53 protein-coding genes, 1 tRNA gene, 1 pseudogene and 1 riboswitch (1 of these 56 only partly in view) are annotated in these 55,533 nt (G+C 69.1%); of the genes and pseudogenes, 23 read left to right on the plus strand and 32 right to left on the minus strand.

The annotated features are described in order from the left end of the window. Nucleotides 1-609: 609 nt before the first annotated feature. Entirely contained in the window at nt 610-2,658 is a 2,049-nt protein-coding gene (locus ACLF6P_RS20255; RefSeq protein WP_415951974.1) for a glycosyltransferase family 2 protein, read from the plus strand. Further along, nucleotides 2,655-4,616, plus strand: coding sequence for a radical copper oxidase GlxA (glxA, locus tag ACLF6P_RS20260; RefSeq protein ID WP_415951975.1), 1,962 nt, complete (start codon nt 2,655-2,657; stop codon nt 4,614-4,616). The genes ACLF6P_RS20255 and glxA overlap by 4 nt, the downstream gene beginning before the upstream one ends. A gap of 101 nt (nt 4,617-4,717) precedes the next feature. Here glxA and ACLF6P_RS20265 read toward each other — a convergent pair whose 3' ends face one another. After that, a complete protein-coding gene (locus tag ACLF6P_RS20265; RefSeq protein WP_415951976.1) occupies nt 4,718-5,731 on the minus strand; it encodes a glycoside hydrolase family 6 protein in 1,014 nt (337 codons plus the stop codon). 524 nt (nt 5,732-6,255) lie between these two features. Then, nucleotides 6,256-6,409, plus strand: a riboswitch (cobalamin riboswitch). Between the two features lie 34 nt (nt 6,410-6,443). Here ACLF6P_RS20265 and ACLF6P_RS20270 point away from each other — a divergent pair. Together ACLF6P_RS20270 and ACLF6P_RS20275 are read left to right on the plus strand one after the other, a co-directional pair. Beyond that, complete coding sequence (locus ACLF6P_RS20270) at nt 6,444-6,662, plus strand: CbtB domain-containing protein (RefSeq protein ID WP_415951978.1); 219 nt, start codon at nt 6,444-6,446, stop codon at nt 6,660-6,662. Nucleotides 6,663-6,679: 17 nt separating this feature from the next. Continuing rightward, the gene (locus ACLF6P_RS20275; protein ID WP_415951979.1) at nt 6,680-7,468 is read left to right on the plus strand and encodes a CbtA family protein; all 789 of its coding nucleotides are present in this window, start codon (nt 6,680-6,682) and stop codon (nt 7,466-7,468) included. A gap of 143 nt (nt 7,469-7,611) precedes the next feature. On the opposite strand, the gene ACLF6P_RS20280 is transcribed toward ACLF6P_RS20275, so the two are convergent. Both ACLF6P_RS20280 and ACLF6P_RS20285 read right to left on the minus strand, forming a co-directional pair. After that, a complete protein-coding gene (locus tag ACLF6P_RS20280) occupies nt 7,612-8,292 on the minus strand; it encodes a class F sortase (RefSeq protein WP_415951980.1) in 681 nt (226 codons plus the stop codon). A gap of 4 nt (nt 8,293-8,296) precedes the next feature. Beyond that, on the minus strand, nt 8,297-8,830 hold the full coding sequence (locus tag ACLF6P_RS20285; protein WP_415951981.1) for a hypothetical protein: 534 nt from the start codon (nt 8,828-8,830) through the stop codon (nt 8,297-8,299). Nucleotides 8,831-9,051: 221 nt separating this feature from the next. Here ACLF6P_RS20285 and ACLF6P_RS20290 point away from each other — a divergent pair, with 221 nt between their 5' ends. Beyond that, nucleotides 9,052-9,831: an HAD-IIA family hydrolase gene (locus ACLF6P_RS20290; RefSeq protein ID WP_415951982.1), complete on the plus strand. Its 780-nt coding sequence runs from the start codon at nt 9,052-9,054 to the stop codon at nt 9,829-9,831. 89 nt (nt 9,832-9,920) lie between these two features. Here ACLF6P_RS20290 and ACLF6P_RS20295 read toward each other — a convergent pair whose 3' ends face one another. Together ACLF6P_RS20295 and ACLF6P_RS20300 are read right to left on the minus strand one after the other, a co-directional pair. Then, on the minus strand, nt 9,921-11,459 hold the full coding sequence (locus tag ACLF6P_RS20295; RefSeq protein ID WP_415951983.1) for an alkaline phosphatase family protein: 1,539 nt from the start codon (nt 11,457-11,459) through the stop codon (nt 9,921-9,923). A gap of 237 nt (nt 11,460-11,696) precedes the next feature. Then, nucleotides 11,697-12,521 carry a hypothetical protein gene (locus ACLF6P_RS20300; RefSeq protein ID WP_415951984.1) on the minus strand — a complete coding sequence of 275 codons (825 nt, stop codon included), beginning with the start codon at nt 12,519-12,521 and terminating at the stop codon, nt 11,697-11,699. A 174-nt stretch (nt 12,522-12,695) separates the two neighbouring features. Between ACLF6P_RS20300 and ACLF6P_RS20305 the strand changes: the two genes are divergently transcribed. After that, nucleotides 12,696-13,787 carry a Gfo/Idh/MocA family oxidoreductase gene (locus ACLF6P_RS20305; RefSeq protein WP_415951986.1) on the plus strand — a complete coding sequence of 364 codons (1,092 nt, stop codon included), beginning with the start codon at nt 12,696-12,698 and terminating at the stop codon, nt 13,785-13,787. Nucleotides 13,788-13,955: 168 nt separating this feature from the next. Here ACLF6P_RS20305 and ACLF6P_RS20310 read toward each other — a convergent pair whose 3' ends face one another. The 4 genes from ACLF6P_RS20310 to ACLF6P_RS20325 all read right to left on the minus strand — a co-directional run bounded on the left by ACLF6P_RS20310 (nt 13,956) and on the right by ACLF6P_RS20325 (nt 16,994). Next, complete coding sequence (locus tag ACLF6P_RS20310; RefSeq protein WP_415951987.1) at nt 13,956-14,807, minus strand: fumarylacetoacetate hydrolase family protein; 852 nt, start codon at nt 14,805-14,807, stop codon at nt 13,956-13,958. 172 nt (nt 14,808-14,979) lie between these two features. Next, nucleotides 14,980-15,708, minus strand: a complete 729-nt coding sequence (locus ACLF6P_RS20315; RefSeq protein ID WP_415951988.1) for a YidC/Oxa1 family membrane protein insertase — start codon at nt 15,706-15,708, stop codon at nt 14,980-14,982. Nucleotides 15,709-15,854: 146 nt separating this feature from the next. Continuing rightward, the gene (locus ACLF6P_RS20320) at nt 15,855-16,142 is read right to left on the minus strand and encodes a DUF6412 domain-containing protein (protein WP_415952041.1); all 288 of its coding nucleotides are present in this window, start codon (nt 16,140-16,142) and stop codon (nt 15,855-15,857) included. Nucleotides 16,143-16,241: 99 nt separating this feature from the next. Beyond that, on the minus strand, nt 16,242-16,994 hold the full coding sequence (locus ACLF6P_RS20325; RefSeq protein WP_415951989.1) for a class E sortase: 753 nt from the start codon (nt 16,992-16,994) through the stop codon (nt 16,242-16,244). 482 nt (nt 16,995-17,476) lie between these two features. Between ACLF6P_RS20325 and ACLF6P_RS20330 the strand changes: the two genes are divergently transcribed. Beyond that, the gene (locus ACLF6P_RS20330) at nt 17,477-18,514 is read left to right on the plus strand and encodes an SEC-C domain-containing protein (protein WP_415951990.1); all 1,038 of its coding nucleotides are present in this window, start codon (nt 17,477-17,479) and stop codon (nt 18,512-18,514) included. A 70-nt stretch (nt 18,515-18,584) separates the two neighbouring features. On the opposite strand, the gene ACLF6P_RS20335 is transcribed toward ACLF6P_RS20330, so the two are convergent. After that, nucleotides 18,585-18,803: a hypothetical protein gene (locus ACLF6P_RS20335; RefSeq protein ID WP_415951992.1), complete on the minus strand. Its 219-nt coding sequence runs from the start codon at nt 18,801-18,803 to the stop codon at nt 18,585-18,587. Between the two features lie 161 nt (nt 18,804-18,964). Beyond that, on the minus strand, nt 18,965-19,780 hold the full coding sequence (locus tag ACLF6P_RS20340) for a DUF6551 family protein (protein ID WP_415951993.1): 816 nt from the start codon (nt 19,778-19,780) through the stop codon (nt 18,965-18,967). Nucleotides 19,781-20,231: 451 nt separating this feature from the next. On the opposite strand from ACLF6P_RS20340, the gene ACLF6P_RS20345 reads away from it, so the two are divergent. Then, entirely contained in the window at nt 20,232-23,369 is a 3,138-nt protein-coding gene (locus ACLF6P_RS20345) for a DEAD/DEAH box helicase (protein WP_415951995.1), read from the plus strand. Between the two features lie 53 nt (nt 23,370-23,422). Here ACLF6P_RS20345 and ACLF6P_RS20350 read toward each other — a convergent pair whose 3' ends face one another. From ACLF6P_RS20350 to ACLF6P_RS20370, 5 genes are read right to left on the minus strand one after another with little or no spacing between them, the layout of a single operon-like run. Next, a complete protein-coding gene (locus ACLF6P_RS20350; protein ID WP_415951997.1) occupies nt 23,423-23,587 on the minus strand; it encodes a hypothetical protein in 165 nt (54 codons plus the stop codon). 56 nt (nt 23,588-23,643) lie between these two features. Further along, nucleotides 23,644-24,921 carry a methyltransferase domain-containing protein gene (locus tag ACLF6P_RS20355; protein ID WP_415951999.1) on the minus strand — a complete coding sequence of 426 codons (1,278 nt, stop codon included), beginning with the start codon at nt 24,919-24,921 and terminating at the stop codon, nt 23,644-23,646. Then, entirely contained in the window at nt 24,804-25,757 is a 954-nt protein-coding gene (tgmB, locus tag ACLF6P_RS20360) for an ATP-grasp ribosomal peptide maturase (RefSeq protein WP_415952001.1), read from the minus strand. The genes ACLF6P_RS20355 and tgmB overlap by 118 nt, the downstream gene beginning before the upstream one ends. A 4-nt stretch (nt 25,758-25,761) precedes the next feature. After that, nucleotides 25,762-26,001, minus strand: coding sequence for a hypothetical protein (locus ACLF6P_RS20365; RefSeq protein WP_415952002.1), 240 nt, complete (start codon nt 25,999-26,001; stop codon nt 25,762-25,764). 57 nt (nt 26,002-26,058) lie between these two features. Continuing rightward, nucleotides 26,059-26,382 carry a hypothetical protein gene (locus tag ACLF6P_RS20370; RefSeq protein WP_415952003.1) on the minus strand — a complete coding sequence of 108 codons (324 nt, stop codon included), beginning with the start codon at nt 26,380-26,382 and terminating at the stop codon, nt 26,059-26,061. Between the two features lie 370 nt (nt 26,383-26,752). On the opposite strand from ACLF6P_RS20370, the gene ACLF6P_RS20375 reads away from it, so the two are divergent. Continuing rightward, nucleotides 26,753-28,093 (plus strand): tetratricopeptide repeat protein, encoded by a 1,341-nt coding sequence (locus ACLF6P_RS20375; protein WP_415952042.1) that lies wholly within the window; start codon nt 26,753-26,755, stop codon nt 28,091-28,093. Between the two features lie 424 nt (nt 28,094-28,517). Here the strand turns inward: ACLF6P_RS20375 and ACLF6P_RS20380 are convergent, their stop codons facing one another. Together ACLF6P_RS20380 and ACLF6P_RS20385 are read right to left on the minus strand one after the other, a co-directional pair. Next, on the minus strand, nt 28,518-28,895 hold the full coding sequence (locus ACLF6P_RS20380) for a Scr1 family TA system antitoxin-like transcriptional regulator (RefSeq protein ID WP_415952005.1): 378 nt from the start codon (nt 28,893-28,895) through the stop codon (nt 28,518-28,520). Between the two features lie 198 nt (nt 28,896-29,093). After that, the gene (locus ACLF6P_RS20385; protein WP_415952006.1) at nt 29,094-29,669 is read right to left on the minus strand and encodes a hypothetical protein; all 576 of its coding nucleotides are present in this window, start codon (nt 29,667-29,669) and stop codon (nt 29,094-29,096) included. A gap of 161 nt (nt 29,670-29,830) precedes the next feature. Here ACLF6P_RS20385 and ACLF6P_RS20390 point away from each other — a divergent pair, with 161 nt between their 5' ends. Beyond that, nucleotides 29,831-30,220, plus strand: a complete 390-nt coding sequence (locus tag ACLF6P_RS20390) for a hypothetical protein (RefSeq protein ID WP_415952007.1) — start codon at nt 29,831-29,833, stop codon at nt 30,218-30,220. 147 nt (nt 30,221-30,367) lie between these two features. On the opposite strand, the gene ACLF6P_RS20395 is transcribed toward ACLF6P_RS20390, so the two are convergent. Continuing rightward, entirely contained in the window at nt 30,368-30,916 is a 549-nt protein-coding gene (locus ACLF6P_RS20395) for an N-acetyltransferase (RefSeq protein ID WP_415952008.1), read from the minus strand. Nucleotides 30,917-31,355: 439 nt separating this feature from the next. Next, the gene (locus ACLF6P_RS20400; RefSeq protein ID WP_415952043.1) at nt 31,356-32,567 is read right to left on the minus strand and encodes a DUF445 domain-containing protein; all 1,212 of its coding nucleotides are present in this window, start codon (nt 32,565-32,567) and stop codon (nt 31,356-31,358) included. 508 nt (nt 32,568-33,075) lie between these two features. Here ACLF6P_RS20400 and ACLF6P_RS20405 point away from each other — a divergent pair. Then, a complete protein-coding gene (locus ACLF6P_RS20405) occupies nt 33,076-34,392 on the plus strand; it encodes an SGNH/GDSL hydrolase family protein (RefSeq protein WP_415952009.1) in 1,317 nt (438 codons plus the stop codon). Between the two features lie 22 nt (nt 34,393-34,414). After that, on the plus strand, nt 34,415-35,539 hold the full coding sequence (locus ACLF6P_RS20410; protein ID WP_415952011.1) for a hypothetical protein: 1,125 nt from the start codon (nt 34,415-34,417) through the stop codon (nt 35,537-35,539). A 30-nt stretch (nt 35,540-35,569) separates the two neighbouring features. On the opposite strand, the gene ACLF6P_RS20415 is transcribed toward ACLF6P_RS20410, so the two are convergent. From ACLF6P_RS20415 to ACLF6P_RS20435, 5 genes are all read right to left on the minus strand, one after another. Further along, nucleotides 35,570-36,607 carry a hypothetical protein gene (locus tag ACLF6P_RS20415; RefSeq protein WP_415952013.1) on the minus strand — a complete coding sequence of 346 codons (1,038 nt, stop codon included), beginning with the start codon at nt 36,605-36,607 and terminating at the stop codon, nt 35,570-35,572. Nucleotides 36,608-36,612: 5 nt separating this feature from the next. Continuing rightward, entirely contained in the window at nt 36,613-37,305 is a 693-nt protein-coding gene (locus ACLF6P_RS20420) for a DUF1707 SHOCT-like domain-containing protein (RefSeq protein ID WP_415952014.1), read from the minus strand. 24 nt (nt 37,306-37,329) lie between these two features. Then, nucleotides 37,330-38,337, minus strand: coding sequence for an ABC transporter ATP-binding protein (locus ACLF6P_RS20425; protein WP_415952015.1), 1,008 nt, complete (start codon nt 38,335-38,337; stop codon nt 37,330-37,332). A gap of 1 nt (nt 38,338) precedes the next feature. Next, nucleotides 38,339-39,166: an ABC transporter permease gene (locus tag ACLF6P_RS20430; RefSeq protein WP_415952045.1), complete on the minus strand. Its 828-nt coding sequence runs from the start codon at nt 39,164-39,166 to the stop codon at nt 38,339-38,341. Between the two features lie 85 nt (nt 39,167-39,251). After that, nucleotides 39,252-40,058, minus strand: a complete 807-nt coding sequence (locus ACLF6P_RS20435; RefSeq protein ID WP_415952016.1) for an ABC transporter permease — start codon at nt 40,056-40,058, stop codon at nt 39,252-39,254. A 205-nt stretch (nt 40,059-40,263) separates the two neighbouring features. On the opposite strand from ACLF6P_RS20435, the gene ACLF6P_RS20440 reads away from it, so the two are divergent. After that, nucleotides 40,264-42,741 carry a transglycosylase domain-containing protein gene (locus ACLF6P_RS20440; protein WP_415952018.1) on the plus strand — a complete coding sequence of 826 codons (2,478 nt, stop codon included), beginning with the start codon at nt 40,264-40,266 and terminating at the stop codon, nt 42,739-42,741. A gap of 70 nt (nt 42,742-42,811) precedes the next feature. Here the strand turns inward: ACLF6P_RS20440 and ACLF6P_RS20445 are convergent, their stop codons facing one another. Together ACLF6P_RS20445 and ACLF6P_RS20450 are read right to left on the minus strand one after the other, a co-directional pair. Then, nucleotides 42,812-43,114 carry a GroES family chaperonin gene (locus ACLF6P_RS20445; RefSeq protein WP_415952046.1) on the minus strand — a complete coding sequence of 101 codons (303 nt, stop codon included), beginning with the start codon at nt 43,112-43,114 and terminating at the stop codon, nt 42,812-42,814. Between the two features lie 115 nt (nt 43,115-43,229). Further along, a complete protein-coding gene (locus tag ACLF6P_RS20450; RefSeq protein WP_415952019.1) occupies nt 43,230-43,550 on the minus strand; it encodes a DUF3618 domain-containing protein in 321 nt (106 codons plus the stop codon). Nucleotides 43,551-43,690: 140 nt separating this feature from the next. Here ACLF6P_RS20450 and bcp point away from each other — a divergent pair, with 140 nt between their 5' ends. Beyond that, nucleotides 43,691-44,158, plus strand: coding sequence for a thioredoxin-dependent thiol peroxidase (bcp, locus tag ACLF6P_RS20455; protein ID WP_415952020.1), 468 nt, complete (start codon nt 43,691-43,693; stop codon nt 44,156-44,158). A gap of 59 nt (nt 44,159-44,217) precedes the next feature. Here bcp and ACLF6P_RS20460 read toward each other — a convergent pair whose 3' ends face one another. After that, on the minus strand, nt 44,218-44,826 hold the full coding sequence (locus ACLF6P_RS20460; RefSeq protein WP_415952021.1) for a TetR/AcrR family transcriptional regulator: 609 nt from the start codon (nt 44,824-44,826) through the stop codon (nt 44,218-44,220). Nucleotides 44,827-44,952: 126 nt separating this feature from the next. On the opposite strand from ACLF6P_RS20460, the gene ACLF6P_RS20465 reads away from it, so the two are divergent. The 4 genes and pseudogenes from ACLF6P_RS20465 (at nt 44,953) to ACLF6P_RS20475 (ending at nt 47,188) form a co-directional block, all read left to right on the plus strand. After that, nucleotides 44,953-45,798 (plus strand): NAD(P)H-binding protein, encoded by an 846-nt coding sequence (locus ACLF6P_RS20465; protein ID WP_415952023.1) that lies wholly within the window; start codon nt 44,953-44,955, stop codon nt 45,796-45,798. Nucleotides 45,799-46,467: 669 nt separating this feature from the next. Further along, nucleotides 46,468-46,521 (plus strand): annotated as a pseudogene (locus tag ACLF6P_RS30235) (HNH endonuclease); the annotation flags it as partial. Between the two features lie 445 nt (nt 46,522-46,966). Beyond that, nucleotides 46,967-47,092 carry an HNH endonuclease gene (locus ACLF6P_RS20470; protein ID WP_415952048.1) on the plus strand — a complete coding sequence of 42 codons (126 nt, stop codon included), beginning with the start codon at nt 46,967-46,969 and terminating at the stop codon, nt 47,090-47,092. Between the two features lie 12 nt (nt 47,093-47,104). Further along, nucleotides 47,105-47,188: transfer RNA gene (locus tag ACLF6P_RS20475), tRNA-Leu, on the plus strand. A gap of 62 nt (nt 47,189-47,250) precedes the next feature. Here the strand turns inward: ACLF6P_RS20475 and rdgB are convergent. The 4 genes from rdgB to ACLF6P_RS20495 all read right to left on the minus strand — a co-directional run bounded on the left by rdgB (nt 47,251) and on the right by ACLF6P_RS20495 (nt 49,685). Continuing rightward, nucleotides 47,251-47,853, minus strand: a complete 603-nt coding sequence (rdgB, locus tag ACLF6P_RS20480) for an RdgB/HAM1 family non-canonical purine NTP pyrophosphatase (RefSeq protein WP_415952024.1) — start codon at nt 47,851-47,853, stop codon at nt 47,251-47,253. A 225-nt stretch (nt 47,854-48,078) separates the two neighbouring features. Further along, nucleotides 48,079-48,474, minus strand: a complete 396-nt coding sequence (locus ACLF6P_RS20485) for a hypothetical protein (protein WP_415952025.1) — start codon at nt 48,472-48,474, stop codon at nt 48,079-48,081. Between the two features lie 106 nt (nt 48,475-48,580). Then, the gene (rph, locus tag ACLF6P_RS20490; RefSeq protein ID WP_415952026.1) at nt 48,581-49,315 is read right to left on the minus strand and encodes a ribonuclease PH; all 735 of its coding nucleotides are present in this window, start codon (nt 49,313-49,315) and stop codon (nt 48,581-48,583) included. 115 nt (nt 49,316-49,430) lie between these two features. Further along, on the minus strand, nt 49,431-49,685 hold the full coding sequence (locus ACLF6P_RS20495) for a glucose PTS transporter subunit EIIB (protein ID WP_415952028.1): 255 nt from the start codon (nt 49,683-49,685) through the stop codon (nt 49,431-49,433). Between the two features lie 214 nt (nt 49,686-49,899). On the opposite strand from ACLF6P_RS20495, the gene ACLF6P_RS20500 reads away from it, so the two are divergent. The 5 genes from ACLF6P_RS20500 to ACLF6P_RS20520 all read left to right on the plus strand — a co-directional run. Beyond that, complete coding sequence (locus ACLF6P_RS20500) at nt 49,900-51,201, plus strand: PTS transporter subunit EIIC (RefSeq protein ID WP_415952030.1); 1,302 nt, start codon at nt 49,900-49,902, stop codon at nt 51,199-51,201. Between the two features lie 252 nt (nt 51,202-51,453). Next, a complete protein-coding gene (locus ACLF6P_RS20505) occupies nt 51,454-52,722 on the plus strand; it encodes a PTS transporter subunit EIIC (protein ID WP_415952031.1) in 1,269 nt (422 codons plus the stop codon). A 363-nt stretch (nt 52,723-53,085) separates the two neighbouring features. Next, entirely contained in the window at nt 53,086-53,298 is a 213-nt protein-coding gene (locus tag ACLF6P_RS20510; protein WP_415952032.1) for a hypothetical protein, read from the plus strand. Nucleotides 53,299-53,385: 87 nt separating this feature from the next. Then, nucleotides 53,386-55,512: a peptidase domain-containing ABC transporter gene (locus ACLF6P_RS20515; protein ID WP_415952033.1), complete on the plus strand. Its 2,127-nt coding sequence runs from the start codon at nt 53,386-53,388 to the stop codon at nt 55,510-55,512. After that, nucleotides 55,509-55,533, plus strand: the 5' end (the start) of a protein-coding gene (locus ACLF6P_RS20520) for a glycosyltransferase (protein ID WP_415952034.1). Its footprint extends 1,265 nt past the window's final position; the window shows 25 of its 1,290 coding nt (coding positions 1-25); its start codon is at nt 55,509-55,511; its stop codon lies off the right edge, out of view. Before ACLF6P_RS20515 ends, ACLF6P_RS20520 begins: the two co-directional genes overlap by 4 nt.

The raw sequence follows: 55,533 nt of genomic DNA on the forward strand, positions 1-55,533 counted from the left end.
CCCTGGCGGCGCACGCGAAGGGAAGCCCTCCACTCCGGTGGGGGGCTTTCGTCATACCCGGGCCTCTCCCCTGCGGCACGCAACGGACGGCTGGGGGTCCGGGGGTTATCCCCCGGATGAATGCAGCATCAGCGGGTCCGGGGTTCGAGTCCCTGGCGGCGCACGCGAAGGGAAGCCCTCCACTCCGGTGGGGGGCTTTCGTCATGTCTACCTTTCGGGCCGGTCAGGGCGCAGCACGCCCCTTCGGTAAGCTTCGTGCACGGCTGGGACCACCTGCCCCAACCGCACTCCCGAACCGCGCGTATGGCAACCAAACACCCGCTTTCGCCCTTGCGATCAAGCCGGGGGTCGTAGAACCCTGGCCTGCACATCGGAAGCCTCCGGCTTCCACAGGGCGGACGCTGCGGGACAGTTGGGGGATTCCCGGTCGACCGCCGGGCGCGGACGGGGCAGGGCGGAGCGGGCATCATGCAACCGGAAGGTGCCCCTTCCATGTCCTACGGACATGTGCGACGGCCAGCCAGTGACGCGCCTGCGGGAGTCGAGGGGGACTCCGGCCGGCGGAAGGACCGACGAACACGCAGATCAGTGCGTGCGGGGGGATGACTCATGACGTCGACGCCGACGGGCGCCCGGCCGGGCTCCGACCCGACCGAGACGACCCAGTTGCGCGTGCCATCGCACCGCACCGGCGGCTTCCGGCGACTCAAGAAGACGCTGCCGCGCTACGACTACGAGCACTACAGCCGCCTGGCGGGGCCGCTGACCAACCCCGACCCGAGCAAGCCGTACAAGGTGCAGTACCGCTCCCTGCTCTCACAGGAACCGCACCGCCTGCGCGCCGCGCTCATGCTGGGTGCGGCACCGCTGCTCTCCCTCATCCTCCTGGCCTGGCTGCTCCAGCCGGAGCACTGGACCGAGCGCGACTACGTGCCGAACGGCTACCTGGAGCACCTGGACCTCGTCATGCTGATCTCGATCGGTCTGATCGAGTTCTTCCGCTGCATGAACGTGCTCTCCAACGCGCACGCCACCCTCGTGGCCCGCGACCCGATCCCGGTCGTCCCGGAGACGGGGACGCGCGTCGCCTTCCTCACCTCGTTCGTGCCCGGCAAGGAGCCGATCGAGATGGTCACCAAGACCCTTGAGGCCGCGGTCAAGCTGCGCCACCGCGGTCTGCTGCACATCTGGCTGCTCGACGAGGGTGACGACCCGGAGGTCAAGGAGGTCTGCGCGCGCCTGGGCGTGCACCACTTCTCCCGCAAGGGCGTGGCGAAGTGGAACCAGCCGAAGGGCCCGCACCGCGCCAAGACGAAGCACGGCAACTACAACGCCTGGCTGGACGCGCACGGCGACGACTACGACTTCTTCGCCTCCGTCGACACCGACCACATCCCGATGCCGAACTACCTGGAGCGGATGCTCGGCTTCTTCCGCGACCCGGACGTCGGCTTCGTCATCGGCCCGCAGGTCTACGGCAACTACGACTCGTTCGTCACGAAGGCCGCCGAGTCGCAGCAGTTCCTCTTCCACGCCCTGATCCAGCGCGCGGGCAACCGCTACGGCGCGCCGATGTTCGTCGGCACCTCGAACGCCGTACGGATCAGCGCGCTCAAGCAGATCGGCGGTCTGTACGACTCGATCACCGAGGACATGGCGACCGGCTTCGAGATCCACCGCCACCGCAACCCGAAGACGGGTAAGAAGTGGCGCTCGGTCTACACGCCGGACGTCCTTGCCGTCGGTGAGGGCCCGAGCGCCTGGACTGACTTCTTCACACAGCAGATGCGCTGGTCGCGCGGTACGTACGAGACGATCCTCAAGCAGTACTGGAAGGGCTGGTACTCGCTCCCGCCGGGCAAGCTCTTCAACTACACGATGATGATCATCTTCTATCCGATGTCGGCCATGAACTGGATCCTCGCGGCGCTCAGCTGCGCGCTGTTCCTGGGCCTGGGCGCCTCGGGTGTCAACATCGACCCCACGATCTGGCTGATGCTCTACGGCAACGCCTCGGCGCTGCAGATCGGCCTGTACATCTGGAACCGCCGCCACAACGTCTCCCCGCACGAGCCGGAGGGCTCCGGCGGTGTGGCCGGCATGGTGATGTCGGCGCTGTCCGCGCCGCTGTACGCGAAGGCGCTGTTCGACTCGGCGCTGCGCCGCAAGTCCAAGTTCGTGGTCACCCCGAAGGGCGATTCGGCCTCGCCCGACCGCTGGTTCGGCACGTTCCGCTACCACTGGTACTTCATCGCGATCTTCGCCGCCTCGATGGGCGCCGGCTTCTATTACGGCAACGCCCACCCGGCGATGATCACCTGGGCCACGATCGCCATGCTGATCACCGCAACGCCCCTGTTCGTATGGCGCTGGCAGATCCGGCAGGACGCGAAGAAGCCCGCGTCCCAGGCCCCCGCGGGCGGCACGCAGCCCGGTGGTGCGCCGGGCGGCTCGCAGGGCGGTGCGCCGGGGGGCGCACCGCAGCCGCCCTCCGCGGTGGGGCCGCAGGCGCCGCCCGCCCATGACCGCTCGCGGCCCCACTGGGCCGCCGCCGGGCAGCAGACCGGCCGGCCGGGGCGGGAGCCCGGGCAGCAGTCCGCCGATCACGGCAGCCCCGACCAGACCATGCAGATCGCCCTTGGGGGACGTAAGAAATGACCGTCGGCACCACGCCGGTGAAGCACACCCGTCGCCGCGCCCGCCGGATAGCCATCGGCGCGGCGGTGGTGCTCGCGCTCGCCGGGATGAACGGCCCGGCTCTGTGGCGTTTCGCCTCGGACCAGTACCACGAGTACAAGATCAACCAGCCGGAGTACAAGGCCGACAACGGCCGCTGGGAGATCGTCGAGCCGCCCGAGGAGTTCAAGCTCAACTCGATCCACGCGGCGCTCCTGCACACCGGCAAGGTGCTGCTGGTCGCGGGCTCCGGCAACAACCAGAAGAACTTCGACGCGGGCAAGTTCGACACCGTCCTGTGGGACCCGGTGAAGAACACCTTCAAGAAGATCCCCACACCCGCCGACCTGTTCTGCATGGGGCACACCCAGCTGCCCGACGGCAAGCTGCTCGTCGCGGGCGGGACGAAGTCGTACGAGAAGCTCAAGGGCGATGTCACCAAGGCCGGCGGCCTGATGATCGTCCACAACGAGAACCCGGACAAGCCGATCACCCTGCCCAAGGGCACCAAGCTCACGGGCAAGGAGAACGGCAAGACCTTCGTCCTCACCGAGTCGATCGTCGTCGAGCGCGCGGAGAAGACCTTCGACAAGGACACCGGGAAGTTCACCGGCAACAAGGCGGGCATCGAGCGCGTCTACGTCGAGGCGGCCAAGAGCGGCAAGCAGTACGAGACCGGCGCCGAGGACAACTACGAGGTCGAGGGCCTCAAGGGCGACGACGCGCGCAACACGTACGGCATCGCGCAGAAGCTCGCCCTGGACAAGAAGGACTTCCAGGGCATCGACGACGCCTACGAGTTCGACCCGGTCGCCGAGAAGTACATCAAGGTCGACCCGATGAACGAGGCGCGCTGGTACCCCACGCTGACCACGCTCGACGACGGCCGGATCCTCGCGCTCTCGGGCCTCGACGACATCGGCCAGATCGTTCCCGGCGACCGCAACGAGGTCTACGACCCGAAGACCAAGAAGTGGACGTACGTCAAGCAGGAGAAGCAGTTCCCGACGTACCCGGCGGTCTTCCTGCTGCCCAACGGCAAGCTGTTCTACTCGGGCGCCAACGCCGGGTACGGACCCGCCGACGTGGGCCGCAAGCCCGGCATCTGGGACTTCGACAACGACAGGTTCACCACCGTGCAGGGGCTCTCCGACCCCACGCTGATGGAGACCGCGGGCACGGTCTGGTTGCCGCCCGCGCAGGACGAGAAGTTCATGGTCGTCGGCGGTGGCGGGGTCGGTGAATCGCAGAAGTCCAGCGAGAAGACCCGGATCATCGACCTCAAGGAGGACAAGCCGCGGTTCGAGGACGGGCCCAGCTTCGACAAGGGCACCCGCTACCCGCAGGCCTCGGTCCTGCCCGACGACACCGTGCTGATCTCCGGCGGCTCCGAGGACTACCGCGGCCGCTCCGACTCCAACATCCACGAAGCGCGGATGTACGACGCGAAGACCGGCGATATGCGCCGCGTCGCCGACCCGCTGGTGGGCCGCAACTACCACTCGGGCTCGCTCCTGCTCCCCGACGGCCGCGTGGTGTTCTTCGGCTCGGACTCGCTGTACGGCGACGCGGCCAACACCAAGCCGGGCACGTTCGAGCAGCGCCTGGAGATCTACACCCCGCCGTACCTCTACCAGGGCGGCGATCGGCCGACGCTGAGCGGCGGTCCCGAGTCGATCGCGCACGGCGAGTCGGGCACGTACGAGACGGAGGACGCCGCCTCGGTCGAGAACGCGCGGCTGATCCGGCCGAGCGCCTCCACGCACGTCACGGACATCGACCAGCGTTCGATCGCCCTCGACGTGGAGAAGGGCGACGGCACCGTCACGGTGACGGTGCCCGAGAACGACAACCTGGTGACGCCCGGCTGGTACATGCTGTTCGTCACCGATGACCAGGGGGTGCCGAGCGAGGCCCGCTGGGTGGAGATTCCCGAGTAACCGGCCGTACCCGACCGGGCTGTACGTGATGGAGGGCGCCCCCTGGCTCAGGGGGCGCCCTCCATCACGTGTCCTACTACGCGTGCCCTACTTCGCGTGCCCTACTTCGCGTTTCTGGCCAGCTCCAGTGCGTACTCGGGCCACCACTCACCGGCCTTCGGGCCGCCCCTGCACTCGCCGTCCGACTCGCCGGGTCGCTTGATCCACAGGTAGGCGTCCACGCGCTCGTCGGCCGTCTGCACCGAGGGGATCTCGCCGAGCGCGCGGCCCGGCGGGTTGCACCACAGGTCCGGCTCGTCGGCCTGGTACGTGCCGTTGCCGTTGCGGCTCGTGTCGATGACGAAGGGCTTGTTGCCGACCTTCTCCGAGAGCTCCTTGCCGTAGGCGATGGACTCCTCGGTCGGGTAGAAGTTCGACACGTTCACCGCGAAGCCGTCGGCCTTGTCGATGCCGGCCCGCTTCAGCGGGTCCCAGAAGGAGTCCGGGCTGCCCGCGCCCGGGTTGCCGCCGTCGAGGTAGACCTTGGTGTTCTTCAGCGTGTGCAGCGTGTCGATGGCGCCGCTGAGCAGGGCGTAGCGCTCCTCGTGGAACTCCTGCGGGGTGCAGCCGTCCACCAGGTGGAGCACGGCGTCCGGCTCCAGGATGACCGTGGCCTGGCGGTCCCCGATGCCTTCGGCGACCTCGTCGATGAAGGCGCGGTAGGCATCGCCGTCGGACGCGCCGCCCTTGGAGAACTGGCCGCAGTCGCGGTGCGGGATGTTGTAGAGCACCAGGACCGCCTCGCGGTCCGCGGCCTCGGCGGCCTCGGTGAAGTCGCGTGCCTGCTCCTCGGCCTGCTCCGGGACGATCCACTCGCCGGTCGGCTGCTCGGCGATCTTCTTTATCAGTGCGGCGTCCGCGTCCTTGCCGTCGCTCTCGTACGTACGGAGCTGCTCGGCCGCGTTGGAGCCGGGGTTGACCCAGTACGGGTCCTTGGCCTTGGGCTGCTGGGTGGCGCCGGCCTCGGGCCTGCCGGGTTCCTCGCTGTCCGAGCAGCCGGTCAGGAGCAGCATCGCCCCCACGAGTGCCGCACCCGTCTTCACCGCCCCCCGGACGGCCGCGGAACTGCTGTACATCCACTCCCCCTTGGGTGCACGGTCGGAAACGCAATCCTGACACAGGTGCGAGAAGCCGACGAAGGCGCCCGGAGCCCGCTCACCGGACCGGGTGCCCTGCATTCCGGTCAGTCTGGCCACAAACCGACTCTGGGCGAGGTGGGCCATCCGCTCTACAGTGAGTGACACCGGCCCCAGCCCCGCACCGACTGGCCCAGGACCCGTCCCCGGACAGGCCCTGTCGACCTCCCGTGCCGGCGCCGGGTTTCTCCCGCAGCCCGAGCGCGCACGGTCGAGGACCGGCCCGGCCGGAGGCTCCGGGGGGAGCGGGCCACCGGCCGGGCCAGGTGCCACAGGGGCAGGTCCACAGGGGCAGGTCCACAGGGGCAGGTCCACGAGGGCCGGGTGCCACGGGAGCTGGGTGCCACGGGAGCTGGGTGGTACGGGGGCCGGGTGCCACGGGAGCTGGGTGCCACGGGGGCCGGGTCGGACGCCACCGGCAAGGGTGAGTGCAGAGGCACTGTTGACAGCACCGCCCCCGAGTTGGGACTCTCCGGACGACAAGTCCATACATCGAGGCGACGGTTGCCAGGAACCCGGTGCGAACCCGGGACGGTCCCGCCACTGTGACCACGTACGAGCTCAGCGCCGAGCACCTGTACGCGGGAGTCAGGAACTGACCCGTCGTCCTCCTGCCAAGGGGCGTGGAAACCCCGGAAGGAGACCCACCCGGATGTCCCTGCACTCGGCACAGCACCCGAGCACGACAACCGCCCAGGACGCGACCACCAGCACCCGTGACTGGATGATCGCCTCCGCCGCCGCGATCGTGGCGATCATCGCCCTGTACGCGGTGTTCTTCGACAACGGCACGCTGATCGCCGCCACCGGCGACTACCTGCACGAGTTCGCCCACGACGGACGGCACCTCTTCGGCGCCCCCTGCCACTGATCGGGGCGCGCACCACCATGTCGACTCCTGTACTCCCCCTGCTCGGACGCGGTCTGACGGCAGGAGGAGCAGCCGGTCTTGCCGCCGGCCTCTTCTCCCTGCTGCTCGCCGAGCCCCTGATGGACCGCGCGATACGGCTTGAGGAAGCCCGCACCGACGAGCACGCCGAGGCGGGGGCCCACAGTCACGCCGAGGCGGGCGCCGCCGCCGTGCAGCACCACGAGGAACTGTTCACCCGCGGCACCCAGCACTTCGGCCTCGTGGTCACCTCGCTGGTCCTCGGCCTGGCGCTCGGCGTCCTCTGTGCCATCGCCTACGCCCTCATCCACCGCCGCAGCCCGGACGCCGCACCCTGGCCGCGCGCCCTGCTGCTCGCGGGCGGCGCCTTCCTCGCGGTCTCGCTGCTCCCGGCACTGCGCTACCCGGCCAACCCGCCCGGCGTCGGCGACTCGGGCACGGTCACCGACCGCCAGGGCCTGTGGCTGGCCGCCGTCACCATCGGTGTGCTCGGCATGCTGCTCGTCTGGCAGGTGTACGTACGCCTGGCGCACCGCAGTCTGCCGGTACGGCAGGTCGCGGCGGCGGGCACGGCGATCGCGATCCTCGCGGTCCTGTTCGCGCTGCCCGGCAATCCGGACGAGGTCCCGGTGTCGGCCACACTCCTGTGGGACTTCCGGGTCCTCTCGCTCGCCTCGCACGCCCTGCTCTGGGCGGTCTTCGGGGTGGTCTTCGGCGCACTCGGCCTGCGTGCGCTCGGCCGCCACGCCCCCGCAACGGCGCCTTCGGGAGCGGTCGCGGCGAGCTGATCGCCGTACAGCCGCATGTCCGTACGCCCGGTACGCCGGTACGTCGGTACGTCGGTACGTGTGGAAGGGGCCCTGTTCCTCGCGGACAGGGCCCCTTTCGCGTGCCGGTTTCCACGCGTCGTCGGGCGGAACCGGGGCCGCCCTCAGGGACCCTTGCCGGTCAGAAAGGCCGAGACGACCACGTTCGCCGAGTACGTCTTGTCCCTGCGGTCGAACGTCCCGCCGCAGGTGATGAGCCGCAGCTCCGCGCGCTCGTCGTCCCGTGCCCCGTACGCCTTGTCCGCGTCGAAGCCGGAGCGGTCGTACACGGCGACCTCCTCGACCGTGAACTCGGCGAGCATGCCGTCCGAGCGCGCCACCGTGATCTTCTCGCCCGGCGCGAGCGTGCTGAGGTTGTAGAAGACGGCGGGCCGGCTCGCGGTGTCGACATGCCCGACAAACAACGCCGTGCCCTTCGCGCCGGGCTGCACCCCGTCCCCGTACCAGCCGACGACACCGGCCTGCTCGTACGGCGGCGGTGCGATCGCGCCCTCACCGTCGAGCCCGCGCCGGATCACCGGGGCCTGCACCCCTATGGCGGGGATGTCCACCCGCTGGGGACGCGCGGCGGCGTCCAGCGGCTTGATCGCGGGCGGCAGCCGGACGCCCGCGAGCGGGCGGCCCGCGGAATCCCGTCCCCCGGGCGGGCCGTCGGCGACGTCGGTGAGTTCGCGGCCCCACAGCCACAGCCCCACGAGCAGCACGGCCCAGGCGATCCCGGTGAACAGCCGTCCGCGCCCGCGCCCTGCAATACCCTCGCCCCCGGCGGAACTCTCGCGCCCCATGGCGCTATGCGCCGCCCCGTCGCCTGCGCACCAGGCGCCCCGCGACCGCGAGTCCCGCGGCAGCCGTCAGGAGCAGGCCGATCAGCGCATGCCGCCAGCCCGGCCCGCTGCCCGCCGCGGCCCCCTCGACGGCGAGCTGTGCCGTACCGCCGCCACCCGCGCGGACCGGGGCGGTGGGGCTCGGCGGTGCCTGGGCGACGACGGTGACGCTGCCCTTGACCTTGCCGTCCTGGCCGTCACATGTGACGGCCAGGTCGTACGAACCCGGCTGCGCATCCGATTTGATCATTGCCTCGCCGCTGAGCGCATACCCCTCGCCGTCGCGCCCGGTGAGCGATCCGTCGGCGACGAACACCGGCGACTTGGCGGCCCCGGTGGTGCCGTCGCACCCTGTGACACTCAGCTCGACCTGCGCACCCGGGGTGGCATCGGCCGGACTGACCTTGACGGTGCCGTCGGCGGCGAGGGCGGCGGGTGTGGCGAGGCAGAGGGCGGCGAGCGTGGTGCAGAACGTGAGCCGGAGCCGGGCTGAGGGCATGGTGGACCTCCTGCACCGAGCGTGGCGCCCGGGATTTCCGCCTGCATGCGGGTGTGGGCCGTTCGGGTGACCCGGCCGCTGCTCCGCCGTACGACCGCCATGTGGTCACCCCGGCCGCGATCCCGGCCCCGCGAATAGGATGTGTGCGCGAAAGGCCCCTCACAGCGTCAAGCGGCCAGGCCTTGTCCGCGCCGCGAATTCCTCGGTTGGAGCACGAACCCATGGCAGAGCGCAGGACCATCGAATCGTGGCTCACCGACATGGACGGTGTGCTGATGCACGAGGGCATTCCGGTTCCCGGAGCCGATGCGTTCATCAGGAAACTGCGCGATTCGGGCAAGCCCTTCCTCGTCCTCACCAACAACTCGATCTACACCGCGCGTGATCTGCACGCGCGGCTGAACCGGATCGGGCTCGAGGTGCCGGTCGAGAACATCTGGACCTCCGCGCTCGCCACCGCGAAGTTCCTGGACAGCCAGGCACCCTGCGGCACGGCGTACGTCATCGGCGAGGCGGGTCTGACGACGGCCCTGCACGACACCGGGTACGTCCTCACCGACGCCGAGCCCGACTTCGTCATCCTCGGCGAGACCAGGACCTACTCCTTCGAGGCCCTGACCAAGGCGATCCGGCTGATCAACGACGGCGCCCGTTTCATCTGCACCAACCCGGACAACACCGGCCCCTCGGCCGCGGGCCCGCTCCCGGCCACCGGCTCGGTCGCCGCGCTGATCACCAAGGCCACGGGCAAGGAGCCGTACTTCGTCGGCAAGCCGAACCCGCTGATGATGCGGACCGGTCTGAATGTCATCGGCGCGCACTCCGAGACCTCGGCGATGATCGGCGACCGGATGGACACCGACATCCTGGCGGGTCTCGAGGCCGGCATGGACACGTTCCTCGTACTGACGGGTCTGACCGGCAAGGACGACCTCAGGCAGTACCCGTTCCGGCCGACGGAGGTCGTGGACTCGATCGCCGATCTGGTCGACCGGGTCTGAGGCCAACGGGTCCGAGGCGAACGGGTCCGAGGCGAACGGGTCCGGGGCGAACGGGTCCGGGTTGCTCGGACCCGTTCGCGGTCATCGCTTCAGGCGATCCACACGTTGTCGACGGTCCAGTACCAGTTGTTCGTGCCCGCATAGCGGAAGCTCACCCGGACGTCACTCGCGCCCGAGGGCACGTCAAGCCTGATGTTCTGCCACTGGGCCACGGTGTCGGCGGTGAAGCTCTTCACGAGCTGCGGGGCGCCGCCGTCGTACGAGACGAGGACCTGGGCCGTCTGGCCTGCCTCGTGCCGGTAGTGGGTCCGGAAGCGCAGCGAGCGCGAAGTGCCGCCGGTGACCGGCCACTTGGGGCTGCGCAGCGTCGAGTCGAAGCTGCCGGTGTACGGCCGGTCGGCCCACTCGTCGGAGTCCGCGACCGCGAAGACGTCACGGCTGCGCACGTTCAGCTCACGCCACTGGTCGCGGTGGGTCCGTGACCAGAACGTGTCGGTGGCGAAGGCCCAGCCCCGCCATTCGGTGACTCCGCCGCCGCCCATCCTGGAGTTGTCCACGGACCAGCCCTCGGGCGGGGTGTGCGTATAGCCGCGCACGTCGGACGGGATGCCCGTCTCGTCGGTCCGCGTCCGCAGCTGCGGCCGGACGAGGTCGAAGTCGTCGTTGTCGGGGGCGTCCAGCGGCACCCCGTCGAGCCCGGCCGTGGGGACGCCGACCTGCTTGAGCGCGGTGGCGGCCACGTCGACGAGCCGTACGTCATGGCGGATGGAACCCGCGGGTATCCCGCTGCCCTCGGCGATGACGAAGGTGCCGCGCTCCTTGCTGCTCGATCCGCCGTGCCCGCCCGCGTCGGTGTGCCCGTGGTCGGTGGTGACGAGGATCTTCCAGTTCTCCCTGGCGTAGCTCGGGCGTGAGGTCACGGCGTCGAGGAGGGTGCCGATGTGGCGGTCACTGCGGGCGACGGCGTCCAGGTACTGGCTGCTGGCCGCCCCGTGGCGGTGGCCCGCGATGTCGATCTCGCCGAAGTAGACGTACGAGGCGTCCGGGTCGCCGTCCCTCAGCTCGGCGCTCGCGGCCGCGGCGATCTTGGGGTCCTCGACGTCGTAGCCGTTGGCATCGCCCTTCAGGGAGAGCCGCTTGTCGACGGCCGGCGAGAAGATCGGGCCGCCCTTGTCCGCGGAGGTGATGGGCTCCCAGTCGGCGGCCGCGTAGGTGTTGAGCAAGGGGTTCGCCTGCTCGGCGCGGGTCAGGAAGTCGGGGTGGGTGTCGAAGCGCTTGCCGGTGAAGGAGTTGTCCCGTACGCCGTGTTTGTCGGGCCAGACGCCGGTCGCGATGGTCGACCAGCCGGGGCCCGAGGAGGTCGCGGCCATGGGCTGGGCGTAGAGCGTGCTCTCGGCCGTGAGGCCGCGGGACATGAGGCGCTTGAGGTGGGGGGCGTCCGCCTGCTTGACGCGGTCGAGGTTGGCGCCGTCGATCCCGATGACCAGGACCTTGTTGTCGAGGTGGCGCGGGACGGCGGCACCGGCGCTGCCGGCGGTCAGCTGTACGGTTCCGGCGAGCAGGGCGATGGCGCCGCCGAGCGCGGCCGCGGTGGTCCGGTGGGGGCGTCTGCTGCGGGCGTTCTGCACGTGCTCCTCCGAGGTGGGGGGGATGGGCGGCCGCCGAGCATCCTCGACGGCCCGGGTGGACGTGCGGTGACCGAAGGTCAACGTTCGGCTGGAGAAGTGAAGTTGGGAAGGGGCTCAGCACCTGCACGCACATCCGCACCCGCACCCGCACCCGCACCCGCACCCGCACGAAACGGCGCCCGCACCTCGACTCGTCGAGGTGCGGGCGCCGCTCTCACAGCGTGGCGGACCGGCTGGTCAGCGCCGTCGGAACCGGCGCCGAGATCCCACCACTAGGGCGCCACCGCCGAGGAGGAAGGCGCAGGCGGCGACCCCGAGCCGGAGCAGTGCTTCGTCCCTGCTCCGGCCGGTCTTCGCGAGCTCTTCGAGGGCGGCTTCGACGCCCTGCGGGGAATCCGTCTCCGTCTCCGTGTCCCCGCCCCCATCCCCGTCCCCCGCGATGACGAACTCGTAGTCCTCGGACTCCCCCACCCACTCCCCGTCGTCCGCCTGCCGCTGCACCACGGCCAGGCTCGCGGTCACGCGACCGGGGCGCGCGTCCTCGGTGAACCGGAGCCGTACGGGCACCGTCACCGCATCACCGGCGGGCAGCGTGAACCCGCCGAACCCGTCGTCGAAGACACCGACGTACTCACCGGCCGAGGCCCGCTCGAACTTGACCGGGTGCCAGTCACCGTCCGGCGTGCGGAACTCGAACTCGGCCTGTGCGGGGCCGAGTTCATGTTCGGGCTCTCGGCCGAGGAGGATCAGGATCGGGTGGATACGGCGGCAGGTGGTGTCGGAGTCGTTGCTCAGCTCCACCGACCAGCCACGGAACCCCTCACCCGGCCGATACGACCGGGCCGCCCCCGCAGCGATCGCCGTCCCGACCGGGAAGTCGGCCCCTTCCGCCACCGCGCAGGTGGGCTGCAGCAGCCCGGCCGCCGGGCCGCCCGCGGGCCCGGGCGCCATACGGTCCGCGAGCGCGGGGGGCGCGCCGCCCGCTCGCGCGGGTGCCGCCAGCAGCACGGGGGTGAGCGCGGCGGCGCAGACGCCGACCACGAGAGCCCTGCGCAGTCGCATGGAGGAGACCTTTACGGATCAGGGGCGTAGCTGGCCTCGGCCAAGCTGCCACGCGCGCGCGGGTTTCACGTGGACGCCACGGCGGCGCAGGACCGGACGGCCGCCGAAATCCGCCCGAACAGCCCAATCCCCCTCCAATGCGATGATCGCAAGAGCAGATGCTTAAGTAGACGTATGACTTCCACGCTCAGGGGCGGCGCGCTGAACGTCGGCCTCGTCGGCTACGGCCTCGCCGGTTCCGTATTCCACGCACCACTGATCGCGGCGACCGAGGGCCTGCGGCTCGACACCGTGGCCACCTCGAACCCCGGGCGCCAGGCGCAGGCACGCGCCGAATTCGGCGGTGACCTGCGCTTCGCCGCCTCCCTGGACGAGCTGTGGGAGCGGGCCGAGGAGCTGGACCTGATCGTCATCGCCTCGCCGAACAAGACCCACGTCCCCGTCGCCACGGCCGCGCTCAAGGCCGGTCTTCCGGTCGTCGTGGACAAGCCGATCGCGGGCACGGCCGCCGAGGCCCGCGAACTCGCGGCGCTCGCCGACGAGCGCGGACTCGTCCTCTCCGTCTTCCAGAACCGCCGCTGGGACAACGATTTCCTCACTCTGCGAAAGCTGCTCGCCGAGGGCGAGCTCGGTGACATCCAGCGCTTCGAGTCCCGTTTCGAGCGCTGGCGCCCGCAGCTCAAGGGCGGCTGGCGCGAATCGGGCGACCCGGAGGAGATCGGCGGTCTGCTCTACGACCTCGGCAGCCATGTCGTCGACCAGGCGCTCACGCTCTTCGGTCCGGCGGTCCAGGTGTACGCGGAGGCCGACGTCCGCCGCCCGGACGCGCAGGCCGACGACGACACGTTCATCGCCGTGACCCACGCGAACGGCGTGCGCTCGCACCTGTACGTCTCCGCGACGACCGCCCAGCTGGGCCCGCGCCTGCGCGTACTGGGTTCGCGCGCCGGATACGTCAAGTACGGGCTCGACCCACAGGAGGCCGACCTGCGCGAGGGCAGACGCCCCGGCGTGGGCGAGGACGCATGGGGCGTCGAGCCCGAGCCGATGTGGGGCCGCGTGGGCTCCGGCGAGTCCCCGCTGACCGGCGGCGGCCGCCCCGAGCCCAGCCTGGCGGGCGACTACCCCGCGTACTACGCGGCGGTCGCCGCCGCCGTACGCGAGGGCGCACCCAACCCGGTCACGGCACACGAGGCGGCGGACGCCCTCGACGTCATCGAGGCGGCGCGGCGCTCGGCGCGGGAGGGTGTGGCGGTACGACTGTGAAGGAAGGTGAGCCCAAGCCCGGCGGGTCTCCGGGCCGGGGCTCACCCGTGGGACCGGACCGGTCCCGTAGAGCCGGTCCCGTAGAGCCGGACGCGCCGCGGTCCGAAGGGACCGGACGCGCCGCGGTCCGAAGGGACCGGACGCGCCGCGGTTCCAACCCGTCGGAGCTCAGGCGCCCTTGAGCTCCTGCCGCTGCCGCCCGAGCCCCTCGATCTCCAGCTCCACCACGTCCCCGGCCCGCAGATACGGCTTCGGCTCCGGCTGCCCCATGGCCACGCCCGCCGGCGTACCGGTGTTGATGATGTCGCCCGGGTACAGGGTCATGAACTGGCTGACGTAGCGCACCACTTCGGCGACCGGGAAGATCTGCTCGGCGGTGTTGCCGTCCTGCCGGAGCTCGCCGTTGACCCAGAGCCTGAGGGAGAGGGCCTGCGGGTCGGGCACCTCGTCGGCGGTGACGAGCCAGGGCCCGAAGGGGTTGAACGTCTCGCAGTTCTTGCCCTTGTCCCAGGTGCCGCCGCGCTCGATCTGCCACTCGCGCTCGGAGACGTCATTGGAGATGGCATACCCGGCGACGTGCGCCAGGGCTTCCTCGTCCGTCTCCAGGTAGCGGGCCGTGCCACCGATCACGACGGCGAGCTCGACCTCCCAGTCGGTTTTGACGGATTTACGCGGAATGAGCACCGTGTCGTCGGGGCCGACGACCGTATCCGCTGCCTTGAAGAAGACGATCGGCTCGACGGGTATCTCGGCACCGTTCTCCCGCGCGTGATCGTGATAGTTCAGCCCGATACAGACGACCTTCCCGATCCGCCCGAGCGGCGCGCCGACCCGAAGCCCCTCCGCGTCGAGCACGGGAAGGCCGGGCGCCGCCTCGCGGATCCGGGCGAGTTTCGCCGCGTCGGCGAGCAGCTCGCCATCGATATCCGGGACGATCCCGGACAGGTCCCTCAGGACTCCGTCCCGGTCGAGCAGCGCCGGGGTTTCCGCTCCAGGGCTTCCGACGCGCAGCAGCTTCATCGATCACACTCTCCTGTGGCCGAAGGGTGGTGCCGATGGGTGCGGCCACCGGAGCATTGGCTGATCCTCCAAGAAGGCCTTTCCGCCCGCAAGACCCTGTTCACGTACTGGACCGTCACCAACGCACCGGACCATCCCCCACACACCGGACCGTCACCCACACACCGGACCGTCACCAGAGGAAGTACCGCTCGGCCGCACTCCAGGCGGTGCTGGTCACCACGTACAGCGCGGCGGCGAGCGGCACGACCGCCACGGTGAACAAGGTCATGAACGACATCAGCGGCATGACCTTCACCATCGCCCCCATCCCGGGCACGGCCGCCCCCGCCTCACCCGCGGCCGGCATCACGGCAGCGGCGGCGGTCTGCTGCCTCGTACGGCGGTAGTTGAACGTGGCGACGGCGGCCACGAGCACGAACAGCACGAGGTAGACGAGCCCGGCGTCACCGAACAGCCCGCCACCGCCGCTCAGCGCATCGTGGAACCGCCCGCCGAGCGGCGCCGCCCCGAGAGTGTGACCGAGCAGCGGATTGGCCTTGCCGCCCAGCTCCGCGCTGGAGAACAGGTGGTACATCAGAAAGAAGGCAGGCAGCTGGAACAGGCTCGGCAGGCACCCCGCGAGCGGCGAGATCCCTTCCCTCCTGTGCAGTTCGAGCGTCTCCCGCTGCAACCGCTCCGGGTTCCTGCCGTGCTTCCTGCGCAGCTCGGCAAGCTGCGGCGCGAGCCTGGTGCGGGCCTTCTGGCCACGGACGGCCGCGCGGGACAGCGGGTGCACGGCGAGGCGTACGGCCATGGTGAACAGGACGATCGCGGCGGCGGAGGAGGCGCCGTGGAAGACCGGGGAGAGGGTGTCGGCGAACTGGGCGATCGCATCGCCGAAGCCACTGAAAAAGGACATGCCGGAGCCCCTTCGGGGAGTCTCGTCGTACCGGAGAGCCGTCCGGAAACACCGGAAAACGGCCGTTTTGTCGGCATGACGGACCGCGCAGCGGCATGACCACCCCCCCCGGGGGGGGAGGCCTGTCGTCGTCGCTTGTCTGCTGCTTACGCGGCCGTCGGGACGGAACGCCCCGGTGCCCTCGGACGCGTACGTCCTGCGGCGTCCGGATCGCGTTGCGGCAGGAAGGCCGTCCGTTGCTCACGGTCGCGGATCGCCGTGCGCACGCGTGCGGGCTGCACGGCCGGAACGGCACGCGAGGCGATCAGCGCACAGACGGCGAGCGCGGCACCGGCCGCGGCGGTCGCGGCCAGCGCGACGGTGGCGGACAGGGGGCCCGCTTCGGTGAGGAGCACCTGTGTGACGAGCAGCAGCAGCAGCGTTCCCACCTGCAGTTCCCTGACCCTGCCGACCACGCCCGCCCCCTCTCCGTACACAACAGACGTCACCAACATCCTGAGACGTCGTCACACGTCTTCAGGCATCCTAAGGCCTCACCGCGGCCGCACGGAGGTGAGCTTCCCCCACACGACCAGGCGGTACTTGGAGGTGAACTCCGGGGTACAGGTGGTGAGCGTGATGTAGGCGCCCGGTTCCTTGTACCCGTACGACGGCTTGACGATGCTGCGCGGCACCGGCGCGATCACCCCGCTGTCCCGCGCGCTGGTCTGCGGCAGAGTGCGGTCGACGGTGTACGTGTACGTGGCGGCCTTGGTATCGACGGTGATGCGGTCGCCCTTGGCCAGCCGGTTGATGTAGCGGAACGGCTCCCCGTGCGTGTTGCGGTGCCCGGCGAGCGCGAAGTTCCCGGCGGCGCCGGGCTGCGCCGTACCCGGGTAGTGACCCACGTACCCCTTGTTCAGCACGCCCTGCTTGCCGACGCCCTGCGCGACGGGGACGCGGATGCCGAGCTCGGGGATGGAGAGGACGGCGTAGGCCTGCTCGTAGTCGGGCGTACGGGGTTTGCGCGGGGAGGGCCGGTGATCGCCCTCGCCCGGGGCGGGCGGAGACGGCGGATCGGCGAGATCACCGGCATCGGACGGCCCGAGGGCCTGCTGATCCTCACCCCCGTCCAACGCCCCAACCGCTGCCTCCCCCTCCTGCCCCTCCTGCCCCTCCCCCTCCCTCTCCCTCTCCCACTGCCGCTCCAGGGCCTCGACCTTCCGCTCGGCCCCCGCCCTGGCCTGCCGGTTCGTCCACCACACCTGATGGACGACGAGCAGCAGCAGTACGACCCCCACGGTCACGGCAAGCTCGGCCCCGGCCCACAGCCCACGGCCCCACGACGCCCGCCGCCAGGACGCTCCCGCGGGCGTACGGCGCCGGGAGACTCCCCCGGGCGTACGGCGACGCCCGGGCCCACCCTGTACGACGACCGGAATCCGCACCGAACCCCGCACCGAACCCCGCGCCCGCCTCGGCATCCGCACGGCGCCTCCCCTCGTCGCAGGCGTGCAGGGTAGGCCCGCCGGGGAGAAGTAGCCAGATCGGCGCAGTGGCCGTATCCACGCGGTATCCGGATCCACGCGGCGACCGGCTCGCGGCTCGGCGGAGCGACCGGATCGCAGCATCACCGCCCTGCTCGCCACTCGGCCCGTCACTCGGCCCGTCGCCCGGCCTGCCTCCCAGCTCGCACCCGGCCCGCCGCCCTGCTCACCGACCCGCTCGCCGCCCGGCAACCCGACGGGCTCCTGCCGAAAGCCACACCCCGGGCAGTACGGTGAACCCCATGCGCCCCGACACGCCTGCCGATCCCACGGATCACACCGCCGAAGCCGAGCGTCTGCTGCGCACCGCGGCGCAGTACCCCGAGGACGCCGAACACCTCCTCCTGCACGCCGCCGCCCACCTGGAACTGGCCGGCGACCGCCCACAGGCCACCACCCTCTACGACCGACTGCTCTCCGCCGACCCGCAGGGCCCGTCCGCACCCTCCGACCCCTCCCTGGTCCGCGCCCTGAAGGCGGCGAACCTGTGGGAGTACGGCCACGAGGCCGAGGCCCGCGCGATCATCGACGGCATCCGCACGACGAACCCGCGCTCCCCGGCCGCCTGGGTCATCGCGGCCGAGGCCCTCGAATCCCACGACGAACTGCCCACGGCCCACGAGACCTTCACGGAGGGCCTGGAGCTCCTCGTCCCCGACCAGGGCGCGGAGGTCCCGTACGACTGCCGCCCGTTGCTCCTCGGCCGCCACCGCGTACGCCGCCTGCTCGCCCTCGACCACGACGCCTGGGACCGGAAGGCGGACGAGGCCCACTCCCGCACGTCCGAGATCCCTCTGGACGAACTCCACGACCCCAAACGCCTGTGGTCCCTCGGCTCCTCGGACCCGGCCGAACTGTCTGCGGAGATCGCCCGCCTCCGCGCCGAACTCGGCACGTACCGCGCGGCCCTCTCCCGCCCGTTCCCGGTAGCGGTCCTGCACTGGCCCTCGACCGAACTGACCGAACTCCTGGCCACCTACCCTGCCTTGACCTCGGAATACCCCTCCCACGAGGCCCACCTCGCGACCATAGAGTCCGCCTTGCGCGAGCTCGCCTCCTCCGGCACCCAGAACCTGGGCATCGTCACCGCCACCGTCCCGTCCTACGAGGCCTTCGCCGCCTCGGAGGGCACGTCCCCGGAGGACACGTCCCTCCTCCCGCAGTACGCCACGACGCTGGCGGCGCGGGGGCGGGCTGTGGGGTGGCCGCCCAGGGGGGATTGCTGGTGTGGGTCGGGGGCTCCGTACCTGGAGTGTCATGGGATGCCCGATTCACCTTGAGTGCAGCACTGGCATAGCGGCGATCGGGGCCCGGATCAGTTCATCCGGGCCCCGAGTCGTCCTTTGAGAGTCAACGACGCCAGCGACTCAGAATGTGGAACGTGGCGCTGGTGACGATCAGTGCCACGAGCGCCCCTGCGGCGTTACTGACCAGCCAAGCGCCGCCCTCGAGCAGCACCTCACCCGGCACGTGAGCGGCGCCAAACCCGGCACCGAACAGTGCTGCTCCGCCAAGAGCCAGAGGCCAGCGCCTGTGCTGACCTTCGCGCTTGACCGGGAAAGGCGTCATACTGGGCTCCACAGCCCACCTCCATCGTGATGTGTGGTTGTAAACCGTCGGAGTCCCGGAGAACTTGGTAGGGGACCTGGGGCTCCGACGGGGTCTGAGTGGTTGGATGGCCAATCCGGTAGTCGGACAACGACGTGCCGTGGCAGCACCCTCCGCGCTGATCAAATCTCGATTCGCGTGCCCTTACGGCGGTTCTTGTTCCACGCGTCCACCACAAGGCGGTAGCAGGTAGAAATGCGCCCTCCAGTACCACTGTTGTGGAGGCCGCCACCCGAGGCCTGGGAGTGAACCCGGCCAATCCAGCCAGCCGCGTGCCCTACCTTGGCGATCTTGTTCGCCAACAGCTTGTCGTCGTCGACGTCGGCACCATGCCTCCCGAGGAACTCGCCGATACCGCCCAGGAGTACGCCGTCCCACGTGGAGCGCTCTCGCCCCCAAGCTTCCTCAGCAATGGTCAGCGTCCGGTCGAGCACTTCCGTGCCGTGCTGCTGCGTGATGCGCAGAACGCCGGATACAGCACCGATGGAGTTCGTTGACGAAGCCCCAAGCTGCAGGTTGTGCCGCTCGAGAACGGCGTTGGTGTCGACGAACAGCGGAACACCCGCAGTGAGTCCCACCTTGAACTCGTCGATGGCGCTCGGCTTGGAAGACTCCCGGTTCTTGATCAGGAACAGGATGGCTTCCTCCTGCTGGCTGAGGCCACGGTGCACCTCCGCCACGATCTTCTCAATTCCCCGTATCTGGCAGGCGCGGTGGCGATGCATACCATCGACGATGTATCGCTCCCCGTCGCTGCGCTCAGACACAACGATCGACCCCAGAGCCTCCTTGACCATCCCCTCCGCGATGGTCTTCGCCCGGCGCTCGTTGAGGCTGCGCTGAGCTGCGGAATCGACCTTCAACGAAGCCACGGCGAGCTCAACGCCGTAGTCCACCTCGTGATCGGGCAGCTTGTAGTCGTACCGCTTCTTCGCCACTGAACACCCTCCTGCAGCACAGCTACCAGAATCGAACTCCCACCCCTCGCTCAAGCTTGCGATGACGGGGAACTTTAGCGTCCCATAAACCTCGTCACACGGAGGCCAACCGGCGGCTCACACCCACAAGATGACGGCCCGTCAGGAAGAGGCGATACAGCTCAGGGGCAACACAAGAAGGCATTGTGACGTGCACCACACCGACCGCACTCTCCATTGAGGGCCCATGAACGAATCGGATCATAACTGAACATATTCGACATAGACACCCGCCAAGGTTGGGTTGTTTCCGTTCGCCAGCGCACAACAACTTTTCGTTCTGGCAAGAGGAAAAGAAGGTCGGCGAACCGGACGGATCTTGCACCTCGCCGTACGGATGTCAGTGGTCACTGTTAGAACTGGCCCAAGTCGATCGCGGACACCATGCGGTCGTGGAGACCAAGGAGTCGACATGGTGGAGTCGGGGGACCTGGCGGAGCCGACGGCCGGGGTCTACGAAAGGCTGATGACCCTTGACCTTGAGGGGCGCATCGAGCAGCTACGAGGCGCGGGATGGATGGCAGTCGATGCGGATGTCAGTGCCGAATCCGCTCCACACGTCCTCGCTCGACATGTGGGAGAAGCCGTTCACCAGGCTTTGCTGGGGATGAAGGTCGACGAACAGGTGACACTCGCCAACCAGGTCCTTGCCTCGCTCGCCTCCGCCGCAAGCAAGGCGGTGCCCGTAGAGCAGAGCATCGCAAGCGGTCCACGTCAGCTGCTGGCTCTGGCCGAACAGGAAGCACCCGGCGTGTACGCCATGAGGCCCCTCACTCCGCTGTCCGAGACCGCGCTGATCACCAACGCGCCGGAAGATCCCAACCTGGGCGCGGAATTGCGAGCCGAGCTCGCCACCGCCGACCGTATTGACCTGCTGTGTGCGTTCGTCAAGTGGCATGGCCTGCGCGTCATGGAGGATGCCCTCCGGCAAGCGCACAAGCGAGGAGCACCAATCCGCGTCATCACCACGACCTACATCGGGGCCACCGAACGGCGGGCGCTCGATCGTCTCGTGCGGGAGTTCGGCGCAGAGGTAAAGGTCAACTACGAGCTCCGCTCTACGCGTCTCCACGCGAAGGCTTGGCTGTTCCGTCGCAACAGCGGCTTCGACACCGCGTACGTGGGCAGTTCCAACCTGTCCAAGTCAGCCCTTCTCGACGGCCTGGAGTGGAACGTACGGCTGTCGTCGGTCGCCACACCAAGAGTCCTCAACAAGTTCGAAGCAACCTTCGACGCGTACTGGAGCGATCTCGCCTTTGAACCGTACGACCCAAACACCGATGCACAGCGTCTAGACGAGGCACTCCGCCACGCTGGCAAGCCCGCCGCCGAGCGCCCACAGGGCATCACCATGTCGGGTATCGAGGTCCGTCCGCACCCCTATCAGCGGGACATGCTCGAGCGTCTCGACGTCGAGCGCATCGTGCATGACCGGCACCGGAACCTCCTTGTCGCGGCCACCGGCACCGGCAAGACGGTCATGGCCGCCCTCGACTACAAGAACTTGTGCAAGCGACATGGCGAGCGGCCGCGGCTGCTGTTCGTGGCGCACCGGCGCGAGATCCTCGACCAGTCGCTGCGGACGTACCAAGACGTCCTAGTTGATGGGAACTTCGGCGAGAAGTACCACACCGGTGAGATGCCGAACGACTGGAAGCACGTCTTCGCGAGCGTTCAGTCGCTCAACGGCCAAGCCCTCGATCGCTTCGACCCTGATCACTTCGACGTGATCGTTATTGACGAGTTTCACCACGGCACGTCACCCACGTATCGCAGGATCCTCGACCACTTCACCCCGAGGGAGCTGCTGGGTCTCACCGCCACGCCCGAGCGGATGGACGGGCGTAACGTCCAGGATGAGTTCTTCGAGGGCCGAATCGCAGCCGAGATGCGCCTGTGGGAAGCGCTGGAGAACGATCTACTCAGCCCGTTCCACTATTTCGGGATCACCGACACCACGGACATGAGTTCCCTGGCATGGAAGCGAGGTGCCTACGACAGTGCCGCGCTCAGCGGCCTGTTCACCGGCAACCACGCGCGTGCGCGGCTCGTCGTCAAAGCCGTCCAGGACAAGGTCACGGATCCTGCTTCGATGCGCGCTCTGGGCTTCTGCGTGTCAGTGGCCCACGCGCACTTCATGGCCGACTTCTTCCGACAGGCGGGGCTCAAGGCCGTCGCGCTGTCGGGCGAGACCTCTCGCGATCAGCGCAAGAGGGCGCTGGATCAGCTGAGTGCCGGCGAGCTCCAAGTCATCTTCTCCGTCGACCTTTTCAACGAGGGACTCGACGTGCCGGACGTAGACACACTGCTACTACTGCGTCCCACGTCAAGCGCCACGGTCTTCCTGCAGCAGCTGGGGCGCGGTCTGCGCCGCAGCGAGGACAAGGCCGTCTTGACGGTATTGGACTTCATCGGCCAACACCGAAAGGAGTTCCGTTTCGAGGAACAGTTCAGGGCTCTCACGAACCTGACCCGCAATCGCTTGCTCGACAACGTCGAGCACGGCTTCCCTCACCTTCCCTCGGGCTGTCAGATCATTCTTGAGCCCAAGGCCAAGGATCTGGTCATCGAGAACATCCGCAACCAGCTCAACGTCAACGTGACGCAGCTGGCCCGAGAAGTCGCTCAGTACCGAGAGACCGAGCTCGCTCGCTACCTGGTGGAGAGCGGTCGTGAGCTCAAGGAGCTCTACCGGAGCAATGGCAACTCATGGACTCGGTTGCTGCGCCGCACGGGCCTTCTCACGGCTCCAGCGCCGGATGGCGAAGATGCCCTTCTGAAGCGAATCCCCGCCTTCCTCCACGTGAACGACCCGCTCCGGGCCTCCGCCTACACACGGTTCCTTGAGGACGAGGCTCCAGCGTACGAGGAGCTTGACGAGCAAAATCGGGCATACGCCCGCATGCTTTACTTCTCCCTGTGGCCCCTGGGCGGATTCGAGACCTACGACGAAGGCTTCGCCAGCCTGCGGTCGCAGCACGCGTTCCGCAGCGAGCTGCGTCAGGTCCTAGCGCACACCTTGGAACATGCCGAGCATGTCCCGATCCCGTTGCTGGGTGAGCATGCCGGCCTTCCTCTGAGCATCCACTCCGCGTATAGCCGCGAGGAGATCCTTCCGGCGCTCGGTCAGTCCGCCATCGGCGGCTTCATGCCTGGCCACTTCCGTGAAGGGGTGAAGTGGTGCGAGAGCATCAAGACCGACGCACTCTTCATCACGCTCGAGAAGGACGAGAAGGATTTCTCCCCGGAGACCCGCTACAAGGACTACGCCCTCAGCGAGACTCTGTTCCACTGGGAATCCCAGCACCAGACCTCCGAGACATCACCAACCGGCGTCCGTTACCGCACTCACAGGGATCAGGGCGCCCAGGTTCTGCTGTTCGTCCGTCGCTTCAAGAAGACGGACATCGGCGGACCGCAGCCGTGGATGCTGCTCGGACCAGCCGAATATGTCGAGCACCAGGGCAGCAGGCCGATGGGCATCGTCTGGCGGCTACAGCATGAGGTGCCCGCCGATGTGTGGACCTACTCCGCCATCGCGTCGGTGTAGCTATCGAATTAACTCAGCGCAGGCTCGTCTGCGGCGTGAAGCAGTGCTGGGGCTCAGGACAGGGCCTCCTGAAGGTGCGACATGAGCGCATCGAGGAACTCAGCTGCCTCACTGGCGTTGTCATACTGCGCTTCGTCGTACGCGGGATAGGCGCCCGGGCGAACCTCGCCGTGTTCGTCGCAGAATGCCATGAGCGTGGACGCGTGCCGGTCGGCCATCGCGTTGTACTCCCTGAGCACAGCACGGAGTTCGCCCGCCCGGTCGACGTTGCATGTCAGATGTGAAGAGTCCACTTGCCGTCCGGTGCCGTCAGTATGCCGCCGTTGTCGGGGGCCAGTTCGACAGTCAGGTCGTGGAGAGGGAAGCGGTTTCCCTCCTCCCATGCATGCCGTACGCGCTCCAGGTCGTCGTAGAGCCGACGCGTGCCGCTTTGATGAATCGTTCCGATCGCACAGCCTGGGCCCCCTGCCTCGGCCCGTGCCCAGGAGCCGTCCGAGGCGAGCAGCCAAAGGACGCGACGGCCATCGGGCATGGTGGCCGCGCGGGTCTCCACGCCGGGGGTGTCCAGTTCGTACAGCCAGCGCAGCGGCCATGCCTGCCAGAGGTCCGGGACGGGTCCGTCAGCCGCACGTACCTGCTCCCCGTCGCCCTCACGAGCCACTGCGAACACATCGTTAAGCTTGGGCGGATAGTCGGCTTCCTGGCGAGCCTCCATGAACGTTGCCGGGTCCGGCTGGACTCGCCCGCGGGCGATTCCGTCGGCCCCCATGTCGGCCACGATCAGCAGTGCGGTGTGGGCGATGGTGGTCACCAGTCTGCCTCCCGGCCGCAGCGCCCCGAGCCAGGTCTCGGGTACGGGGCGCACGGAGACCGTGGCCATGATCCGGTCGTACGCGGCATCGGGCAGGTCGCCGGTCGCGTCGATGGCCTCTATGCGCGGCGTTCTACCGAAAGCAGCAAGGCGATCGCGGGCGGCTTCCACAAGGTAGGGGTCTACGTCCACACTCGTCACCTGGTGGTCACCGAGCCGGTGGGCGAGCAAGGCTAGGGCGTATCCGGAGCCGGTCCCGACGTCCAGGACTCGGTGCCCGGGCTCGGCGGCGAGGCGGTGAGCCATGGAAACGATCAGGCCCGGCAGGGTGGAAGACGACGTGGGGCTTCCGGTCGCCCTGTCGTCCGGCCGGGCGTGATCAGCGTGGCGGGGGCCTACACGCGTGACAAGAGTCTGATCGCTGTACACCCTTCCGATGCGGGCAGGGGCGTGCTCGGCGTGGCTGATCAGCTCCCATGCTTCCGCCGGACTGTTGGGGATGCGCTCCCACCAGCGCGGCACGAGCAGGTGGCGTGGGGTCTCACTAACGGCCCTGTGCCACTCCGGTGCGCGTGCGGTCACATTGTCGGCAAGCGTCTCCGCGGCTTCCGTCCAGAGGCCGGTCACGGACATACGTCTTCTCCTTGCAGTGCGTCCGCCATGGCGTTCACGAGTGGAACGTCCGCCTTCACAGCGAGCCAGTGCCATTGGCCGTTGGGATTGACCTCCAGGAACTTCCATTGCCCATCCGGCGTAACGACGAAGTCCAGCGCACCGAAGAACAACCCGAGCTCGCTCATGAGGCCGTGCACCCCGCTCTTCACCTCTGAGGGCAAGTCCACCCGCTCGTAGGTGAGCGCCCGGTAGTCCGTGCGCCAATCCAGTCTGGCCGCGTCGCTCCCCGCGTGGATGGCGACTGGAAACATGCGGGTGCCGATGACGGTGAGTCGGACCTCGTACGCCTTGGGCACGTTCTCCTGGAACAGGTGGGTGGTTCCGGTGACCCCTTCGTCCAAGTCGGCAGCGCAGACGAGGGAGACGGGAAGGAACTGCCGTTGCCCATCGGGCCCGATGACTCCCCCGCCGAGCCCTTTGTAGATCATCTCGTCTGCTCCCATGAACACGCGGGCATACTCGGGATCGGACGTGATGATGGTGCGTGGAGTATCCAGGCCGACGCGGGCCGCTACGGCGAGTTGACGGGGTTTGTAGTTTGCGGCGGAGTCCTGGGCGGGGTGGTTGATCCAGCGCACCGGCAAGGAGCCGAGGACGCCGAGCAGACCGGATCGCGCTTCGGACACGGCGAGTGCTCGCGCGCGGTCGGGCCAGGGGTCGGGAGTGACGAATTCGCCTGGGCGGCGCCACCAGACAGACTTGATGCTTTCCAGCCGAAGCGTGCGGGAACCGGTGAGGCACCCCGCCCAGCCATCTCCGGTGAGGGAGACGGCCAGGCGGGAGACGGTGGGAAAGTCGGCCGTGTCGTAGCGGACGACTTGTTCACCGCGTTTGGCCAGTTCCTCGATCACTGCGTCGGCCGTCAGGTCGTCTCGACCAGTGAGGATGAGGATGGATGGCATCACGTCACCAGAGGTCGGTGCCGCTGTCGGAGCCCGGAGAACTGCCGTCTCCGTTGCTGGTCTCGGTCTGCGTTTCGGGCTTGTTCGCGGCCTCGACGTGCCACGGGTTGCCCTGCGCGGACACGTTGAGCTGAAGACGTTCGCTGAATGTGAGGACGAGCGTCTCGGAGGTGTTCGGCGGCGGCGCGACCAGATGCCGTACGCCGAACGGGATGGCAGGTGCAGGGATGGCCGTGGTGTCCATGGATGGAACCTCCGTGTTCAGGTCTCGGGGGGCCGTGATCGTGATGGTCGTCCAGGTTCAGTTGTCCGAGTCGTGTATCGGAAGGCGAGTGCCCCGACTGTGGGCGATGCGCCGCACATCGTGCAGTGCCTGCATCAAGCAGGTGGCCACGAAGCGGAGCTGTGACGCAGTGGCCTTGCTGTCGTTCATGAGATCGCCGGCGTGGACGAGGATGTCGTCAGCCATGTCGAGCTGGACGGATTCCACACGATCGGCTATGCGGGACAACCGACTGGTGCCCGTGGCGTCGGTGACGAGAAAGCACATCTTGCCGTCGGCGCTGGACCAGGGCAGGATCCGCGGCCGACCCGCGTTGGGCGCGTGGGGGTTCTCGTGAGTCATGTGGTCACCACCCTTCCGTGGATGCGGCGCGGACCTACGTCGATCCCGTGCAGAGCCAGCCACCGCGCCCGCCGCCGTGCCCTCTGCCGCCTGGACAACCGATGGCGACCGGACTTGGCGGGGATCAGTAACCGCAACAGCGGTTCAAGCAGCCCCGCGATAGCGTGAGTCACGTCGTCAACCTCCCGGGTTGATGGCCACGCCCCCGGGCCGCTCGCAGCGCGGTCGCGGGGGTCTGTAGTGCATGCGGCGTCGTGTGAACCGTTCTCGCTCTAGGCAACCGCCTGATCACAGAGAGCGGTACCGTTGTCACGGCGGCAGCATTTAAGAGTTTTAAGAGCTCTACCGGGACGGGGAGTTGATGAGGCTGATGGTTGCGCCACCTCTGAACTCGGGACTGCAGCAGCTCTACCGCGAATCCGGTTGGACGCTGCGCCAGTTCGCCCAGGAGGTCAACCGCATCGGCACCGAGCGCGGTACGCCGGTCAAGTACCGTGAGCCGTCCGTCCACCAGTGGCTCAAGGGACACATGCCCCGCGCTGAGGTCCGGCCCCTGATCGTCGAAGCGCTCACCCGCAGACTGCGGCGTCCCGTCACACACAACGAAGCAGGCTTTCCAGCGCCCTCGGATCAGGCGCGCTCTCAGCCGCGTACGGTAGAAGGGGTCGTTGATCTGGGGAGGCTCGATATGGATCCGTCCCGCCGGAGCGTCCTGGGGGCAGCGCTCTTCTCGGTCGCTCTCACGGTGCCGGACTGGCCCGATGTCGTCGGCCGAATGGAAAGTGCCCGCACCAGTGGGGTTCAGCGGGTCGGGATGCCCGACGTGGACATGGTCGTAGACATGACCGAGCGGATCTCCGAGCTCGACGACCAGTTCGGCGGACGGCACGCACGTCCGATGGCAGCGGCGTTCCTCGTCAACACGGTGGCGCCGTGTCTACGGGCGGACGCGCCCGACCACGTACGCAACGCGATGTTGTCCGCGGCCTCGGATCTGCTGTATCTGACCGGGTACATGGCCGTGGACGAGGGGCTGCACGGACTCGCGCAGGACTATTACGTCAAGGCTCTGGAACTGGCGGGCGCTGCCGACGATCACCTGACGTACTGCACCACCCTGCGCGGGATGAGCGTCCAGGCGGTCGATCTGCGGCACGGCGCCAAGGCCCTGGAGCTGGCGGATGCCGCCGCGGCCGCGTCGCCGAAGGCGGGGCCACGGATGCGGGCCTTCCTCGCGGGGCAGCAGGCACATGCCGCCGCGCAAACCGGCGACCGCACGCGCGCGATGCGGTATATCCGGGAGGCCGAGGCGGCGATGGACCGGGCGGAGTCGCGAGGCAGGGTGTTCGGTTCGTACGATCCGTCGTCACTCAACTACCACATCAGTCAGGTGCGTTACGAGCTCGGCGATACGAGCGGGGCCGTCGAAGCGCTCCAGCAGGCTGACCGACTGCGGGACGGCGTCTACCGCAGGGCACGGGTACGCCAGCGCACCTACCTGGCTGAGCGTCAGTTCGAGGTCGGCCATCTCGAGGCAGCGTGCGCCACCTGGAATCAAGCCCTCGACGACTACCCAATGATCCAGTCCGGCCGTGCCGACGAGCGCATCAGGAGCATGTTCCGCCTGCTCCGCCCTCACCTGAAGAACCGCGCCGCTCGCGATCTCCATGAGCGTGCCCGAATGGTCGTCCCTGCCTCCCTCATAGCGTGAGCGGAGCGCCCGACTGCCTCCCATCATCTCGCCACAGGGCCGATTCAGGCGGCTAAAGCTACCGGTAGTACACCGTCACCGGGAGCGGGCCGAGGGGTTGAACTCACGTGAAGGGGACATCGGTCGTCCTGCTCCCAGCCGTTGAGGTCGGTAGTGAGCGGGGCCCTCAGTGACGCGTGCGCCCGGAGGCAAAGCATTCCATGCGCGGCATGGATACTCTCCGGGGTCGCTTCCGGCCCACCACCCGAGCGCAGGACGCGGACCGCCGTATGGGGACGCGTCGCCCGAAGTCGCCGTAAGGGGACGGATCGCCTCAACGGAATCAGGGCAATTCGGGTATCGCGTGAGACGAATCGTCCCGCTAACCGATGTAGCCCACGTCGGCTCCGCCCCAGTCCGGCGGCCACATGGCCGCCTGCGCACCCTACGCCGCCAGTTCCGCCTGCGGGTGGCCGGGCGAGAGGAAGACCGCCACGTCGTTCTGTACCTCCAGGTAGGCGACCCTCCGCCCATTTTCAGTCTCGATCAAGGCGAACGGACCTGCCATCGCTGCGTGTTCGGCAACTTCAGTCGGCGTAATCTGCACCTCAACGTTCCGCAGAGTTCCTCGGATCATGATCTCCCCCAGCTGGCCGCGCCAGACTGTCCACCCACCGATCGGCCGCCTCAGCACAGCCTCCTCGATCACGAAGCTGATCGTCGGAAGCGGCTTCCGCCCGAATAGGGCCTGCCGGACAAGGCGGGCGGCTACGCGCTCGGCGATCACGTTCTCGCCCAGAAGCGGCCGACGGGTCGCGAACACCGCCCGCGCGACCGGACTCCGCCCCCCGGGCGTCAACTGCCGCAGCCCGACGCCGAGTCCGGTCGCGGGCTCGTCCTGGTCGCCGCTCTGGCCGAGGCCTGGGGCGTCACCGAACGCCGGAACGGCGGTCCGGGCAAGACGGTGTGGGTCACGTAATTCGCCGCTTGAACACGCGACGACAGTGGATCCTGTCGTCGCTCAGGAAGGCTGCCAGCGAGGGGCCTCGTCGTCGGGTGTGTCCGGGCTGGCGAAGTGAAAGGGGACGGAGAGGTGGTCGGCGAGGGTGCGGCCCGCTCGTTCGGCAGCGACCGCTGCGGGGTGGCGACGCGGGTCGGCGTACTCGTCCTCGCCGAGGTGCTGCTTGGCCGTTGACCAGTAGACGGTGGCCAGACGGGCCTCTCCCGCCGGGGCGATGGTGATGGCCAGGAGGTCGACGAACCAGTCGTGGACGGTGTCTCCGTCCCAGATCGCCTCGATGGCCACGATGCTGCCCTCGCATCCGGCTGCCCGGCAGGCGAGTGACTCCAGGTCGAGGGGGCTCTCCGGCTTGCGCGCGATGCGGTCGCCGTGGTGGAGGTAGCGGTCGCCGACGATCAGTTGGGCGGTGCCGAGACCGATGCCGTGAGGTACGCGGCCGACGGCGGTGATGGCGCGTATCGCCGCGAGGAGGGAGTCCTGGAGGATGTATCCGTCGATCTCTTCGCGGATGCCGGAGGGCAGGCTCTCCCACCAGTCGGTCCTGGCCGCCTTGTCCGTGTCCATGTCCATGTCCATCGAGAGCCCCCGTCCTTGTCGGCCCCGGCAACCGAGGCTCCGGCAACCGAGGCTCCGGCCAGGCTACGTCGCCGTCCAGCACCGCAACGGGGGGGGCGTCGGCGCCCATCCTGGCCTGTTTCGCCGGGCGGGCCCTAGGGTGGCCGCTCATGGACTGCCCCATGGATGACCTGCCGTTGCTGGAGTTGCTGTGTGCCGCCGACGAAGTGCGGGTTCCCGGTGAGCTCGAGTCGTCAGGCCCTCACGAGAACGCTCCCGACGCGGTCGTGGACGCGTACGTGGTCGATGGCGGGCGTCTGCTTCTCACTCTCTGGCGCGGTCGGCTGCATGAGGTGATCTACCAGACCCCTGCTGAGTCCGGGGAGGACGCATCGCGGCGTAATGACCGGCTGTTCGCGCATTACGGACAGGGCGACGGCTGGACCGAGATCCTCGACAACGGTTTCGGCAAGACCTATCGCCGTACCGATCACGGGCGGTACGCGTTGTGGAGCTACGTGATGGACGTCACGACCTTCGGCACGATGGAGTTCCATCAGGTCAAGTGGTAGCCGCCCCATCCCTCTCGGCTCGTCGGGCGGTCACAGGACGGGGACGGAAAACGGGGACGGAAACGGGGGCGGTTCGCCTCACCAGGGTCATGACGAACCAGGACACCCGGTGAGACGATCCACCCCCGTCACCGGCCCGGCCGACCCCTACGCCGCCAGTTCCGCCTGTGGGTGCCCCGGGGCCAGGAAGACCGCCACGTCGTTGTCCGCCTCCGGGAGGGGCTTGACCTCGTGCCAGCCCAGGCGGCGGTAGCTGGCGACCGCGGCCGAGGCTCGGCGGGACATGGGGACCCAGGCGCGGCCCGCGGGGGCGTCCTTGGCGAGTTCGGAGAGGAGGGTGCGGCCTACGCCGGCGGGGCGGGCGTGGCGGCGGACGGCGAGTTCGTCGAGTTCCAGGGCGCCGACGAGGAGGTCTCGCACCCGGTCCGGGCCGAGTTGCGCGGCGACCTTCGCGTACGTGCGGGTGTCCGGCAGCGCCTCGGGGGTGAGCCGGGCGATGGCGAAGCCGTCGATGCCCTGGCGGGACTGGGCCAGTACCGCACGGAAGCCGGGGCGGTCGGCTTCGTTGCACAGGCGGTAGTGGAAACGTTGGATCGACTCCTCGTTCTCGTTCCACGGCGGGGCCGAGAAGACCTCGGCGTAGGCGTCGACGAGGTCTTCCACGAGGTCGAGGACGGTGGGTCCGTAACAGATCACCTGGACTGCTCTCCTTGCTCCGCTCCTGGATCCGGGGCGGTTCCGGTTCCGGTTCCGGGAGTCGTTCCTCGGATCCCGGGACCGGTCCCTGGATCCCGGTTGATCACCCTGGGCGCGCCCGGCCACGTATCGCAGCGGCGCTATGACCGAATGTAGGCGTTACAGGGGGTTAGGCGGTGTCACGTCCGTTAGAACACCCTCTAGTACAGAAGGTGTTGGGAAGTAGGGATCTTCAACTTCCGTACGTTAAAGACGAGATGAGCACGGGACATGCGGGTAAAGGATGTTTGGGGGACTGCTCCCGTCACGCCCTGAAATGAGCTTCGGGTACGGGCGTGTCGCGGGTCGACCCGACGCCCGTCGTTCACCCGTCACGTCGGGGGCCATGCCCGTGCCGGTGCCGGTACGCCCGCGTCTATGTCCACGTCCACGTCCACGTCTACGCCCCCAGCGCGTGCGTCACCGTGTAGATGAGCAGGCCCACCAGGGAGCCCACCACCGTGCCGTTGATGCGGATGAACTGGAGGTCGCGGCCGATGTGGGCCTCGATCTTGCGGGTGGTCTGCTCGGCGTCCCAGCCGGCGACCGTGTCCGTGATCAGGGAGGTGATCTCACGGCGGTACGTGTTGACCACGTGCACCGCGACATCCTCGACCCAGCCCTCCACCTTGCTCTGGAGGCGGGAGTCGGCGACCAGGCGGGCGCCGAGCGAGAGCAGGCCCGCGCGGACGCGCAGCCGCAGCTCGCTGCGCTCGTCCTCGGCCGCGGCGACGATCATCTGGCGGACCGAGGACCAGGCCGAGGCGATGACGTCCTGGACCTCGCCGCGGCCGAGCACCTCGGACTTCAGGCGTTCCACGCGCATCCGGGTGTCCGTGTCGGACTGCAGGTCGGCGGCGAAGTCGGTGAGGAAACGGTCGATGGCGCCGCGGGCCGGGTGCCCGGGCATGTCGCGCATCTCGGTGATGAAGCGGAGCAGCTCCTTGTAGACACGCTCGCCGACCCGCTTGTCCACGAAGCGCGGGGTCCAGCCGGGCGCGCCGCCCTGGACGGCGTCCATCACCTGGTCACTGTGCAGGTCGAGCCAGTCGTGGGCGCGGACGCAGATCAGGTCGACGGCCCTGTGGTGGCCGCCGTCCGCGACGACCTTGTCGAGGGTCTTGCCGAGGAGGGGTGCGATCTCGGCGGAGTCCGCGCGGCGGGTGATCGCCTCGCCGACGACGGCCTGGACGTCGGAGTCACGCAGGACGGTGAGGGCGCCACGCAGGGCCGTGGACATCTCGGCGGTCACCCGGTCGGCGTTCGCGGGTTCGGCCAGCCATTCGCCGAGGCGGCCGCCGATGCCGACGGCGCGCAGCCGGCGGCGTACGACGTCCTCGGAGAGGAAGTTCTCGCCGACGAACTCGCCGAGCGAGGCGCCGAGCTGGTCCTTCTTGGTGGGGATGATCGCGGTGTGCGGGATGGGCAGGCCGAGCGGGTGACGGAAGAGGGCGGTGACCGCGAACCAGTCGGCCATCGCACCGACCATGCCGGCCTCGGCGGCGGCCGCGACATAGCCGGTCCAGGGGCCCGCGCCGACGTCCTGCGCCCACTTGGCGAGGATGTAGACGAGTGCGACGAAGGCGAGCAGACCGAGCGCGGTGGCCTTCATACGGCGTACGCCGCGGCGGCGCTCCTCGTCGGCCTCGTTGAATGAGAAGCCGGAGCCCTGGGCATGCTGTCTGCGGGAAGCCGGTCCGGTTTCCTCCGGTTCCTGCACGTTCATCTGGTCCATCCGCCCTACCGCTCCATCCGCCGGCCGGCACCCGGGTCTCGTCCCCATTGTCCCTGCCCGTCCGTTCCCCCACGGCGTCCGCCGGGCGCGCGTCCCGGGCCGGGCACGCGTCCCGGGCCGGGCACGCGTCCCGGGCCGGGCACGCGTCCCGGGGCCAGGCGCGCGTCCCGGGCCAGGCGCGCGTCCCGGGCCAGGCGCGCCGAGGCGCACCTCACACCTGACCGACTCCTGGAACGCGCCAGGAGTTCCCGGCGTCCTCCCCCTCGGCATCACACGATCACACAGCCATCCGGGGGGGTGCGGTGCGCGAGCGCGGGCCACATCGCACAAAATGGGATGATCGAACCGGAGCCCCGGGCTCCCCTGCCCGAGGAGCTCCACCCGCATGACCAGGCGTCGAGGCTATGCGCTCATGGCCGTCATGGCCGCGGTGGTGATGCTGGTCGGCACCGTCATCTACGTCGCCTTCTCCGGCGGCGGCAGCGAACGCGACACCACCACCATCAGCGCCGCCCCCTCACCGCGCGGCACCGCCGACCGTGCCTCGACCGGGACCTGGGTCGGTACGTGGGCCACCTCACCCGTGGGCCCCGAGCCCCGTACGGCCGCGGGGTTCGCGGGACGCACCCTGCGCAACGTCGTGCACACCAGCGTCGGCGGCAGCCGCGCCCGCGTCACCTTCTCCAACCTCTTCGGTGACCGGCCGCTGACCATCGACCACGCCTCGATCGCGGCGGCCATCGCGCCGAACAACCCCACCGCGCGCCCCGGCTCGCTGCGCCCGCTCACCTTCGGGGGCCGCCCCACGGTGACCGTCCCCGCGGGAGGCCAGGTCGTCTCGGATGCCGCGGATCTCGGCGTACCGGCCGACGGGGATCTGCTGATCAGTACGTACACGCAGCACCCGTCCGGCCCGGTCACGTATCACCCGCACGCGCGGCAGATCTCGTATGTCGCGGACGGTGACCAGACGCAGAACCCGCGCGGTGTCGCGTACACCGAGCAGAGCCCGTACTGGCGCCATGTGACCGCCGTCGACGTGCTCACCACCGAGGCCACCGGCGCCGTCGCCGTCCTCGGCGACTCGCTCACCGACGGCTTGACCTCCACGCTCGGCGCCAACGCCCGCTGGACCGACGTCCTCGCGGACCGGCTGCGCGAGGAGGCGGGCGCGCCGCGGCTCGGCGTCCTCAACGAAGGCATCAGCGGCAACCAGCTCATCCCCGGGGGCAAGCGCAAGCCCTCCGGGCCGAGCGGGGTCAGCCGCTTCGAGCGCGATGTCCTCTCCCGTACGGGGGTCAGGGCCGTGGTCGTCTGCCTCGGCGTGAACGACCTGCTGCGCAACCCCGAAGGCGCGAGCGCCGAGGACATCATCGGCGCGATGCGCGAGCTGACCCGGCAGGCCCATGCCCGCGGTCTGAGCATCACGGGCGCGACGCTGATGCCGTTCAACGGTCACCCGCGCTACCGCCCGCACCTGGAACGGCTGCGCCGCACCATCAACACGGAGATCCGCAGCGGCACCGTCTTCGACCACGTCGTCGACTTCGACCGCGCCCTGCGCGACCCGTACGCCCCGGACCGGCTGCACGCCCCGTTCGACTCCGGGGACCATCTGCATCCGAGCGACGCGGGCTACAAGAAGATGGCGGACGCCTTCAACCTGAACCACCTGCGGGAGACGGCTCCGGCAGAGCTGTGAGGCCTCCCGATAATCTTCTCGGATGCTTACGTGGTGGAGGGGACGGCGGCGTTTCCACGTCGCCGGAGCGGCAGTTGCCATCGCGGCGGCGGGCGTGCTGGTGCCGGTCACGCTGGCGGATTCCGCCGAAGCCTGCTGGTCGGCGCCCGAGGCGGTGACGAAGCTGGCGAAGGATCCGGCGGCGGCGAGCAGGGCGCTCGATCCGGGGGCCGAGCTCGACGGGCTGGGCAAGGTCCGTGGGCTCGTGTCTCATCCGCGGCTGTGTGATGCGGCCTCGGTAGGCGAGGTGATCGAGGCGGCGACCCTCTCCACTCCTGGTGAGCCGCATACGGTGACGCAGGCGCGGGTGACGTTCGCGGTGGCGGCGGTGCTCGACGACAAACCGGGCGTGCCGCGCGGGCTTGAGCCCTACGTGGCGCGGATGCTCGCGGACCACATGGTGGACACGGCCCGCGCCTTCGACGATCCGGTCCTGCTCCCCGGCCAGCGTCCGCACGGTCCCACGGCTCCCGAGCCGGCGGGTACGGGCAAGGCGTTCTGGGCCCCGAACGAGCCCCACGTGGCCTTCGAGTACCGGGGCCCGGACGGCGCCTCCCCCGACATCGTGTCGCTCGTGGGCCGCCTCGCCCAGGATCCCGAGGCGTTCGCCATCCTCTACGACGCCGAACGGGCCTATCTGGCCACGCTTCTGGAGCATGTCGCGCCCGATCAGACCTTGCAGGACGAGATGGACGGCTACGGCAAGAAGGCCAGGAAGACCGGGCGCAAGGAGCTGGACTCGGACCTGTCGATCGCGCTGGCGGACTCGGCCCGGCGCGTGGGCAGGCTGATGGAGCTGCGCGCGGGCCACGCGCTCGGCGGCGAGATCCCGGACCTCGGCGCGTTCGACCGGGAGGTGCGCCGGCGCCTGAAGGGCTCCTACCGGCCGGCGCCCCACCTCGTCCGGGACCGTCCCCTCACCGGTGACATCGTGCGCCGCGGGACGAGCGGGAAGCTGACCGGTGACATCTTCGACGGGCGACAGCAGTTGTTCCGGATCGTGGACACATGGGCCCGGGACCGGCAGGTGCCTGCGCGCACGGTCACGTGGATGCGGGCCAAGATCGAGGATTCCTACCTCATGGGGATGCAGATGCAGAGGTACTGAAACCCGCCCGCGCCACACCCGTGCGAGCGGTCACCCTGGCTGTACGGCGCGCACCTCCGTACAGCCTCGCCGGGCGGCGCGGTCCTTCGCGAAGGTCAGTACCAGATCCCGCAGTTCGCCATCGGCGACGCCGGACTCGTCCGAGGCCCAGCCCGCGAAGTTGGCGTTCTCGCCGTCGCAGCGGGCCGTCACCGTGTTGCCGAGGCGCTTGCCGTCCCTACGGACCAGCCGGTCGCTCCAGTCCCCGTACCAGGCCCGCAGACCGATATCCGGATTCCGCAGTTCCTCCTCGGAGAGGTACGGCGACCGCTGCTTCTCCTGCTCCGTCCGCACGAACAGTTCGCAACCCTGCACCGGTCCGGTGGCGCTGCCCGACTCGGCCGCTTTGGTGCTCTTCGGGAGCTTGGGCAGGACGGCACCGCAGGCGGTGTCCGCGGCCTGCCTCGCGCTGACCGGCTCCATGGGGTCCAGCACGCCCTTCTCGGGCTGCCGCAGCGGCTCGGCGCCGCAACCAAGCTGCTCCGAGGCGCGATCGGCGACGGCGACCGCGACCCGCAGTGCAAGGCTCGCCGCCGCGTCGTCCATCCTCGCGACGGTCGCCGTGACGAGCATCTTGCGCGGCCTGCCCTCCTCGTCCGCGCCGAGCGCGGGGCACGGCCGGAAGAGCCGGACCCAGTCGAAGTCGTCAGCGAAGCCGGGCAGCCCTTCCGGGAGCGTGCGCAGATCGGACCAGCCACCTCGGGGGAAGGTTCTGCGGAGATTGAGTTCCTGCTGGTCGCGGTCGGTGTGTGCGGAGACCGTGAGCAACCACTCGTCCGAGTCGTCCTCGGCGTACGAGACCACGCAGCGGTACGCGCCCAGCGAGCCGACGAGCTGCTCGTCCGCCTCGGCAAGCCGCTGCTCGTCGGGGACGATCCGGTCCAGGAGCCCGTCCGGGAACACACCCCCGCACGCCTCGCGGCCCACCCACCAGTCACGCACCGCGGGCGTGGAGCAGTACCCGACCAGAGCGAGCACCAGCGCGCCGAGCACCGACAGCTTGATCCAGCGCCGTACCGGCACCCACACGAGGCCTACTCCCCCAGCTGCTTGCGTTCGTTCTTCTTCTCCAGCTTCGCGCGGCGCCGCTCCTCCTTGAGGCGCTGCTTCTCCGCACGGGGCAGTTTGCGTACGACGCCGACGCCGCCCATCAGGGCGAAGCCGGTGAGGATCACGCGGGGTGCGCCGGGCTCGCCCGGGTCGCCCTCCTTGTCCGGGTCGAAGCCGCCCATGATGCCGAATCCGCGCACGACGACCTCGACGCCCGGCGGGACGACCACGCTCATGCCGCCCATGATCGCCACGCAGTTGATGGTGATCTCGCGGTCCTCGAAGCGGGCGTCACGCAGGTCGATTTCGCCGCCGCCCATCAGGGCGAAGCAGTTGAAGCGGCGCGGTGCGGTCCACACGCCCTTGCGCGAGAACCCGCCCATGACGGCCACGGCGCCGCGCGAGGTTGCCTCGCCGCCGATCCGCGCGGGCCAGCCGGTGGTGGCCGCGGGGGTGCCGGGGCCGGTGGGCGGGGCGGGGGCGGGGCTCGTCGTGGTCGGCAGGTCGCGGGTCAGCGGTTCCAGGTCCTTGTACGTACGTGCTTTGTACGTGGATTCGAGCCGCTCCTCGAATTCGTCCATGTCGAGCCGGCCCTCGGCCAGCGCGTCCCGCAGCACCTCGGCGACCCGCTCGCGGTCGGCGTCGGATGCTCTCAACTCCGGCAGGTCGTCGGTCATATGGAGCAGCCTAGAGGGTGCCGTTCAGGCAAGTGGAGTGCGGTCCGCGTACATCTTGGCGATCACCGCCTCGATGTCCGGCTCACGGACCGAGAGGTCGACCAGGGGGTACGAGGAGGCGATCTCGGTGACCAGTGGCGCGGCGGAGGCCTCGGCGGGGAAGGCGAGCCACTGGCGGGGGCCCTCGGTGCGCAGGACGCGGGCGCCGGGGATGTCCAGCGGCGGGAGCTCGTGTTCCAGGTCGACGACCAGGGTGCGTTCGCTCTCGCCGATGCCGTGCAGGCCCGCGAGGGCGCCGTCGTACATCAGGCGGCCGTGGTCGATGACCATGACGCGTTTGCAGAGCTGTTCGATGTCCTGGAGGTCGTGGGTGGTGAGGAGGACCGTGGTGCCGGACGACGTGTTCAGATCGCGCAGGAAGGTGCGGACCTTTGCCTTGCTGACGACGTCCAGGCCGATCGTCGGCTCGTCAAGGTAGAGGACCTCGGGGTCGTGGAGGAGGGCCGCCGCGATGTCGCCTCGCATCCGCTGGCCGAGCGAGAGCTGGCGTACGGGGACGTGCAGGAGCTCGGCGAGGTCGAGGAGTTCCACGCAGCGGTCCAGGTTGGCGCGGAAGCGGGCGTCGGGGATGCGGTACATGCGGTGGGCGAGGCGGTACGAGTCGATCAGCGGCAGGTCCCACCACAGAGTGGTGCGCTGGCCGAAGACGACACCGATGCGGTGCGCCAGCTTCGTGCGCTCGCGGGAGGGCTCGATGCCGGCGACACGGACGCGGCCGCCGCTCGGGGTGAGGATGCCGGTGAGCATCTTGATCGTGGTCGACTTGCCCGCGCCGTTCGGCCCGATGTAGCCGACGATCTCGCCGCGCGGCACGGTGAAGCTGATGCCGTCGACGGCCCGGACCTCGTGCCGCTCGCGGCGCAGGAAGCCCTTCTTGCGTCGGACGTCGAAGACCTTGCGGACGTCCTCGAGTTCGATGAAGTCCGACGGGTCGGCGGAAGGCATCGCCGCGGGTGCGGTGTCGGTGGTCATATCAGCTCCCCGTGCTGCGGTACGAGCGGAGGCCTGCCCGCCAGCACGCCCCCGCGAGCAGCGCGCAGAGCACGGCCACCACGGGCGGCAGGAAGGCGGCGAAGTCCGGTACGGACACCGGGTAGGGGCGGTCGAGGACGTAGAGCGCGGGCAGCCAGTTGACGAAGGCGAGCGGCAGGACGAAGGTCACGCCGCGCACCAGCTCCTGCGCGAAGATGGTCGGTGGGTACTGGAGCAGCGTGTTCCCTCCGTATGTGAAGGAGTTGACGACCTCGGCGGCATCGCGCGCCCAGAACTGGAAGGCGGCGCCCGCGACCATCACGGAGCAGAAGATCACGGCTCCGGACAGGACCATCAGGGGGACGAGGAGCACCTTGAGGGCCGTCCAGTCGGCGTCGAGGACGGCGATCGACCAGACCAGTACGAGCAGGCCCTGCGTGACCCGGCCCAGACGGCGCAGCGCGAAACGGTCGGCGGCGATCTGCGCGAGGACCGGTGCGGGGCGCACGAGGAGGGTGTCGAGGGTGCCGTCGCGTACGCGGCGGCCGATCCGGGAGACCTGGCCGAGGGTGAAATCGGCGAGGCCGAAGGCGGTGCTCGTGGTGCCGTAGAGGAAGGCGACTTCCGCGAAACCGAAGCCGCCGAGGCCCTGGACGTGCGTGAACATCAGAAGGATCACGACGAAGTCGAAGAACGTCGTGACGAAGTTCGCGAGCAGGGTCATCGCGAAGGAGAAGCGGTACGTCATCGTGGAGCGGATCCACATGGCGGCGATCATTCTGAAGGCGGCAAGCCCGCCCACGCCGGTCGCGCCGCCCGCTGCGGTCATGCCGGTCGCCTCGCGCACGCCGGTCGCGTCGGTAGCCCCGCCCGCCGCGGTCGCATCGGCCGCGCCCGCCGTCCCGGTCGCCTCCTCAGCCACCCTGCACCACCACCCTCCGCCGCGCGACAAGTTGCAGTCCGCGCCCGGCCGTGAGCAGGACCAGGGCCCAGCCCGCCTGGAACCCGTACGCCTTGAGCAGCCCCCAGCCCGTGTACTTGCCGAGGAAGACATCGGCGGGCACCTGCAGCATCGACGCCCACGGCAGCATCCGCGCCACCTCCCCGAGCACGCCCGGGAAGACGGTCAGCGGCAGCAGCATCCCGGAGAAGAACATGCCGCACAGCCAGGCGATCTGCACCACGCCCGCGCCGTCCATCAGCCAGAACGCGCTCAGCGAGACGAGGAACCAGATGCCGAAGCCGACGACGACGCCGAGCGCCACGGACAGCAGGAACGCGGGCCACAGCCAGGCCCGGCCGCCGGGCAGCGCGAGGTCGAAGGCGAGCGCGCCCACGGCCATCGGGACGATGCCGCGGCCGAGGAGTTCGAAGGCGGCGCGGCCCAGGTCCGTGGCGAGCCACCAGAGCTGGAGGTCGGCGGGGCGGTAGAGGTCGATGGCGATATCGCCGTTCTTGATCCGCTCGATCAGCTCGTCGGCGAATCCGCCGCCGCCCATCAGGCCGCAGGTCGCGAGGAGCGCCTGGCCGATCCAGACGTAGGTGAGGGCCTCGGGCTTGTCGTAGCCGCCGAGGCCCGGGCGTTCGCTCCACAGGGCGTTGAAGGTGAACGCGAGGACGAAGCCGAAGACGGTGTTGGTGAAGACGCCCGCGGCGGTCGCGATGCGGTACGTGGAGTGGCGGCGGAAGCTGCCGGCGGCCACGGTCGCGTACAGGCGCACGTCTCCCGTTCCCCTCCCCCGTGTAGCGGCCAAAGACGTCGACATTAGCGGCGAGCCGCCCGGCCGCGCCACGGGTTTTCACCCGTACGGCGGAACGCCGCGGCCTCGCGCCGCCAGGGGGCGCGCGGCGCGCCGGGGGCCCGAACGAGCGGATGCAAAAGTGTCCGACAGGTACCTGACGGGCGAATCGGGAGTTCCGGGAGACATGAGCGACGAGCCGCGAGACGGGCAGCCCTCCCCCGGCGGCACCCCACCGCCCGCGCAGGGCACATCCGCCGAGGGCGCGCCGGGCGAAGACGCATCGGGCGAGGCTGCACCGGGCGAGGGCGCACGGGGCAAGGGGGCGAAGAAGAAGCGCCCCAGGCGCACCGGCTGGCGCCGCGCCGTCCCGACCTGGCGGATGGTCCTCGGCGCCTTCCTGCTGCTCTGCCTGCTCCTGGGCGGCGCGTTCCTCGCCGGATACCTGATCGTCGACATCCCGCCCGCCAACGCCGCCGCGACCGCCCAGACCAACGTCTACCTGTACGCCGACGGTCGGCAGCTGGCCCGCGACGGCGACGTCAACCGCGAGAACGTCCCGCTGTCGAAGATCCCGCCGACCGTGCGGGAGGCGGTGCTCGCCGCCGAGGACCGCGACTTCTACTCCGAATCCGCGGTCGACCCGCAGGCGATGCTCCGCGCCGCCTGGAACACCGTCACCGGCAAGGGCAGACAGTCCGGTTCCACGATCACCCAGCAGTACGTGAAGAACTACTACCTCAACCAGGACCAGACGATCGGCCGCAAGACCAAGGAGTTCTTCATCGCGATCAAGCTGGGGCGCGAGGTCGGCAAGGACGACATCCTGCAGGGCTACCTCAACACCAGCTACTTCGGCCGCGGCGCCTACGGCATCTCCGCCGCCTCGCACGCGTACTACGGCAAGAAGACCGAGGACCTGACCACCGCCGAAGGCGCGTACCTCGCGACGCTCCTCAACTCCCCCAGCGCCTACGACGTGACCGCGCACCCCGAGAACAAGCCGCGGGCCGTGGCCCGCTGGAACTACGTGCTCGACGGCATGGTCAAGGAGGAGTGGCTGAGCCCCGCCGAGCGCACCCGCATGGCCTTCCCCGACCCGCTGAACAACGGCGGCGCGCCCACCGGGCTCTCCGGCCAGCGCGGCTACCTCGTCAACGCCGTCAAGGACTACATCCTCGCGAACGAGATCCTCGACGAGGACGAGCTGAACACCGGCGGCTACCGCATCACCACCACCATCGACCGCGCCCAGCAGAACGCGTTCGTCAAGGCCGTCGACGAGCAGCTGATGTCCGGGATCGACAAGGACGCCCGGAGGATCGACCGGAACGTGCGGGCCGGCGGCGCGGCCATCGATCCGAGCAGCGGGCGGGTCACGGCACTGTACGGCGGGATCGACTACGTCAAGCAGTACACCAACAACGCCACCCGGCGTGACTTCCAGCCCGGATCGACCTTCAAGGCCTTCGTCGTCGCCTCCGCCTTCGACCACGAGTCGACCACCCAGGACGGCCGGCCGATCACCCCCAACACCGTCTACGACGGCACCAGCGCGCGGCCGGTCACCGGCTGGAGCGGGGAACGGTTCGCGCCGGAGAACGAGGACCAGGTCAGCTACGGCAACATCACCGTGCGCACCGCAGCCGAGAGATCCGTCAACTCGGTGTTCGCACAGATGGCGGTCGACATCGGCTCGGACAAGGTGATGGACACCGCCATCGCCCTCGGCATCCCCGAGACCACGCCCGGCCTCGGTCCGTACCCCTCGATCTCGCTCGGCACCCCGACCGCGAGCGTCCTCGACGTCGCCCAGGCCTATGCGACGCTCGCCAACCACGGACGCCGGGGCACGTACGCGCTCATCGACAAGATCGAGAAGGGCGGTCGGGAGATCGCCCTGCCCTCGCACGACAGCGTGCAGATGATCTCCCGCACCTCCGCCGACACCACCACCGCCGTGCTACGGGACGTCGTCGAACACGGCACCGGCACCGCGGCCCTCGCCGTCGGCCGTCCCGCCGCGGGCAAGACCGGCACGGCGGAGGAGGACAAGGCGGCCTGGTTCGCGGGCTACACCCCCGAACTCGTCACCGTCGTCGCGGTGATGGGCCAGGACCCGGAGACCGCCGCGCACACACCGCTCTACGGGGCGCTCGGGCAGCCGCGGATCAACGGCGGGGCGTATCCGGCGCGGATCTGGGCCCAGTTCACGCGTACGGCGCTGGAGGGCAGGCCCGTACGCGAATTCGACCTGAAGATCCCGCCGGCCTTCGAGGAACCCCCGCCGCTGCCGGACCTTCCGCCGTCGGACGCCCGGACGGAGGGGCAGACGGAGGGGCAGGCCGTCCAAGGACAGAACCAGGGGCAGACGGAAGGCGGGACGGCCGGGCAGAACGAGGGGCAGACCGCGGGGCAAACGGCGGGCGCCGACGCGGGCCGGACGCAGGGCGCTGACGCGGGACCGACCGCGGGGCAAACGGCGGGCGCCGACGCGGGGCAGACCCAGGGCACGGACCTGGGACAGACCCAGGGGCAGACGCAAGGCCGGACGCAGGGCGCGGATCAGGGGCAGACGTCCGGGGGCGGCGGGGGCGGCGGCCTGTTCGCCGGGCCGGACGGGGGTGCGGGCGGCGGGGAGAACGGCGGTACGGGGGCGGTGTAGCCGGACGGGACGGCGCCCCCTGTCACCCACCCCTGTCACCCACCCCCGTCACCCACACAGAGAGCCGGTGTTACAGGTAGAGGCCGGTCGAGTCCTCGGAGCCCTCGAAGCGGTCCGCGGCGACCGCGTGCAGATCGCGCTCGCGCATCAGGACGTACGCGATCCCGCGCACCTCGACCTCGGCGCGGTCCTCCGGGTCGAACAGGACGCGGTCGCCGGGCTCGACCGCGCGGACGTTCTGGCCGACGGCGACGACCTCCGCCCAGGCGAGCCGGCGGCCCACCGCGGCGGTCGCCGGGATCACGATGCCGCCGGTCGAACGCCGCTCGCCCTCGACCGTGTCCGTCCGCACCAGAACCCGGTCGTGCAGCATCCGGATCGGGAGCTTGTCGTGATGGGCACTGCGTTCGAAGTCTTTGGCACTCACGTCCCGCAACCTACCTGCCTCGGCCCCGGTCACCCGCCCCGGGGCCGGTCCGTCACGCGGTTCAGTGCTTACGGCGTCGCGAACCCAGGGCGAGCAGCCCCACGACGCCCACGACGAGCAGCGCCGCCGGCACCACCCGCTCCATCCGCGGCGCCCCGTCATCGTCCACGAACTGCGCCCGGACCTCGCCGACCGCCCGGTTCGCGCTCACGTACGCGCGGCCGAGGGTCTGGTCGACGCCCTCGGCGACGCGGGCCTTCGCCTCCCCGACGATCGTGCTCGGATGCATCCGCACACCGATCTCGTCCAGGGTTTCGGCCAGCTGAGTACGCCGGCGCTTGATATCCGCCTCGATCTCAGCGGGGGTCCTGCCATCCGACACCGCGCCGCCTCCGTTGGTTGATACGTGGTCGTGGGGAGACAGTCTGTCAGTTCCCACCGGCCACCACCTCACGGCGGCCCGGTTACGCTCGTGCCGTACCGATCGCGAACCGATCCCGACCCGCCCGAGGAGCCTGACCGATGAGCGAGCGCCTGCAGCCCGGCGACACCGCCCCCGCCTTCACCCTGCCCGACGCGGACGGCAACGAGATCTCCCTCGCCGCGCACAAGGGGCGCAAGGTCATCGTCTACTTCTACCCGGCGGCCCTCACCCCCGGCTGCACCAAGCAGGCCTGCGACTTCACGGACAACCTGGACGTGCTCGCCTCGGCCGGCTACGACGTCATCGGTGTCTCGCCGGACAAGCCGGAGAAGCTCGCGAAGTTCCGCGAGAAGGAGAACCTCAAGGTCACGCTGGTCGGCGACCCCTCCAAGGAGGTCCTCGAGGCCTACGGCGCCTTCGGTGAGAAGAAGCTCTACGGCAAGCTCGTCAAGGGCGTCATCCGCTCGACGATCGTGGTCGACGAGGAGGGCGAGGTGGAGCACGCCTTCTACAACGTGAAGGCCACGGGCCACGTCGCCAAGATCATGCGCGATCTGAAGGTCTGAGCGGCTCCACCACCGGGCTCACCGGGCCCGGCCATCACCTGGCTCACCAGACCCCGCCATCACCGGGCTTCCGGTTTCTCCAGCGAGTCGATCCACTGGAGCAGCCGGGCCCCCTGGCGGACCATGATCTCCGGGTCGCGCAGGGCGTTGGCAAGGAGTGACATGCCCTGGTAGCCGGAGACCAGGGCCACGGCGAGCTCGTCCGGTTCGGGCAGGCCCAGGGCGCGGAACTGGTGTCCGGCCCAGTCGAGCAGGCGCCGGATCACCGCGCCCGCCTCCGCGTCGAGGGTCCCGTCGGCGCGCTTGTCGAGTTCGACGGCCAGGGTGCCGGTGGGGCAGCCGTAGCGGGCCGCGGTCTCGCGCTGGTCGACCCACGCCTGGATCAGGGCCTTGAGACGCTCGCGCGGGTCGGGCAGCTGGTCCAGGCGGCCGGTCAGTTCATCCAGATGCGCGCTGTGCTCGCAGAGCGCGGCCTGGATCAGTTCGTCCTTGGTCTTGAAGTAGTAGTACACGTTCCCGACCGGAACGTCCGCGGCACGCGCGATATCCGCGAGGGTGGTCCGTTCGACGCCCTGTTCGTGCAGGACCCGGGCCGCCTGGGCCGTCAGCCTGCGCCGCTTGTCGGCCGCCGCCCGCACCCTGGGCTTCACCTTCTCTGAGTCAGTCACCCAACTCACTATAGACAACCTCCGACGGGGTCGTGCTACCTTGCGTCTCGCGAGTTAGTCAGCCAACTAACTAACTGCACTGCCAACCAACTGGCCCACCAGCTCACTCATGCGAGGGAAACCGCAATGATCGTCGTGACAGGCGCAACCGGAAACATCGGACAGACCCTCGTGCCCCTGCTGGCCGAAGCGGGCGAGGACGTCGTGGCCGTCTCACGACGCCCACGGCCCGAAGGGCTCCCCGCCGGAGTCCGGCACGCACAGGCCGACGTCGGGAACAGCGCGAGCATGCAGCCCGTACTCGAAGGCGCCGACGCCTTCTTCCTGCTCCTTGGCGGCGAACTCAACGGCCACGGCGAGAACCCGGACGCCCTGATCGGCACGGCCGTCGAAGCCGGGGTCAAGCGGATCGTCCTGCTCTCCTCCCAGATCAACTCCACCCGCCCCGAGGCCTTCTCCCACACCCGCCTGCGTGACTTCGAGACCGCGGTACGCACCTCGGGAGCGGACTTCACGATCCTGCGCCCGGGCGGCTTCGCCTCCAACGCCCTCGCCTGGGCCGGGCCGGTCCGCACCGAACGCAAGGTCTACGCCCCGTTCGGCGACGTGGCCCTGCCCGTCGTCGACCCGGCCGACATCGCCGCGGTCGCCGCGGCGGCACTGCACGAGGACGGTCACGCCGGCCGTACGTACGAACTCACCGGGCCGGAGGCCATCAGCCCGCGCCGGCAGACCGAAGCACTCTCCCGGGCCCTGGGCGAGGAGGTCACCTTCGTCGAACTCTCCCGCGAACAAGCCCACGCCCACATGGCCCAGTTCATGCCCGAGGAGGTCATCGACGGCACCCTGGACGTCCTCGGCATCCCCCTCCCGGCCGAACAGACCATCAGCCCCGACGTGGAGTCCGTCCTCCACCGCCCAGCCGTCCCCTTCGACGCCTGGGCCGCACGCAACCTGCCGGCGTTCCGGTAGAAACCTGCAGCTCCGGGCGTGCGGTCGTACACGCGCCCGCGCGTTCGGAGCAACGAAGGGCGGGCACACAAGTGACGCAAGGCGTTCCGCTTTTCGGGCATTACTGTCCGATATTCGGTTCGTTGATCCATACGAAGGGTGGGAGCGGAAGGCCGAACAAGGGGGGTGTTCATGGGTCGGCAGCGGTACACGCGGGAGTTGCTGGAGTCGGCGGCTCGGAACTCGAGGTCGTGGGATGAGGCGGTCCGATTCTGCGGAGCTGAGCCGACTCGGTACAGCAAGCGATACCTGAGCCGGAAGATGACCGAGGCGGGAATCGACGTCTCGCACTTCCGGCACAGTGCGCTGCGGCACACGGAGGAGGCGCTTCGGGCGGCAGTCTCGGATTCGCACAGCTTCAGGGACGTGGTGCGCCGCTTGGGCATCAACAACGTCGGCGGCAACCAGGCCCACATCAGCCGCAGGATCGCGGCCCTCGGAATCGACACCTCACACTTCGCACAGCCGAAGGCAGGCCCGAAGGGAGCGCGCGGCAATGTGCTGGCACTCCGTTCACCGGAGGAGGGGCGAATCCCGGGTGAACGGCTGCGCCGCGAGCTGCTCCGCGTCGGCGTCTCTGACCGCTGTGCGATGTGCGGGTGCACGGACTGGCAAGGCAACCCCGTACAGATGGAAGTCGATCACATCAACGGCGACTGGTGGGACAACCGGCCGGAGAATCTGCGCCTGCTATGCCCCAACTGTCACGCGGTGACGGATACCTACCGAGGCAGGAAACGGAGGTCGGCGCGAGCGGACCGATGCGGAGAAACCGAGCTCGCGCCTTGTTCCCCGAGGCAGAGCTCACTGAGGCGGTCGCCGCCTCACGCAGCCTGGCCGAACTCATGCGTCGGCTCGGGTATGGGGGATTCAACGGAACTGCGCGAGCCCGGGCGAAGCGCAGCATCGATGAGTACGGGCTGTCGACGGAGCACTTCACCGGGCAGGCACACCGCGCCGGAGCAAGCTCGGCAGACCGGAAGCCCGCTGACGAGATCCTGGTCCGCCAAGCGCCAGGCTCACAGCGCAGGCGCGCGCACCTGCTGCGCAGGGCACTGGACGAGGTCGGCCGGGTCAGGGAGTGCGCCGTGTGTGGGCTGGGCGAGAGGTATGGCAGGGCAGACGGCTGGTGCTGGAGATCGACCACATCAACGGGGACCGGTTGGACAACCGCCGCGAAAACTTGCGTTACCTGTGCCCGAACTGCCACGCACACACCAGCACCTGGTGCCGCGGCCGAACCCGCGCCCGGTAGCATGACCGCCGAGCGGCGGTGGCGCAGTGGCGACGCAGCAGACTTAGGATCTGTGGCCCGTGACAGGGCTTGAGGGTTCGAATCCCTTCCGCCGCACCGGCAGAAAGCAGACGAAGGGCGCACCCCAGGGGTGCGCCCTTCGTCGTACGCGGCCGGTCTCAGCCCAGCAGTTCCCGCACCACCGGTACCAGCGCCCGGAAGGCCTCGCCGCGGTGGGAGATCGCGTTCTTCTCGGCCGGGGTCAGTTCCGCGCAGGTCCGGGTCTCGTTGTCCGGCTGGAGGATCGGGTCGTAGCCGAAGCCGCCGGTGCCGGAGGGTTCGTGGCGCAGGGTGCCGCGGAGTCGGCCCTCGACGACGCGTTCCGTGCCGTCGGGGAGGGCGAGGGCCGCGGCGCAGGCGAAGTGGGCCGTGCGGTGCGGGGGTTCGATGTCGGCGAGCTGGGCGAGGAGCAGGTCGAGGTTGGCCTTGTCGTCGCCGTGCCGGCCGGCCCAGCGGGCGGAGAAGATGCCGGGGGCGCCGCCGAGTACGTCCACGCAGAGGCCGGAGTCGTCGGCGACGGCGGGCAGGCCGGTGGCCCGGGCGAGGGCGTGCGCCTTGAGGAGGGCGTTCTCGGCGAAGGTGACGCCGGTTTCCTTGACGTCCGGGACCTCGGGGAAGGCCTCGGCTCCGACGAGTTCGTGGGTGAGTCCGGCTTCGGCGAGGATCGCGTGCAGTTCGGCGATCTTTCCGGTGTTGCGGGTGGCGAGGATGAGGCGGGTCATGGGCCCGATTATGGCCCCCGGGCCGGTTACGCCCCGGGCCGGTTACGCCCCGGGCCGGTTGGTGATCTGCCGCCCCCGCGCGGGTGGACCTGGGCGCGGGTGCGGGACTCGGCACGGACCTGGGCGCGGGTGCGGGGTCGGCAGGCAGGAGCCTGGGCGCGGGTTCGGGAGTCGGCATCGGTTGCGGTGGCGGCTCCCGGCCGCGCCCAGGGTGGGCCGGGAGGGTTACGGCTGGCAGGTCTTGGTGAGTTCGCCCGTCGCGTCGAGGACCGGGGTGACGTCGGGGGTCGGGTCCCCGTTCTCGATGGACTCGCGGACGTTGTCCACCGCGGTCCGGATGTCGCCGGCGGCCTTGCCGACGTCCGCGTTGTCACTGCGGTCGGCGAGCTCGTCGAGGTTCTTCTCGATGTCGTCGAGGGCCTGCTGGGCCGCGGCGGGGTCCTCGCCCGCGTTCTGGACGGCCTGCTGCAGGTCGGAGGCGCTCTCGGCGATGAGGGTCGCGGTCCGGGCGCAGTCGAGGGCCTTCTCGACTGCGCTGCAGCCGATGACGAGCGGCGCGATCAGCGCGGCGCCGGCCGCGGCGAGAGCTATCCGGCGGTACTGCGGGTGGCGCGGGGCCATGGAACGGTTCCTCCCCTTGTGGCGGACGGGCGCACAGCGGTTCGCAGTGCGCCCGTATCCGTATGAACGCGGGTTGTGCCGTGGACGGTTGCGTCGCGCGCAGGCTTCAGTTCGCGTCCTGTTCGAGGACCTTGCGCTGGAGTGCGGCGAGCTCGTCGCAGCCGCCGACGGCGAGGTCGAGCAGGGCGTTGAGTTCCTCGCGGGCGAAGGGCTCGGCCTCGGCGGTGCCCTGGACCTCGATGAAGCGGCCGTCGCCGGTGCAGACGACGTTCATGTCGGTCTCGGCGCGTACGTCTTCCTCGTAGCAGAGGTCGAGCAGCGGGGTGCCGTCGACGATGCCGACGGAGACGGCGGCGACGGTGCCGGTGAGCGGCTTGCGGCCGGCCTTGATGAGCTTCTTGCCCTGGGCCCAGGTGACGGCGTCGGCGAGGGCCACGTAGGCACCGGTGATGGCGGCGGTGCGGGTGCCGCCGTCGGCCTGGAGGACATCGCAGTCGAGGACGATGGTGTTCTCGCCGAGCGCCTTGTAGTCGACGACGGCGCGCAGGGAGCGGCCGATCAGGCGGGAGATCTCGTGGGTGCGGCCGCCGATCTTCCCGCGTACGGATTCGCGGTCGCCGCGGGTGTTGGTGGAGCGGGGCAGCATCGAGTACTCGGCGGTGACCCAGCCTTCACCGCTGCCCTTGCGCCAGCGCGGGACGCCTTCGGTGACGGAGGCGGTGCAGAAGACTTTGGTGTCGCCGAAGGAGACGAGGACGGAGCCTTCGGCGTGCTTGCTCCATCCGCGTTCGATGGTGACGGGGCGGAGGGATTCGGCGGTTCGGCCGTCGATACGAGACATACGGGTGAGCCTATCGGTCACCCCCTGCCCCTCCGGTCGCCCCGGCATCGGCGTACGAAGGAGCCCCGCCCCCGGACGCAGCCGGGAGGCGGGGCTCCTTCGTGAGCGGAGTCGCTCACATCATGTCTTCGATCTCCGCCGCGATCGGGTCGGCGTCCGTGCCGATGACGACCTGGACGGCGGTGCCCATCTTCACCACTCCGTGGGCGCCCGCGGCCTTGAGGGCTGCCTCGTCGACGAGCGCGGCGTCGGAGACCTCGGTGCGCAGTCGCGTGATGCAGCCTTCGACCTCTTCGATGTTGTCGATACCGCCGAGGCCGGCAACGATCTTCTCAGCCTTCGTGGCCATGTCTTTCTCCCTGATCCTCATCCGCGCTTCTGCAAGCGACGGCCGACCCACGCTGGTCCGCTTTGTCACGGTAACGCACGGTTGGCCCATCTTCGCGGGCGGTCATCTGCGGTGTACCGAAAGATGGCGATCATCGGCGTACGTGCGGATGGCGCGCGGGCACCGACACCGCCCCTGGGTGGTCTACACCAATCTACAACGGCCGCCCCGTCCGGCCTATTCCGGGAGGACTCCCATGAGTTCAGACGCCTCGGCCGCATCCGGGCCGAGTCTCTGGAGCAATTTCTTCCAGGGACTGCAGAAGATGGGCCGCAGTCTCCAGCTCCCCATCGCGGTCCTCCCCGCCGCCGGTATCGTCAACCGGCTCGGCCAGCCGGACGTCTTCGGCGACGACGGTCTCGGCTGGACGAACGTGGCCAAGGTCTTCGCGGGCGCGGGCGGCGCACTGCTGGACGCCGACCTGGGACTGCCGCTCCTGTTCTGCATCGGCGTCGCGATCGGCATGGCGAAGAAGGCGGACGGTTCGACGGCGCTCGCGGCGGTGGCGGGCTTCCTCGTCTACCGGGCGGTGCTGCACCAGTTCCCGGTGGACTGCCCGGACGGCCAGGCCCTGGCGGGCAACCAGTGCGTCGACTACGCAGGCGAGGCCGCCGCCAACGCCACGTACCAGAATCCGGGCGTCTTCGGCGGCATCATCATGGGCCTGCTGGCCTCGTGGTTCTGGATGCGCTTCCACCGTACGAAGTTGGTCTCCTGGCTGGGCTTCTTCAACGGCCGCCGGCTCGTCCCGATCATCATGGCCTTCGTCGGCATCGTCTTCGCCGCGCTGTGCCTGTGGGTGTGGCCGCCCGTCGGTGACGGCCTGGAGAGCTTCTCGGACTGGCTGGAGGGTCTCGGCGCCTGGGGTTCGGGCATCTTCGGCATCGCGAACCGCGCACTCCTGGTGATCGGCCTGCACCAGTTCCTGAACGTGCCGCTGTGGTTCCAGTTCGGCTCGTACGAGAAGCCCAACGGCGACGTCGTGCACGGCGACATCAACATGTTCCTCAGCGGTGACCCGAGCGCGGGCATCTACCTGACGGGCTTCTTCCCGATCATGATGTTCGCGCTGCCCGCGGCCTGCCTCGCGATGTACCACTGCGCGCGCCCTGAACGCCGCAAGGCGGTCGGCGGCATGATGGTCTCGCTGGCCCTGACCTCGTTCGTCACGGGCATCACCGAGCCGATCGAGTACTCCTTCGTCTTCATCGCCCCGGCCCTGTACGTGGTGCACGCGCTGCTGACCGGTGTCTCGATGGCGGTCTCGTGGGCGCTCGGCGCGAAGGACGGCTTCAGCTTCTCGGCGGGGCTGATCGACTACATCATCAACTGGAACCTCGCCACGAAACCCTGGCTGCTCATCCTGATCGGGCTCGGATTCGCGGTCGTCTACTACGTGGTCTTCCGCTTCGCGATCACGAAGTTCGACATCCCGACACCGGGGCGGGAGCCCGTGGAGGTGGCGGAGGAACTGGAGCAGGACAACATCAAGGCGTAGAGATCCCGGCAGAACCTGCCGGAGCAGTCGAAAGGCCCCTGAATCCCTTGGGTTCGGGGGCCTTTTGCCATGCCTGTCCGCTTGTGTCCCAGGCCACTGGAATCCGAGGTTCCTTATCCGCTCTTCACCATGCTACAACTGGTCTACACCACTAACTGGTGTAGACCACGCGGCCGTCCGGACCGCGTCCCTTGAGCGACGTCGCCACCCCCGCTTCCTGCCCCGGCGGCGTCATGCCCACTGGAGGAAACTGTGTCCACGGCTGCCGCACCAGCGGCTGACAAGAAGAAGGGCGCCGGCGCGATGGCGGTCCTGCAGCGCATCGGCCGCAGCCTGATGCTGCCGGTCGCGGTTCTGCCGGCCGCCGCCCTACTGCTCCGTTTCGGTCAGGCCGACATGCTCGGCGCGGACGGGCTCGGCTGGAACAAGCTCGCGAGCTACATGGCAGCCGGTGGCGGCGCACTGCTCGACAACATGCCGCTGCTCTTCGCCGTCGGTATCGCGATCGGATTCGCCAAGAAGTCGGACGGCTCCACGGCCCTCGCGGCCGTCGCCGGATACCTCGTCTTCCAGAAGGTGCTCGCCACCTTCACCGACGGCAACCTTCCGAAGGTCGCCGCGGTCGTCGACGGCAAGATCGTCATGAACGAGGCGCCGGTCAACGCCGGTGTGCTCGGCGGTGTCGTCATGGGCATCGTCGTCGCGCTGCTGTACCAGAAGTTCTACCGGACCAAGCTGCCGGACTGGGCAGGCTTCTTCGGCGGCCGCCGTCTCGTCCCGATCCTGTCCGCCTTCGCGGGCCTGGTCATCGGCATCGTCTTCGGCCTCATCTGGCCGGTTCTCGGCACGGGCCTGCACAACTTCGGCGAGTGGCTGGTCGGCTCCGGTTCGGTCGGCGCCGGAATCTTCGGTGTCGCCAACCGTGCGCTGATCCCGATCGGCATGCACCACCTCCTGAACTCCTTCCCGTGGTTCCAGGCCGGCAGCTTCGAGGTCGACGGCGCCACGTACAGCGGTGACATCGCCCGCTTCCTGCACGGCGACCCGACCGCGGGTCAGTTCATGACCGGCTTCTTCCCGATCATGATGTTCGCCCTCCCCGCGGCCTGCCTCGCGATCACCCACGCCGCTCGTCCCGAGCGCCGCAAGGTCGTCGGCGGCATGATGTTCTCGCTCGCGCTCACCGCGTTCGTCACCGGTGTCACCGAGCCGATCGAGTTCACCTTCATGTTCATCGCGCCGGTCCTGTACGCGATCCACGCGGTCCTCACCGGTGTCTCGATGGCGCTCACCTGGGCCCTCGGCATGAGGGACGGTTTCGGCTTCTCGGCCGGAGCGGTCGACTACTTCCTCAACCTGGGCATCGCGAGCAACCCGTGGGGGCTGGCCGGAATCGGACTCTGCTTCGCAGTGGTCTACTACTTCATCTTCCGGTTCGCGATCACGAAGTTCAACATCCCGACCCCGGGCCGTGAGTCCGACGAGGAGCTCGCCGAACTGCTCAAGGCCGAGGCCAAGTAGCCGGACCCGCACCGCACCCGATCGAGCGCGAAGCCCCCGCCGTTGCCACCAACGGCGGGGGCTTCGCACGTGTTCAGACGCTACGTCCGACCGCCTGGCCCGATGGCGGTCAGCGGCCGCGACTTCCCCGCGGACGAACGCCAGGACCACGGATCCCGGCACCCGTATCTCCCGTTGACCCCCAGCACCCATACCTCTCGTCGAGGCCCCCATAGCATCGGCGCGGGGTTCCCTCTCGGCATCGACACGCGCGTGATCAATCACGGCTTCCCAGCTTGATCAACAAGCCTCCGGATCGTAATTTTCTCGTAGGTCATATCTGGCCTAGACCAATTTTGAGATTCGACAACCAGGAGGGGAACCATGAGTCTGTCGACTCTGCGCGCCATGCAGTTCACTGCTCTCACCGATGAAGAGGCCGCCACGGTCTCCGGTGAAGGAAAGAAGCCTTCGCGCGCCCAGTGTGCCGCCATTTACGCCCAGTCCTTCAACCCGATGCCGTGCGGTGGCTCACCGACCGACTATTACAAGCTGTGGAAGAGCCTCCGCTGCGACAAGCTCTACGGCCGCCCCTGACACAGGAGCGGGTGCCCGCCCTCCAGCCGGGGGGCGGGCACCCCTCTCCAGGGGCAGGGCACGGGTTACGCGCGGGGGAGAATCGCAGTGAAGTGGCAGAAGTACCACAAGCATCAGGCCGGGGAGAGCGACTGCGGACCGGCCTGCGTGCACACGGTCCTACGTCGGCACGGCATGCTCGTCGACACAGCGATCCTGCGCGAGTCGATCGGTCTGGGCGAGCACGGCTCCACCCTGCTCAGCCTGCGTGACACCCTGGCCGCATACGGGATCGACTCGGAGATGCTCCGGCTGAACACCATCGAGCTGGCCGAGGCCGTGCGCGTCGCCGGGCCGGCGCTGATCCTCCTGGAGGACGAGGGGTACCGGCACTTCGTCGTCGTGCACGAGGCGACCGAGCAGGGTTCGTTCCTGGTCAGCGACCCGCTGTTCCACCGCGTCCAGGAAGTCGACGCCCCTGACCTGGCACTCACCTTCCGAGGGGAGGCCCTGGTCACCGACCGCCCAGTCGGCGGGCTCACGCTCGGCGCACGCATCCGCCATCTGCGCGGCGGGCACGGCCTGCTGCGCGAGGCCATACGTGACCACCGCCGTCAGCTCATCCTCATCCTGCTGGCCACCGCGGTGGTCTCCCTGCTCGCGCTCGCTGTGAGCCTGTTCGTCCAGGTCTCGGTGGACCGCTTCATGGGCGGCGGGTCCGCCGGCTCCCTGGCGGTGCTGTCCGCCGCGTTCATCGCCGTCGCACTGGCCGCTTCCGGGCTCCAGTACGTCCGCGGCCGGATGATCGTCACCCTGGGCCAGGAACTGCAGAAGCAGTTGTCCACGCGGTATGCGAAACGGCTCCTGGAACTACCGCTCTCATTCTTTCGGACGCGAAGAACGGGCGACCTGGTGAGCCGCTTGGACGACGTGCAGGAGATACAGGCTCTTGTCACCACGACAACCATCGGCGCAGCAGTGGACGGATTCATCGTCGTCTCCGTCGGCGGATATCTTCTCCTGACCCAACCCCTTTTCTTCGCGCTGCTGATGCCGGCAGCAGCGGTCAATATTCTGAGCTCCTACACGCTCTTCCCGTCGATCAGAGAGGCCGCCGAAGAAGCGTTGCAAAGAGATGCAACACTCAAGTCGGAAGCCGTGAACGTCGTACAGGGGCACGCCGAGTTCGTTTCCTACGGGCGAAGAGACCTCGCCCTTGAGCGCATCAATTTTGCGCTCGGCCGGAGAGTTGAATCCGAAACGCGGCTCGGCCGGCTCGAAAACATCAATGCAGTCATCAAGCTGACGGCACAGGCCCTCTTCACGATCGCTCTCACGTGGTTCGGCCTGATGCGTGTGCGGTCCGGGGCGCTGACCATGGGCCAGCTCTTCGGCTGTCTGACGATGGCCGGATACTTCCTGAGCTCCATGGAGTCCATCGCCTCCCTGCAAGTCGTACTGCAGCGCACCTCCGCGGCCCTCGGCCGGTACCGGGACGTAGCCCTGCAACGGAGCGATCAACGGCTCGGCCTTCCGGCCACCGAGACCGAGTTGCCGGCACCGCGCTCCAGCCTTGTGGCACGGTCCCTGGAGCTCTTCCACCCCGCCACCGCCAAGACCGTTCTGAGCAGTCTGGACATCGACGTGGCGCACGGCCGGAGCCTGCTCGTCCGCGGTGGAAACGGATCGGGCAAGAGCACGCTGCTCAGAGCACTCGCCGGCCTGCACCCCGACTACCGAGGACGCATCGCCCTCGGTGAGGCAGAGGTGACCCGCATCCCCGAGGAATTCCTTCGACGGCACATCCTTTATGTGCCGGAAACACCTGTTCTGCTGAATTCCTCCCTGCGCCAGAACCTGACGTTCGGCACGAACCGGTCGGAGGAGGAAATCCGCAGCGCCTGTCACACCGCCTGCTTCCTGGAGATCATCGACGGCCTCCCTGCCGGTCTTGACACCCCCGTACGGGAGGACGGCTCCGGATGGTCCCGCGGCCAGATCCAACGGCTGTCACTGGCTCGGGCTGTCCTCCACGCGCCACGCGTGTTCCTCTTCGACGAGAGCTTCAGCGGTATCGACACCGAGACCCTGAGCGTCGTATGGGCCCGGCTCGGGTCGGTCGACGCGACGAAGGTCGTGGTCACTCACGGAGTGATACCCGGCGCCACCTTCGACTTCCATGTCCGACTCGGCTCACCCGAGACCTCCTCGACGGCAGAACGGGTACCGGCATGAACTTCGCCGAACTGCTTGATC

It is taken from the genome of Streptomyces lothianensis, from assembly GCF_047779955.1.
In the GTDB taxonomy this organism is placed as follows: Bacteria; Actinomycetota; Actinomycetes; order Streptomycetales; family Streptomycetaceae; genus Streptomyces.

Coding starts and splice junctions, on each gene's coding strand:
- ACLF6P_RS20370 (WP_415952003.1), bottom strand. CDS start 26,382: ATGACTCACGAGAACCCCCACGCGCCCAACGCGGGTCGGCCGCGGATC.
- ACLF6P_RS20355 (WP_415951999.1), bottom strand. CDS start 24,921: ATGGAAGTTCCTGGAGGTCAATCCCAACGGCCAATGGCACTGGCTCGC.
- ACLF6P_RS20335 (WP_415951992.1), bottom strand. CDS start 18,803: ATGACGCCTTTCCCGGTCAAGCGCGAAGGTCAGCACAGGCGCTGGCCT.
- ACLF6P_RS20400 (WP_415952043.1), bottom strand. CDS start 32,567: ATGAAGGCCACCGCGCTCGGTCTGCTCGCCTTCGTCGCACTCGTCTAC.
- ACLF6P_RS20485 (WP_415952025.1), bottom strand. CDS start 48,474: ATGGCCCCGCGCCACCCGCAGTACCGCCGGATAGCTCTCGCCGCGGCC.
- ACLF6P_RS20305 (WP_415951986.1), top strand. CDS start 12,696: ATGACTTCCACGCTCAGGGGCGGCGCGCTGAACGTCGGCCTCGTCGGC.
- ACLF6P_RS20510 (WP_415952032.1), top strand. CDS start 53,086: ATGAGTCTGTCGACTCTGCGCGCCATGCAGTTCACTGCTCTCACCGAT.
- rph (WP_415952026.1), bottom strand. CDS start 49,315: ATGTCTCGTATCGACGGCCGAACCGCCGAATCCCTCCGCCCCGTCACC.
- ACLF6P_RS20495 (WP_415952028.1), bottom strand. CDS start 49,685: ATGAGGATCAGGGAGAAAGACATGGCCACGAAGGCTGAGAAGATCGTT.
- ACLF6P_RS20255 (WP_415951974.1), top strand. CDS start 610: ATGACGTCGACGCCGACGGGCGCCCGGCCGGGCTCCGACCCGACCGAG.
- ACLF6P_RS20330 (WP_415951990.1), top strand. CDS start 17,477: ATGCGCCCCGACACGCCTGCCGATCCCACGGATCACACCGCCGAAGCC.
- ACLF6P_RS20390 (WP_415952007.1), top strand. CDS start 29,831: ATGGATGACCTGCCGTTGCTGGAGTTGCTGTGTGCCGCCGACGAAGTG.
- ACLF6P_RS20365 (WP_415952002.1), bottom strand. CDS start 26,001: ATGGACACCACGGCCATCCCTGCACCTGCCATCCCGTTCGGCGTACGG.
- ACLF6P_RS20420 (WP_415952014.1), bottom strand. CDS start 37,305: ATGACCGACGACCTGCCGGAGTTGAGAGCATCCGACGCCGACCGCGAG.
- ACLF6P_RS20385 (WP_415952006.1), bottom strand. CDS start 29,669: ATGGACATGGACATGGACACGGACAAGGCGGCCAGGACCGACTGGTGG.
- ACLF6P_RS20285 (WP_415951981.1), bottom strand. CDS start 8,830: ATGCCCTCAGCCCGGCTCCGGCTCACGTTCTGCACCACGCTCGCCGCC.
- ACLF6P_RS20410 (WP_415952011.1), top strand. CDS start 34,415: ATGCTTACGTGGTGGAGGGGACGGCGGCGTTTCCACGTCGCCGGAGCG.
- ACLF6P_RS20315 (WP_415951988.1), bottom strand. CDS start 15,708: ATGTCCTTTTTCAGTGGCTTCGGCGATGCGATCGCCCAGTTCGCCGAC.
- rdgB (WP_415952024.1), bottom strand. CDS start 47,853: ATGACCCGCCTCATCCTCGCCACCCGCAACACCGGAAAGATCGCCGAA.
- ACLF6P_RS20425 (WP_415952015.1), bottom strand. CDS start 38,337: ATGACCACCGACACCGCACCCGCGGCGATGCCTTCCGCCGACCCGTCG.
- ACLF6P_RS20280 (WP_415951980.1), bottom strand. CDS start 8,292: ATGGGGCGCGAGAGTTCCGCCGGGGGCGAGGGTATTGCAGGGCGCGGG.
- tgmB (WP_415952001.1), bottom strand. CDS start 25,757: ATGCCATCCATCCTCATCCTCACTGGTCGAGACGACCTGACGGCCGAC.
- ACLF6P_RS20345 (WP_415951995.1), top strand. CDS start 20,232: ATGGTGGAGTCGGGGGACCTGGCGGAGCCGACGGCCGGGGTCTACGAA.
- ACLF6P_RS20500 (WP_415952030.1), top strand. CDS start 49,900: ATGAGTTCAGACGCCTCGGCCGCATCCGGGCCGAGTCTCTGGAGCAAT.
- ACLF6P_RS20445 (WP_415952046.1), bottom strand. CDS start 43,114: ATGCTGCACGACCGGGTTCTGGTGCGGACGGACACGGTCGAGGGCGAG.
- ACLF6P_RS20350 (WP_415951997.1), bottom strand. CDS start 23,587: ATGGCCGACCGGCACGCGTCCACGCTCATGGCATTCTGCGACGAACAC.
- ACLF6P_RS20465 (WP_415952023.1), top strand. CDS start 44,953: ATGATCGTCGTGACAGGCGCAACCGGAAACATCGGACAGACCCTCGTG.
- bcp (WP_415952020.1), top strand. CDS start 43,691: ATGAGCGAGCGCCTGCAGCCCGGCGACACCGCCCCCGCCTTCACCCTG.
- ACLF6P_RS20290 (WP_415951982.1), top strand. CDS start 9,052: ATGGCAGAGCGCAGGACCATCGAATCGTGGCTCACCGACATGGACGGT.
- ACLF6P_RS20430 (WP_415952045.1), bottom strand. CDS start 39,166: ATGACCGCAGCGGGCGGCGCGACCGGCGTGGGCGGGCTTGCCGCCTTC.
- ACLF6P_RS20375 (WP_415952042.1), top strand. CDS start 26,753: ATGGTTGCGCCACCTCTGAACTCGGGACTGCAGCAGCTCTACCGCGAA.
- ACLF6P_RS20300 (WP_415951984.1), bottom strand. CDS start 12,521: ATGCGACTGCGCAGGGCTCTCGTGGTCGGCGTCTGCGCCGCCGCGCTC.
- ACLF6P_RS20265 (WP_415951976.1), bottom strand. CDS start 5,731: ATGTACAGCAGTTCCGCGGCCGTCCGGGGGGCGGTGAAGACGGGTGCG.
- glxA (WP_415951975.1), top strand. CDS start 2,655: ATGACCGTCGGCACCACGCCGGTGAAGCACACCCGTCGCCGCGCCCGC.
- ACLF6P_RS20310 (WP_415951987.1), bottom strand. CDS start 14,807: ATGAAGCTGCTGCGCGTCGGAAGCCCTGGAGCGGAAACCCCGGCGCTG.
- ACLF6P_RS20270 (WP_415951978.1), top strand. CDS start 6,444: ATGTCCCTGCACTCGGCACAGCACCCGAGCACGACAACCGCCCAGGAC.
- ACLF6P_RS20440 (WP_415952018.1), top strand. CDS start 40,264: ATGAGCGACGAGCCGCGAGACGGGCAGCCCTCCCCCGGCGGCACCCCA.
- ACLF6P_RS20405 (WP_415952009.1), top strand. CDS start 33,076: ATGACCAGGCGTCGAGGCTATGCGCTCATGGCCGTCATGGCCGCGGTG.
- ACLF6P_RS20275 (WP_415951979.1), top strand. CDS start 6,680: ATGTCGACTCCTGTACTCCCCCTGCTCGGACGCGGTCTGACGGCAGGA.